Raw genomic sequence first — 57,671 nt, forward strand, 5'->3', positions numbered from 1 at the left:
TGTTCTGTTCAACCGTTTGTTTTGAGAAACGATAAAGCCAGCTCCCAACTGAAAACTGGCTTTATAATTCCACTGTAGATAGCAGTCAGCCCCCATTTGTTGCTATTCCGGTTTGGCTGCGACGGAGTTCTGTTCCGTCAGAATCCCCTGTCAATGCTCCCGGTTTTGGGAGCGTGTTTAAGCAGTTAGCGTGCTTTCGGGCGGGTTTCCGGTACCAGGAACCACAACACGGCCAGGGCAACGACGGCCAGTCCGGCCAGGGTCAGGAAAGCCACATTGTAACTGGTTCGCTGGAGAAGGGCACCCGAGAAAGCGTTGCTGAGTGATGCGCCCAGGCCAACGGCGGTTGCAATGGCTCCCTGTGTGGTGTTGAACAATCCGCTCCCGCTGGTCAGATCGGATACCATCAGGATCGACAAGACACCAAAAATGCCGGCGCTAATCCCATCCAGAATCTGAATGGCTACCAGCAAAACCGGGTCGTCCGTGAGCGTGTAGAGCAGCCCCCGAACGGGCAATACGGCAAAGGCAATCAATAACAACCGCTTACGGCCTTTTGGGGCCAGTCGCCCTGTAAAGTGACTGACGGGAATCATGACCAATTGCGCCACAATGATACAGGCTGACATGTAGGCCGATGACGCTCCGGCACTAATTCCCTGAGCCAGTCGCTGGCCCAGCAGGGGCAGCATGGCGGCATTGGCAAAGTGGAATAAGACACAGGCCAAAGCAAAAAACAGGATCGACCGGTTTTTCATCACGGCACGAATCCCCGTTACGTTGTCTTCCTGTTCCCCCTCTTTTTTGGGTGCGCTTTTGCCGCGGGCCACTTCATGGTCGATATCATCTTCCCGAATGCGCCAGAGGGATACGCTGCTCAGGAGCGACATCAGGGCCAGCAACACAAAAATACCCTCGGTTTTTACGTAATAACCAACGAGACCAGCCAGCACGGCGGCCACGACATTGCCGGCATGGTTGAACGTTTCATTCCGGCCAATTCGATTATCGAGTGCTTTGGGGCCAACCAGGCCGAGCGTGATGGCGGCAACCGCCGGAACAAACCAGGCGGCAGCAAAACCCATGATGATCTGTCCACTCAAGATAATTTCGTAGCGGGGCCACAGAATGGTAAGCAGCGAAGCCGAAGCAATCAGCAGCGAAGCCACAATCGACAACAGACGTTTTCGTCGCGTGCGGTCAACGAGTATGCCGGCTGGTGTTTGGGCCACAACGGTTGCAATGCCCATCAGGGACATGGCAATGCCTATATCCTGAGCGTTCCAATGCCGCGTGGCGAGTAAATAGATGGCCAGGTAGGGACCAAGCCCATCACGCACATCCGCCAGGAAGAAATTGGCCGCATCAAGAGCCCGCAAGCTGGTGCTGGTGGGCTTGCAGGCCGGAATTTCAGGGGTTGTTTTTACCATTTTTTGAAGATAAAAAAGACGGCTATAACCATGAAGGCAAACCCTACGAGGTGATTCCAGGCTAGTTTATCCGTTTTGAAGAAGTAAATCGTGATGAGCGTGAAGACCGTCAGCGAAACTGCTTCCTGAATGGTTTTCAATTCGAATAAGGTGAAGGGCCCCCCGGTTTCGTTGGAGCCAATGCGGTTGGCCGGCACCTGGAATACATATTCAAAAAAAGCCAGCCCCCAACTCAGCATGATGATCCCGAAAAGAGATAGTTTTGCAATGAAGGGATAACTTTTGAGCTGGAGATGACCATACCAGGCCAAGGTCATAAAAATGTTCGATACAATTAGCAGTCCGATGCTATACAATGACTTCATTCGCTTAAAAATGGATGGTGATGGTAGTCTAAACCCATGGGTCCGGCACTTTCAGGGCCGCTTCAAATCTACCTGCGCCAGATGAAGTCTAACTGAAAACAACATTAATAAATCTTAAGCTCGGTTGGCTTTCCGTGTTGGCCCGGAGCGTGCGCCATCAACGATTAGCCACAAAAAATCCCCGTAAACAGTCGTTTACGGGGATTTTCAATTTCAATGTGTCCACGGAGGGATTCGAACCCTCACACCATGACGGCACCACCCCCTCAAGATGGCGTGTCTACCAATTCCACCACATGGACAGGAAAACCGTATTTTTTGTGGATGCAAAAGTAGGCAGTTGCACGCAAAAAACCAAGACGTCCTTACTTATTACTAAAAAATGATGCGACCATCAGTAAGTGCAGCAAGCCCCGTGCCTTTATAATCCAGAACGTATAGTGGGTCGTAGCCGGCGCGTATAAACAATGGCTGGGATCCCTGTTCAGGTCGGTGGTTCCGCCACCGGGCTGGTTCGTTCATCATAGGTTAGCACTGAACCTGGCTCTTCTCCCGATAGAAGAGCCAGTGTTTTTTTGTGGGGGGAAGGGACGATTGACGATTGACCATGGACGATTGACGAAATGGCTTATCGTCTCTCCTTACAATCGTCAATGGTCATGGTCAATGGACAATGGTCAATCGTCAACCGTCCCCCTTCAACAGCACCACCAGTTCATCGATGGCGGCCCGGATGTTGTTGCGGACGTCCAGAATGGACGCTTCCATCATGTAACAGGGCGCGGTAATGATCTTGTTTTCCCGATCGACCGAAATTTCCCGCACGGTTTTCATCTCGGCGTGGTGGCCCAGCGAAGCGATCCCGGCGGCAATTCCGCTGATTTCGTACGGACTTTCTTCCAGATCCGAACCCACCGTGAGCGTGGCCGAAATCCCGCTGCCTTCCAGGGCTTTGGCCAGCGTGGTAGGGCTCATGCAGAGCGCGACAATCGGTTTTTTAAGCGAAACCAGGTCGAGGATGAATTGCCTGACCGGTTCCAGAATCGGCCCCTGCGGACCTTCGAATGCCCATTTGGTGATGTTTTTGGCCGTACCGAAACCGCCCGGCATCACCAGTCCATCCAGTTCATCGGCGGTCAGGGTGGCCAGATTCCGGATGTTGCCCCGTGCAATCCGGGCCGATTCGACCAGTACGTTCCGGGTTTCCGGCATTTCTTCGCCCGTCAGGTGGTTAATCGCGTGGTATTGGTCCACATCCGGGGCGATGCAAACCGGCTCGGCGCCCACTTCTGCCAGGGCCAGCAGGGTCAGGACCGCTTCGTGAATTTCGGTGCCGTCGTAGACGCCGTTTCCGTGTAACAAGACTCCGATTTTCATAATTCAGGGGGTCAATGAGGGGTTTTTTTGGGGAAAATTAAGCCAAAAAGTTGTAACTTCAACGATTCATTTCAACCTTCGCCGGACGAAACGAAATTCGGCCAGTAGTAAACAAAAAGAAAATAACAGAGAGCATATGGCAATGGAATTAGTAGGTAAACTGGTAAAAGTTTTACCTGAACAATCGGGTCAGGGGAAAAACGGAACCTGGACGAAGCAACAATTTGTACTCGAAACCATCGACCAGTTTCCCAAACAAGTCTGCCTGATGGCCTGGGGCGAAAAAGCCGCCGAACTGGCGCAGTATGCGCCGGGCGACACGATGAAATGCGCCATCAGCATCGAATCCCGCGAATACAACGATCGCTGGTATACCGACGTGCGGGCCTGGCGGATCGAGGCCGCCGAAGGCGGTGGAGGAGGATACGAACCGCAATCAGCTCCAGCCGCGGCCCCCCGTCGCTCGGAACCCCGCGCAGCTGCGGCTGACCGCCCGCTGACGACGTTTGAAGAAGAAGACAACGGACTTCCGTTCTAAGGCTACACTGACCACCCGGGTGATTTTTGGTTCTGCCGGAAATCACCCGAATCAGAGTTTGGAAAACAGCTTTTCCATTCCTACGTCGATCTGTTTCTGAAGCTTCTCCGGCTTCTTCGGGATAACCCCTTCCACAATTCCCTGCCAAACCAGCTCATTCCGCTTCGAATCGATCAGGTGTACGTCGATCGTTCCCTGCCGGTATTTGCCCACGGGGACTTCCTGAGCCCGCCAGCTATAGCGACGCTGTCCGATGTAATAGGGCGGATCGGTGCGAAAATTCGTTTCCCGGGTCTGCGTTTTCTCATCGACCGCAATCCCAATGTTCATCATCAGATCCGGGTGCGTGTCCACCCGACGGAGTCCCTTGTCCACCAACTGTTTCTCAATGGCGGTTTTCAACGCATCGACCTGTGACCGGTAAAAACCGCTCTGCGGGATGTCGCCCGTCGATTCGATGTCCGAAAAGGCAAACGTGCTGTAATTGGACAACGCAAAGTTGGGAGCCGGATCGGTTTTAACGACACGAATCGAGCTACAGGCAGCGATGGCAATCAGGATACAAAAAAAGCAGGCCGGTGTAAGGGCTTTCATGGTTGGAGCGTTCATTCAGTTGCTTTTAAAACGAATGGCCGTTGAAAAAGTTGGCAGGAGCGTGAACGGACGGTGGAATGCAATAAAAATCCCGCCCCTGAGAAGGATGCGGGTTCGGGAAGAAAGTGTGTCTTCGCTGTAATTTTGGTGATCCGGCTGGGATTCGAACCCAGGACCCATACATTAAAAGTGTATTGCTCTACCAGCTGAGCTACCAGATCGTTAGCAATTGTCAGTGATCAGACATGAGGAACTCGATGCGACTGAAGAATTAACACTGAAAACTGTAGACTTCTTATTTTTTGGTGATCCGGCTGGGATTCGAACCCAGGACCCATACATTAAAAGTGTATTGCTCTACCAGCTGAGCTACCAGATCGGAAAAGGAGCAGATGAAAAGAAATGATATAAACCGTAACCTTTCTACTTTTACCTTTTGTAATTTTGAGTCGCTTCCCAAAATTGCGATGCAAAAGTACCTTTTCTGACGTGAAAATGCAAGGTCACTCCTTAAAATTGCTCTATTTTTTTTCATTTTTGCTGTTCCTGCGGGTCGGAAATGCGGCCGCAGCATCGACGTCCGTGACCCTCTATCAGGCTGATTCTCTGTTTGCTGCGGGGCTCTACCCGGCTGCCGTAGAAGCCTATGAATTCCACCTTCAAAAAGGCTACAAACCGACCGATCCGATGCTGTTGAAGCTGGCCTACGTGTGGGAAAAGCAGGGTGACGTGGCCAAAATGCTCTATTATCTGCAAGTTTATTTCGACCGCCGACCCGACGAAGCCATCCTGAAAAAAATGCACGAAGTGGCGATTCAGAATAATCTTCGGGGCTATGAAACCGACGACCTGAATTATTTTTACCTGTTCTACAAACAATACGGACTCTACATTACGCTGGGGCTTGTGTTGCTGGGGACCTACGCCTTTGGCATTTTCTGGCTGAAATACCGTAACCACGAACCGGCCCGCCGACGGCATAAACTCATCGTCCTGGCCTACCTCACGGGTTTGCTGCTGCTGGTCAACCTGCCCGAACGCTACCAGTCCGGAATCATCAACCGCGACCGCGTTCTGCTCCGGCGCGACCCCTCTTCGGCGGCTCCGGTGGCTGACGTCATCAACCGGGGCCACAAAGTCAACATCCTCGGCAGCCAGGACGTCTGGCTCCATGTCTTCTGGAACGACGGCCTGTACTACGTCCGTAAGGACAGTGTGTGGTTGATTTAACTTTGAGTTTACGGTTTACGGTTTACGGTTTACAGTTTACGGTATTCGGTTTACGGTGGCTGACGCATGCTCGCTAGCGCTTTGTATAATGCGTCAGCCACCGTAAACCGAATACCGTAAACTGTAAACCGAATACCGTAAACCGAATACCGTAAACTTTAAACGCGTTTCTTCAACGGCGAGTCTTTTTCCTTCGCCAGGGTGTTGTAGACCAGGCGATCCATGAGTCCGGGCATCCATTTGTTGAGGAAAACCGTCAGCTTCCCCTGAGAGGTCAGGATCAGGTCGCGTTTCCGGCGCTTGACGGCCTTTACGATGTGATCGGCACATTCTTCCGCGCTCATCATTTTGCTCTCGTCACGCATCGTTTCTCCCGCCACCTTACCTTCGTTGTTCAGGGAAGAGACGCGGATGTTGGAAGCCGTAAAACCCGGACAGGCCACCAGCACATGAACGCCGGTGTCGAGCAGTTCGGTGCGGAGTGCTTCCAGAAAACCGTTCATGGCAAATTTGGAGGCCGAATAACCGCTGCGCACCGGCAGCCCCCGGTAGCCGGCAATCGATGACATGCCGACGATGGAGCCTTTGGTTTTCAGAATGTGGGGCAGCGCGTAGCGGGTGGCATACACCGTTCCCATGAAATTGATGTCCATCACTTTCCGGATCACGTCCGGGTCCACGTCCTGCAACATCGAGCGCATGCTGATGCCGGCATTGTTGATCAGAATGTCGAGTCGGCCGTAGGTTTGAACGGTCGCATCGATCAACTTCCGGACGTCGGCTTCCTGGCTCACGTCGGCCTGAACGGCCAGCGTATCGATGCCACTCCGGCGCAATTCGTCACGGACGGTTTCGAGCGATTCGGGCGAACGGGCGCAAATGACGATGGAAGCCTGCTCGCGGCCAAACGCAAAAGCGAGTGCTTTGCCGATTCCCGACGAAGCACCCGTAATCAAAACAACTTTATCTTTCATGAAACAGTGGGAATTCCGGATGAGAACCGAAAGGAGGGCGGATAAATAATTATCAGTTTTTGGTAGAAACTTCTCATTTTAATAAGTTATCTAAGTATTGCCCGCCTGAGGTTGCAGAGAATTAGAGCAAAGTTAGTATTATTGCGGAGCAATCTGGACCATTTACTATTTACGATTTATGAAAAGAACATTTGCGTATCTGATGACCGCCTTTGTGGCAGCAGCCCTGACGGTGACATCCTGCTCACCCATTAAAGACGCTCCCGACAAGAATAATACGGTCGAATTTGTAGCCACCCTGAACGGTGCGCAGGAGGTACCCGGCAACGCTTCGGCAGCAACCGGCACAATGACAGGAACTTACAACAAAGCTGCCAAAGAACTAAGCTATACCATCAATTACACGGGCATAACGCCGACGGCCGGCCATATCCACCTGGCACCCGGTGGCCCGGGAACAAATGGTGGCGTCATCATTCCATTTGCCTCCCTGACGAGTCCGATTAGCGGAAAAAGCACGCTGAACCAAGTGCAGGAAAACGCCTTGATGGAGGGTCGGCTGTATGCCAACTTACATACTGCTTTGTTTCCTGCTGGAGAAATTCGCGGAAATATCATGCGGAAAGAATTCTAAAATTGACGTGGTCAATTCACAAAAAAAGCGATCCCGGAAAGGATCGCTTTTTTTGTGTGTTTTAACGAAGAAGCGTCACCGTGCCTTTGTACGACCGGTTGGTGTACTGAATCAGGTAAAAATACTGCCCCGGTGGATAGTCCTCCCCATCCCAGCGGAAGAGCCGGTTGGTGGACGAAAAAACCGCTTTTCCCCACCGATTCACGATGTCGACCCGGCGAAACTGATCGGAGCAATTGTCCAGCGGTAAGTTGGGAACGCTGAACACATCGTTTTTGCCGTCTTCATTGGGCGTAATGACGTTTGTAATGGTGATGTTGTAATCGACCGGAACATCCTTCACCACGAAGGTGACGCGGGTCGTATCGTAGCGGTTCGGGCAACTGCTGTCCTGCGAAATAAAATCGAGTTCAAACGTGGCCTGTTCTTTTCCCTGAAGCACCGAGCAATCGGGTTGCCAGACAAAGGGCGAGGTTAGCGGCCCCGGCCCGGTTTTGTTTTCAAACTGCATACCCATGCTTTTCCAGTCGAAATTTCGACCCACCGCCGTGAGTTTCAGCACGTCTGGGTCGGGGTCTTCGGCAACGGCATCGAAGCGAACCGCAGCCGGAACCGAGTCGCCGTGCGTAATGGTCAGCTCAACCACCGGATCGGTCAGCGTGGTTCGGACCGTGGGCGGTCGACCGGTTGCGGGTGTGGCTTTCAGCCGAACGGTCACCGTGTCGCGTAGATTTCGGTTGCAGCGGGTGTCGGTCACGATGAAATCTACGACATATTCCGTGTTTTTAACCTGATCACACTGCGGATTCCAGTTAAACTGCGAACTTACCGAGCCTTGTCCCGAAACCGCCGAAAAACTCATGCCGACCTGAGAAAGCGTGAACCCGCGTCCGACGGCCGTCAGCGTGATCATATCTTTGTCGGCATCGGTTCCCAACACGTTGAACTGGAGATTTTTTCCCGCCTGTACGGTCGTCTGGTTGCCGGGCAGGGTCGTTTCTGCATCCGGTCGGCGGTTGAGTTCCGGTTCCAGCAGCAGGGTGACGAAAAGCGTGTCTTTCAACCCCTGCGGACAACCTTCGTCGGTCGCCAGCAAAGCCAGTTGCAGCGGTTTTCCATCGGCCAGGCATTTGTCGAAACAGATCCGGGTCCGGACCGAGTCGCCGGAAGTGCGGATGGTCACTTCGTCCGGTGAAAAGGTGATGCCTTGCGCCGGACCGTTCAACACCGACAGCTTGACCTTCTGATTGGCGTCCAGGTCGGTGACATACACATCCACGCAATTCGCATCCTGGGTGCTTAATTTCAAGACTGTTCCTTCTTTGTAAAAAGCCGACTGTCCGGTTTGCCGCATCGCCACAGCGGGCGGGTTATTCTTTTGACAGTCAATGACTTTCAACTGAAAATCCCGACGAACGAGGCCGATGCGCTGGTAAACGCCCGACGCATTTTTTCGGTATTCTTCCACCTGAACGCAAAAAACAAACAAACCCACCTGCCCGGCAGTCACGGTGAGCTGTCCGGTTCGGGCATTGACCCGCAACGGCAGCGGTCCCGGAATGGCCCGGTCCTGGTTGAGTCCGCTGCTCCACCGGACTTCGGGATAGGAAGAACTGGGCAAGGCCACCTGCGGCCGGGGATTGGCCGCCGTGCTGAAACCGTTGTAAGGCGTCACGAGCCGGTAGGCCAGGCTGTCGCCGTCCGCGTCGGTGGCACCAAAATCGAACGCAAACGGCTGGTTGATGCAGATGTAATCGCCCTGAACGGGGCGGAAGGTTGGGGATGAGTTGAAGACGTCCGTGTTGCCGGTACGCTGCGCCGGAAACTCCAGGTAAAACGTGGAACCGGCCTGAGCGGGATTCTGGATGTTGCTGATGGAATTGTTGCGGCAACAGCGTTCCCAGACCATGTAATAGCCGCGCGGATCGTTGAACGCATTGAGATTGAATACCACGTTTCCGCCATATTTCAGCAACCGTGTACGAAGCGACGGCAGGGCGCACTCCGGTTTGGTGTAGTCGACGGGCTGCGAGCCGATTTGTGGCAGTTCGACCGAACCAATAAAGGCATTGTCGCCTTTGCGGTAAATAAAAATGACAACGGTGGGATCTTCGGCTTGCGGATTGCCGTTCAGATCGTCAAAATACAGGTTGAGGTTGATTTGGTGGGTAAACGGGTTTTGATTGGTTAGTCTTTTCAACTCCAGTTCGCCCCCCACGATGTGCGTTGCCAAAGCCGGAAAAATCAGGCCCATCCAGCCCACTACCAACCAACACCACCAGGCTGTAATCCGATAAAACTGTTTCATTCAAATACGGATAGGGTTGTCGAAACCAAAATACGGTGCTTAATTTACAGAATTTATTACAGTTTATTATGTCAGGAAAGACCCAAAAGATGTCGCAACGGTTGCAAGCGATTCGGATTGATGATGTTGCGGCTGAAGGAAAATGTTTGATTCGAACGGATGAGGGAGTCATTTTTGTGGAAGGCCGTTCGGGCGGGCCGGTGGCAGCACCGGGCGACGTGGTCGATATTCGCATTGTCAACCGGAAAAAACAATACCGTGAAGCGGTCGTCGAAAAAATACATTCCTTTGGGCCAAGCCGGGCCGAACCGTTTTGTTCGCATTTTGGCACCTGTGGCGGGTGTAAATGGCAGCACATCCGGTACGACGAACAACTCCGTTTCAAAGGCCAGCAGGTGTTCGATCACCTGACCCGGATCGGGAAGGTGCAACTGCCGCCGGTTCGGCCAACCTTGTCTTCCGTGCAGACCACCTATTACCGCAACAAACTGGAATTTACCTGCGCCGACGGCCGGTGGATCACCGAGGAGGAGATTCGTTCCGGGATGTCGGTGGACAAACGGGCAGTCGGTTTTCACATTCCGAAACGGTTTGATAAAATTCTGCCCATTCAGCATTGTTATTTGCAACCTGATCCGTCAAATGCCATCCGGCTGGCGGTGGGGGCGTATGCGTTCGAGCACGGTTTTACGATGTATAACCTGAACACGCACGTCGGTTTTTTGCGGACGGTGATTATCCGCACCGCTTCGACGGGGCAGGTGATGGTGGTGGTGCAGGTCGCCGAAGACCGGCCGGAGGAGCTGGCCGGACTGATGGACATGCTGAAAACGACCTTTCCGCAGATCGCGTCGCTGAATTACATTCTGAATACCAAACTGAATGATTCGTACCAGGATCAGACCGTGGTTCCGTATTGGGGAAAACCGTATATCGAGGAGCAGATGGAAGATGGCAGCGGCCAACCGTTAACCTTCCGGGTTGGCCCCAAATCCTTTTACCAGACCAATGCGGCTCAGGCTTTCGAACTCTACAAAATCACGCGTGACTGGGCGGGGCTGACGGGTTCCGAGCGCGTGTATGACCTCTACACCGGAACCGGAACCATTGGCCTTTTTGTGGCCCGGAAAGCGAAGCAAGTGATTGGCATTGAATACATTGAAGCGGCTGTTCAGGACGCGCGGGTGAATGCGTCCATCAACGGAATTCACAACGCGGAGTTCCTGGCGGGCGACATGGGGACCTTGTTGACACCGTCTCTTTTCAATAAATACGGCAAACCGGATGTGGTCATCACCGATCCGCCCCGGGCGGGCATGGACGAAGCCGTGACGCGGAATCTGTTGCTGGCCGCTCCCCAACGCATTGTCTACGTGAGTTGCAACACCGCTACCCAGGCCCGCGATCTGGCCATTCTGGACGAATTATACGAAGTGAAAGACGTTCAGCCTGTCGACATGTTCCCGCATACGCATCACGTGGAGAATGTGGTGAAGCTGGAGAAGAGAGAATAAAAAGAATATTAAATGAAAAATGATGAATGTAAAATGTAAAAGTATTTTCCAATCCGGCACTTTTACATTTACATTCATCATTTTTCATTTAATATTCTTTCAAAACGGCGTTTCCTGTTGGTTGGGGTCGATGTGGCCGAAGTTGGTGAAGTTGCCACCCGGCGTGTTCAACGTATTGGCTTTGCTTTTGACAATACCGCCCTGGTTTTCGAAATTCTGCGCGCCGGACGTTTTGGCGTCGAAACCGGCCGACGGGCCACTGAATGGGGGAGGAGTCTGCGGCATGAAGAACGCATCCAGATCGGCAAACTTGGTGTATTTGCCCACAAAGCGCAGTTGAACGGTATCCAGCGAACCCGACCGGTTTTTGGCGATGATGACCTCACCAATCCCGGAGACCGAATTACCGGCTTCATCGGCACTAATGCCGTAGTATTCAGGCCGGTAGAGGAAGATAACCATATCCGCATCTTGCTCAATCGAACCGGATTCCCGAAGGTCGGAGAGTTGCGGTTTTTTGTCGCCACCCCGGGTTTCAACGGCCCGGCTTAACTGCGACAGGGCAATGACCGGAACGTTCAGCTCTTTCGCAAGGTTTTTCATGGCCCGCGAAATCGAGGCAATTTCCTGTTCACGGTTCCCGCCCATTTTGCCCGACGTATCGCCCTGCATCAACTGCAAATAGTCGATCACAACCAGTTGAATATCGTGCTGGGCTTTCAGTCGGCGGCATTTGGCCCGTAATTCCAGAATGGACAGCGCGGGCGTATCGTCGATGAAGATCGGCGCTTCGGTCAGGCGCTGAATTTTATGGTGAAGCTGCGCCCATTCGTGCGGAGCCAGATTTCCTTTCTTGATTTTTTCACTGTCGATTTCCGCTTCCGCCGAAATCAGCCGGTTGACCAACTGCACCGATGACATTTCGAGCGAGAAAATCGCCACTGCCTGCCCAAAATCAACGGCGGCATTGCGAAGTGCGCTAACTACAAATGCAGTTTTACCCATCCCTGGCCTAGCCGCCAGAATGATCAATTCGGACCGCTGCCAGCCGGAGGTCAGCCGGTCGAGGGCACTGAATCCCGACGGAACCCCCGTCAGGCCGTCCTTCATGTTCTTTTTCTGCTCCAGTTCATCCAGCGCCTGCCGCATGATGGTGCTCATGTCGGCGTAGTTCTTGCGGATGTTGGATTCGGAAATCTTGAACATCGACTGCTCGATGCGGTCGAGGAGGTTAAAAACGTCGGTGGTGTCTTCGTAGGCGTCGCGCTGAATCTCGTTGGCAACCGTAATGAGGGCGCGTTTGATGGACGCTTCCGCAATGACGCGGGCGTGATACTCGATGTTGGCAGCCGAGGTAACGCGGGTCGTGAGTTCCGTCACGTACCCACCGCCACCGACCATTTCAATTTCACCGGTTTTGCGCAGTTGCTGCGTCACCGTCAGCATGTCGACCGGTTCGGCGTTTCCGAACAGGGTGACAATGGCGTTATAAATCCGGTTGTTGGCTTCCTTGTAAAAACTTTCCGGCTTCAGAATGTCGATCACGGCCGAAAGGGCATCCTTTTCAATCATCAACGCACCCAGCACCGCTTCTTCCAGATCGATGGCCTGCGGGGGCAATTTGCCCAGTCCCGTTGGCGTCAGCATGTGGTTTACACCGTCGGACTGGCTACGCCGATTGCCCAGGTAAGGGGTCTTCCGAAAGTTAGAATTGGTAGGGCGATCGTTCTCCATTGCTTTGCAAGTATAGCCAATCGGCGGTAGAATGAAAAGCCGGCAGGCCGGGTGTCAATCGGTTGAGGAACGGTTAGCAAGGCACTAAGTTGTTGTCTCTAAAGTACATATTCCCCGGCTGGCGGGGTGAAAAAAATGTGAAAATGTTTTTTGTTTTTAGCTTACGGTTTCATTCGATTTTATAGCCTTGCTGACCCATAGAATTCGGGGTTGACGCTGGAAAAGGCAACTGATTAATCGTGAAGGATTTGCGTAAATTTGGCAGGATTTGGAGATAATAATTGACGGTTTTTGTTGTTTACTACGTATGATCCTCTAAATTTAGAAAGAAAATAAGGATCGGTCACACTGAAAATATGAACGGAGATTTGGTAGAAAAAGTAATCACCCTTGACAATGTATCGCTCATCGACTTTTTGGGAGTTGAAAACAACAACATCAAAGAGGTCGCGGCCGCTTTTCCGATGAGCAAGATTATATCCCGTGGGAACGAAATCCGTATTAAAGGGACGACCCCGGAGATTACCCGTATTACCGACATTCTGGACTCGCTGATCGAGCATTACCAGAAATATGGTAAACTGACCCACGAGAACGTTCGCAGCTTTCTCAAAAACAATGAGCGTGAGCCGGTTGCGCTGCCCCAAACCGACGACAACGTGCTGGTGTACGGCACGAAAGGCGTCATCGTTCGGGCCAAAACCGCCAACCAGCAACGGCTGGTGGACGTGTCCGAAAAATACGATCTGGTCTTCGCCGTAGGCCCGGCCGGAACCGGGAAAACGTATACCGCCGTAGCCATCGCCGTGCGCGCCCTGAAAAACAAGGAAGTACGGAAAATCATCATCACGCGTCCGGCGGTGGAAGCCGGCGAGAATCTGGGCTTTTTGCCCGGCGATCTGAAAGAGAAAATCGATCCGTATCTTCGCCCGATCTACGACGCGCTGGACGATATGATTCCCGCCGAAAAACTGAAACTCTACATCGAAAGCCGTACGATTGAAATTGCTCCGCTGGCGTATATGCGGGGACGAACGCTCAACCACGCGTTCATTTTGCTGGATGAAGCGCAGAACACGACGCCGATGCAGATGAAGATGTTTCTGACGCGGATGGGGCCGGCTTCTAAGGCGATCATCACCGGCGACCGTTCCCAGATCGATTTGCCCAAAAACCAGCGCTCCGGGCTGATTGAAGCCGTTGAACTGCTGAAAGATATCAAAGGAATCGGCTTTGTGGAACTGGATGGCAGCGATGTGGTGCGTCACCGGTTGGTTAAAGAAATTATCACCGCGTATGAACGGGCTGAAAAATAGGCAACTTTTTGCTGCGCTGGGACTCATTCTCAGCATCGGTTTAACGGAGTCACGGGCACAAACGCCCGTGACTCCGCAACGCTGTGGCATCGATCTGCGCGAAGAAACCTTACAACGGCGTGATGCGCAGCGGCTAACCAAACGCCTGAAACTTAACGAAAAGATAGAAGACCTCATTCGGCAGCGAACCGAAGAACCCGGAAAAGCCCGGGTAGGAGAGGTTGTTTACCGGATTCCGGTGGTGGTGCATGTGGTGCATACCAACTCGTCCGGTTTTGTGGGCGGAGCCAACAACTCCAACATTTCCGACGAGCAGATTGCCTCCCAGATCCGGGTGTTGAATGAGGATTACCGCCGGATGGCTGATACCCGGGGCTTTAACACCAACCCGATTGGGGCCGACACCGGCATTGAATTTTTTCTGGCCCGCACCGACCCCGACGGGCTTCAAACCACCGGCATTACCCGGCACTATACCCAAAAAACGAGCTTTAACATCTACGACGGTTCCAGTGGTGACGACGTTCAGTTGTCGCAGATTGCCTATTGGCCCAGCGATAAATACCTGAATATCTGGGTAACGACTCTGCGGAACGATTATCTGGGGTACGCCCAATTTCCGGAAGCGGAAGGCATCGACGGTCTCTCGTCCCTGGAAAATGAATTGACAGACGGCGTCATCATCGATTACCGGTATTTTGGCAGCGACATCGGGGCCGTTACGAGCCCAACCTACCGGTATGGCCGAACCACGACGCACGAAGTGGGTCACTGGCTGGGCCTGATTCATACCTGGGGCGATGCGGTTTGCGGAACGGATTACTGCAACGACACGCCCCCGACCGAAAGTGCCAACCAGACGACGGCCTGCGCCGAGCGGTTTTCTACCTGCAACGGTACCCGAACCCGCAACCAGATCGAAAATTACCTCGATTATACGCCCGATGCCTGCATGAATTTGTTCACGCAGGACCAGCGAAACCGGATGCGGGCGGTGATCGAAGCCAGCCCCCGGCGTCAGCGCGTGGTGCGGTCGGCAGACCCGCTGCCCCAAACCGAATCGCTGACGGTGAATGTGTTTCCGAATCCTGCCCAGAAACTATCGACGCTGGAAGTGCTGTTCACCGGTTTTCAATCCTTTCAGGTCGACATCACCGATTTGTCGGGGCGGATCGTCCGCACCCAGCATTATACCGATTATCCCAGTTCTTCCATCAGCCTGCCATTGGATGCGCTGGCTCGGGGTGTTTATTTTGTAAAAGTATACACCGATAAAGAAACGGCGTCCAAAAGGCTGCTGATTCGTTAACTTACGGTCTACGGTTTTCTGTTTTCGGTTTTCGCCGGGCCGCCGGAGCGGTGCGGTTCCCCGCCCGGACTGACGCGTTCTTACAATATCGAATAATAAATATCGAATAATAAATATCGAATAATAAATATCGAATATTGAATAACGAATATTGAATAACGAAGAGACAAGCGTCAATCCCGACGGGGAACCGCACCGCTCCGGCGGCCCGGCGAAAACTGTAAACGGTATACCGTCAACCGACTAACTTTCCTGCCGTATGATTGAAGTGATTCAGGTTATCCGTTCGGCTGAAATGCAGCAAGTGTTTGCCATTCGAGAGGCTGTGTTCGTTCAGGAACAGCATGTTCGGGCGGAAGATGAGTATGATGAATTTGAAACGAGCAGCCGCCATTTCCTGGCTTTCTGCGACGGAACGCCCTGTGGAGCCGCCCGCTGGCGTACGACGTCTAACGGTGTAAAGCTGGAGCGGTTTGCCGTTTTGGCCCCTTTCCGGGGCAAGGGCGTCGGTCAGGCGCTGGTTCGGACGGTGCTCGACGATGTGCTGAGTCAGCAGCCGGAACCCATTGAGTCGGTTTATCTGAACGCCCAGCTAACGGCCATGCCGCTGTATGCGAAATTTGGGTTTAAAGCCGTCGGCCCGATGTTCGAAGAATGCGGTATTCAGCATTACAAAATGGTGCTGCCCGCTTCATCTTTTCCGGCCTGATGCTGCGCTGGAATGCCTTCCCGTTCGTTCGCTTCGTCGTGGCACTGATGAGCGGAATAACCGCCTGTCTGTTTTTTCCGGACTATTTCCGGCTCGTCGCGGGCTTGTTTCTGCTCGGTTTCCTGAGTTTGGGACTGCTGTTTTTCGTTAGAGAAAAACCCCATGCCGTCCTTAAAGGCATCGCCGGTTGGCTGACCCTGGGTGCCATCGGCTGGCTGGTGACTTCGTTTCATACCCCGCTGAACGACCCTGCGAATCTGGTTCACCTTCGCCAGCCCATTCGGGCGTATGAAGCTGTGGTGGGCTCACAGGCCGAAAACCGTGCCAAAACCTTTCGACTGGAACTTGACGTGCGGAAGGTGTTGACCGGTAGCACCTGGCAACCGGCGAGCGGACGTCTCATCGTCTACATCGATAAAACCGTGGCCCAAAAACCGCGCTACGGCGATGTCTGGCTGGTTCGGGGCGAACCCCGGACGATTGACCCGCCCCTGAATCCCGGCGAATTTAACTACAAACGGCACCTGGCTCACCGGGGGATCTACCACCAGCAGTATTTACGACCGAATGATCGAGTCATTCTGGGCTTTAGTCCTTTAAATCAGTTGACTGCACAAGCATACAAAATAAATACATGGGCCGACAGCGTTTTTACCAGTCATCTCGGGAGCGGGCAGGAATTTGCCATTGTGAAGGCAATGATTTTGGGCGTCCGCGATGGCATCGATCCCGGGTTGCAGCAAGCCTATTCGGCGGCCGGAGCGGTGCATATCCTGTCGGTTTCGGGGCTACACGTGGGGGTACTGTTTGCCGCGGTCAGCTTTGTGCTGGGTTTTGTGAAGCGACGAAAGGGCGGAAAATACGTCTTTGCAGTGATCATGCTGGCATTGCTCTGGTTTTACGCGCTGATGACCGGTTTTTCCGCCCCGGTTTTGCGGTCGGCGTTTATGTTTTCCCTGCTGCTCATCGGCCAGACCCTGGGTCGCGCCAACAACCCCCTGAATACGCTGGCGGCATCGGCTTTCCTGATTTTAGTGCTCGATCCGTACGCGCTGACGACAGCCGGTTTTCAGTTGTCATACCTGGCCGTTGGTGGCCTGACGCTCTGGTACGAAAGTCTGTATCAGGGTCTGACTTTCCGATTCTGGCTGGCCGATAAACTGTGGAAAATAACGGCCATGTCGCTGGTGGCGCAAGTGGTTACTTTTCCGTTGGGCGTGTATTATTTCCACCAGTTTCCCACCTACTTCTGGCTGGCCAATCCGCTGGTGATTCCGGTTTCGTCCGTGGTTCTGATTCTGGCAATGGGATTGCTGGTCGTTGGCTGGATTCCGTATCTGGCTATGCTGGTTGGAAAAGCACTGTTTGCATCGATGTGGCTGCTCAATCAGTGCATCATCAGGACGGAGAAACTGCCACACTCCATCCTGAAACCGCTCATGGCCAGCGGTTTTGAACTAGGGCTGATGTATGCCATCATTCTGTTCGGAGCGGCTTTTCTGTTGTTCCGGGAAAAACGATTCGGCTGGCTGCTGGCCATCAGTGCGGTTTTGCTGACCGGGTCGGTTGGGATGACCACCCTGAATCAAAAAAAACAGCGGTTGCTGCTGGTTCATTTCGTGCCGCACCAGTCGGCGATTAGTTTTGTAGAGGGCAGCAAGGCAGTTTTACTGAGCCGGGATTCGCTGTCGGATCAAAGCCGGGAAGTGACGTTTTACATCCGGAATACCTGGGACAGTCTGGGCGTCGACCGAATCTCGTATTTGCAACCGGGTCAAACGAACCCCGGATTGCCGCTGTTTCAGAACCGGGCCATCACGCTGGTGAACTGGCAGGGAAAAAGTGTGCTGATCATCAACCGGCTGCCTGCCCGGAAAGGGTGGCGATTGCCCGCCGTGGTCGATTATGTTATCATCAGCCGGAACGCGTTGCAATCCTGGAGCCAGCTAAAAGGACGCGTGGCCGCCCGGCATTTGATTTTCGACGATTCGAACAAAACCCCGCTGACGGACCGGTTGCTGGCGGACGCCCGAAAACTCGGCATTCCGTGTCACTCGGTTCGTCAGCAGGGGGCGTATCTGGCGATTTTCTAAGGATTATTTTAAGACTCTCCGAATAAAATACTGGTTGCCCAGCCGAATCGTTACCAGATAAAATCCTTTGGGCAATGATTGCACCTGAAGCGTCTGGCTGTGGCTTTTCCCGGTTTTGTTGCCACTCTGGCTGAGCCATTGTTTTCCGCTCAGATCGGCCACTTCGATGTCGATAATGCCGGTTTCGGTGGTTTCAAATTCAATGGTCAACTGATTGACCACGGGATTCGGGAACACCCGGACTTCGGGAGTTTGATCCCCCAGAATGACGGACAGGATTTTGGAATACGCAATCGTCCCATCCGCATCGACCTGTTTCAGACGGTAATAATAGGTTTCGGACAAGGCACCGAAATCGGTATACCGGTATACTTTCCGGCCATTTTGCGTGCCAAACGGGTCGATGACATCGCCACTGACGGGTGAAAAATCAAGGGCGTTTCCGGATCGTTCAACGACAAAAAACCGGTGATTCAACTCGCTGGTCGTCTGCCATTCCAGCCGAACCCCGGTTTCCAGCGGCTGGGCGCGGAAGTAGGCATACGTGACGGGCATGGCGTTGGCACAACCCGTGCAGTTGGTCGTCACCGTGGCCGAACCCAGGTTGGAGGGCGTAAAGGTGCCGGGGAGACAGACCAGCACATTCGGGGAGGTGGTCAGGGGATTGTTCAGAAAGGTCTGCCCATTCTGGGGTTGAGCAATCGACAGACAACCTTTGGTCGACTGGGCGGTGGTTTGATTGGTACTATTGTTTTGGAAATACTGGGTATGAATTTGACCCATGTTGGCCATACAAATACTGCCGCTGCCGTTGACCCGCGTCAGATTCGCTACATTGACCGTGCCGCCATCGACCACCAGGCTGCTGTTGATGTCCAGTGAGTTCATATTCAACACTCCGCCGTTTTCAACGATCACCCGGACGTTGTTAAAACTGGTATTAGAGGGGTTGGAAAGCGTGCCCTGCACCCGGATATCCCCCGAATTGGAGTTGAGATTGGACAGGCTTCCGGAGTTGTAAATCAAGGTGCCACCGTTCAGGTTGGAATTGGTGAGTGAACCGCCACTCATGCAGACAACGGCCCCGCTGGGAATGGTCAGGTTCGATATGGCAGTGGTAATGCAGTAGGTGCCGCTCGTCAATGTTTGGTTACCGGTGGTTAAAGCCACACAGCCCGAGCAGGAGGGAGCCGGGGGCGCACACTGCGTAAAGCCAAATTTTGGTAAAAATGTAACCACTAAAACGAAAAAGTAAATGATTTTTTTCACGGGAAAGTCTTGATTAATAGATCGATCCCAAAAGTAAATCAGCTTGCATAGACAAGCAAATAATAGTAACTTTTTCTTAAGTAATTCCTGCAAGATGCGCACCGGAGTACAGGCAACTCCGCCCCTCATTGTGCCGTCCAGCCGCCATCGATGGGCAGAGCAGCCCCGGTTAAGGTAGCCGCACTTTCGGATGCCAGAAACAGGCAAAGCGCGGCAATGGCTTCGGCGGGGATGAACTGTTTGAGGGCCTGTTTCGCCAGCAATACCTTTTCGATCACGTCTTTCTCCGAAAGCTGGTGCGTGCGGGCCTGATCGGCAATCTGTTTGTCCACGAGGGCGGTTTTGACGTAGCCGGGGCAGATGGCGTTGGCGGTGATGCCGCAGGGGGCGCCTTCAAGGGCGATGGTTTTGGTGAAGCCAATCAAACCGTGTTTGGCGGCTACGTAGGCGCTTTTGAACTCAGACGCCACCAGACCGTGGGCCGAAGCGATGTTGATGATCCGGCCAAATTGCTGGTTTTTCATAAACGGCCAGACGGCTTTGGTCAGGTGAAAGGCCGAACTCAGGTTAACACCCAGAATGGTATCCCAACGGTCTTCCGGAAATTCCTCGATCGGCGAGACGTACTGAATCCCGGCGTTGTTGACCAGCACGTCGATTCCGCCAAATCTCTCCCCGGCCCGGCTGACCATCGTTCGCAGGGCGGCCGGGTCCAGCATGTTGGCCGGATCAAAAACCACATTGATGCTGAATTCTGCCGCCATCGTTTCGGCCAGTTGGGGGCCGTTGGCTTCCAACCCGTTCAGAATCAGATTGTAGCCCTGCCGGGCAAAGGCCGTGGCAATGGAAAGGCCAATGCCGCTGGTGCTTCCGGTAATCAGAACGGTTCTTTTTTGCATCATTTCAGGATGAATTAGCACCCAAAGCTACAACAGGGCGGGAATAGTTTGTCCACCGAAAGGCGGTTTTCCGGGTCGAATGTGTGCTTCGACCCGGAAAACCGCTTATTTTTGCGAATCCGTTTGTTTTTTAATTCATCACCAACCCGATGTAGTATGGCCTCCTTCGATATTGTCAGTAAAGTTGATTTGCAAACGTTAGACAATGCTATTAATGTGGCAATCAAAGAGATCGCGAACCGGTATGACTTGCGGAATAGCAAAACCAGCGTTGAACTCAACAAAAAAGACCTGACGGTGAAGATCGATACCGACAATGACATGAGTCTGAAGTCGGTGGAGGATATTCTGCTGACCCGCGTGATCAAACAGGGTGTCGATGGGCGGAGTCTGGACTTTACTGCCGAGCCCCACCAGTCGGGAAACCGCCTGCGGCACGAGCTCAAAGTCCGGCAGGGGCTCGACAAAGACCAGCAACGAAAAATCCTGAAACTGATTAAGGAAAGCTTTCCGAAACTAACCGCGCAGGCTATGGATGATCAGGTGCGGGTGACGAGCAAAAAAATCGACGATCTGCAGGCCGTCATCGGCATGTTGCGCCGGGCAGAACTGGAAATATCTTTGCAATTTGTGAACATGAAAAGCTAAACTTTTTTGCTGCACACTGCGTTCGTCAGGTATGGAAAAACTGGAAAAAATCCGTAAAGCCTATACCGACTATGTGCTTGAAAACGGAACCCCACCACCGAGTGTTTTTCAATTTGCGAAGAAGCTGAAAATTTCGGAAGCGGACTTCTATCAGGAGTACACCTCTTTTGAATCCATTGAAGCGGATGTCTGGCTGGCCTTTTTCAAACAGGCCCAGCAAACCGTCGAAGCCGATCCGATTTACCAGACGTATTCGGTCCGCGAAAAGCTCCTCGCGTTCTATTATACCTGGGTGGAGGTGTTGAAAGCCCAGCGCAGTTTTGTGGTGTTTAGCTACAACCAACTACGCCCGTCTACCACCAATCTGTCGCCCATGGCGAAAGCCCGGATGGGAAAACCGTCGGCCCGGGTTCTCCAACTCTTCAAGGAAGCCTTCTACGATTACGTTCGGGATTTACTGGCCGAAGGGCGCGAAAGCAAGGAGGTCGAACCCCGGCCGTTCCTGTCCGACCGCTACGCCGATGGGTTGTGGACCCAAACCCTGTTCATCCTGCATTTCTGGGTCAACGACGTCAGCAAGAATTTTGAAAAAACCGATACCGCCATCGAAAAATCGGTCAACACCGCCTTCGATCTGATCGGTCGCTCCCCGCTGGACTCGTTGTTCGACCTGGCGAAGTTCATCTATCAAAATAAATGATGAAAACGCAAAACCATATCCCCACCACCAAAGTTGCCCGGGCCAGCCAGTTTGTGAAAGCGGGTGTGAAAGTTGGCGGGAATTATTTGAAGCATTACGGGAAAAAGTTGCTCGACCCCAGCCTGACGAAAGAGGAATTGCATCAGGACAATGCGACGGATATTTACAACGCCCTGAGCGAACTGAAAGGCAGCGCACTGAAAATGGCGCAGATGCTGAGCATGGACCGGAATATTCTGCCACGGGCGTATGTCGATCAGTTTGCCATGTCGCAGTATTCGGCACCGCCTTTGTCGGGACCGCTGGTGGTCAAAATGTTCCGAACCTATTTTGGCAAATCGCCCCAGCAGATTTACGACCGGTTCGAGATGGAAGCGGTCAATGCGGCATCCATTGGTCAGGTGCATCTGGCCTGGAAAGACGGCAAGAAACTGGCGGTGAAGGTGCAGTATCCGGGTGTAGCCGACAGCGTCAGTTCTGATTTGCGGATTGCCAAACCGCTGGCGATCCGGCTGCTGAACCTGAATGAAAAGGACATCAACCGATACATGGGCGAGGTCGAATCCAAGCTTTTGGAAGAAACCGACTACGAACTCGAACTGAAACGCTCGATGTACATTTCGGAGCAGTGTGCGTCGATTCCAAACCTGATTTTCCCAAAATATTACCCCGATCTGTCGAGCAAGCGCATTCTGACGATGGACTGGCTGGACGGTTTTCACATGAAGGATTTTCTGAAAACGAATCCATCACAGGAAATCCGCGATCGCATTGGGCAGGCGTTGTGGGATTTTTACAACTTCCAGATTCACGACCTCAAACAGGTACACGCTGATCCGCACCCCGGTAACTTCCTGATGCGGGCCGACGGCACGATGGGCGTCATCGACTTCGGCTGTGTGAAAGTGATCTCGGACTTCTTTTACGACAATTATTTCCGGCTGATTAACTTCGACATGCTTGACGACGAGGCCGCCACCCTGGAAACCTTCCGCAACCTGGAGTTCATCGTTCCGGAAGATTCGCCGAAAGAACAGGTCTTTTTTGTCGATCTGTTCAAGAAAATGATCGTTTTACTCGGAAAGCCGTTTGAGAAACAGACCTTCGATTTTGGGGATAATTCCTATTTCGACACCGTGTATGCGTTTGCCGAAGAACTGGCCCAGGTGGAAGAACTGAAAAACTCGAAAGTGGCCCGTGGCTCGCAACACGGTTTATATATCAACCGGACGTATTTTGGCCTCTATTCGATGCTCAACGAGTTGAAAGCCAAGGTAATTACCCATAAGCCGGATTGGCTGGTTTCCAAAAAACTGCGACTGGAAATGGAAAACGCGGCTTGACAAGCGGGTAAATAGTCTTAAGTTTAGGGTTGAAACCATTGGCAATGGTCAATTGACCATCGTCGATTGACCGTTGACCATAACCTGAGATTGATGAGCAAGCCGCGATTTGACGATATTTTCATGGAACTGGCCGTCAATCTTTCGAAGCGGTCGCACTGCATCAAGGCGCAGGTGGGCGCGGTGTTGACGAAAGAAACCCGGATTATTTCCATTGGTTACAACGGGCCACCGTCGGGAACACACAACTGTGACGAAGAATTTCCGGAAGTCGGTTGTCCGCGCGACTCCAAAGGGAGTTGCTCACTGGCGCTTCACGCCGAGCAAAATGCGATTCTGTATGCCGCCAAAAACGGCGCGGTGATCGAAGGCGCGACCATCTACGTTACGCTGTCGCCCTGCATCGCCTGTGCGCGGATTATCTTCAGTATGAAAATTGCCAAGGTGGTTTTTCTGCATTCCTACGCGCAGTACAAAGGTATCCCGACGGACGAGGGTGTCGAGTTTTTGCGTAAATTCGGGGTAGAAACCGTCCAATACCAGCCCACGGCGGGGTTTGAAACTGTGATTGCGCAGGGCGACCCGCATCTGTAGGCGGTCTGATCGATGAATATATTAGCACATGCGTACCTTTCCGGCGATGACGAGGGGCTGTTGATCGGCAATTTTATCGCGGATTTCATCAAAGGAAATCCCGCCCATCCCCGGCATGGGTTATCGACGGCGGTGCAGCGCGGCATCTGGCTCCACCGCCAGATCGATCAGTTTACGGATCAGCATCCGTTGGTGGAGGAAATGCGGATTCTGGTTCGGCCCCGCTGTCATAAATACGCCGGAGCAGCCATCGATGTATTTCTGGATCATTTTCTGGCGGTACACTTTACGGAAATTTCCGGACGGTCGTTGACGGAATTTGTCCCGGCCTTCTACCAGTTTCTGAAAAACCACCGGACTCAACTGCCCGATGCCGCCTGGCGCATGGCCGGGTACATGATGCAACACGACTGGCTGACGAATTACCAGTTTCTGGAAGGCATCGACCGCAGCCTGAAAGGAATGTCCCGGCGCACGGCGTTCCCGTCGAATCTGGATACCGCCATTGAAGATTTGAATGATAATTACGCTAGTTTTGAGGAGTATTTCCACCGGTTTTTTCCAGAATTACAGCAGCATGTGCGTGATTTTCAGGCGATGAACCCGCCGGTTGTGTGATCGTTTCTTTTCTCGATTTGTTACGTATATAGTGTACCGTTATGACCCCGGCTATTGACCAGATTCTGAAAGACGTTCGGAAGAAGAACTTTGCTCCCCTGTATTTGCTGCACGGCGACGAAACGTATTTCGTGGATCTGATTGCGGATGAAATCGAAAAAGTGGCGGTTCCTGAACACGAAAAGGGCTTTAATCAATTTACGGTTTTTGGCAAGGACACCCAGGTGGGGGCGGTGATCAACATGGCCCGGCGGTATCCGTTCATGGCCGACCGTCAGTTGGTGCTGGTGAAGGAAGCCCAGCAGATGGGCGGTTTGAATGAGAAAGCGAGTCAGTCTTTACTGGAAGACTACGCCAAATCACCGCTGGCTACCACGATTCTGGTGTTGTGCCATACCGGCCCCTACGACGAACGCAAGGCCCTCGCCAAAGCCATCGGCCAGAAAGGCGTGTTGCTCAACTCCAAAAAACTATACGATAACAAAGTGCCGGACTGGATTGGGGACTATTGCCGCCAGCAGAACATAAAAATCAGTCTGAAAGCCATCCAGATGCTATTCGACTACATCGGCAACGACCTGAAACGACTGGCCAGTGAGATCGACAAAATCATGATCAACCTGAAAGTTGGCGAGGAAATCAGCGCCGACACCGTGGAGCGGCTCGTCGGCATCAGCAAGGAATACAATGTGTTTGAACTGCAAAAAGCCCTCACGCTGCGGGATGTGCTGAAAGCCAACCGGATTGCCGATTATTTCGGCCGGAATCCAAAAGACAATCCGTTGCCGCCGATGCTGATCATTCTGTACCAGTTTTTTACAAAAGTGCTGATGGTACAGGCCTCCCGCGACCAATCCGAAAAAACCTTATCGGCTTTGCTGGGTGTTCACACCTTTTTTGTGAAGGATTACCTGCAAACCGCCCGCGCCTACCCGCTGTGGAAAGTGGCCGGAATCATTCATTCCATCCGGCAGGCCGATGCGTTGTCGAAAGGCATCGACGCACCGTCGCTAAATGAAGGCGCTATTTTGAAGCAACTGGTATACGAGATTCTGCACTGACCTTTTGCTCCAGTAGCGGTTTTGCCCCCAACCCCCTGAAGGCCGGGCGGCCGGTGCCGGGCTTCTAGATCCGGTTTTTTTAAGCCCGGCACCGGCCGCCCGGCCTTCAGGGGGTTGGGGGCAAAACCGCTGACAGGGTTAACGCAAAAAACCGCCTGAAGGGGCGGTTTTGCATTTCGTAGCGGGGACGAGAGTTGAACTCGTGACCTCAGGGTTATGAATCCTGTGCTCTAACCAACTGAGCTACCCCGCCAGATTTTTCGTGCCACAAAAGTAAGAAAAAAAACATCTACTCCAACAAACCTTTTTAAGTCTCGTATTAAAATTCTGCTAACTTTGCCACATTACCTATTAAAAATCACTGATATGGAAAACTATAAATTTATTGCGGAATACGAGCTGCGGGCATCTCCGAAGGTCCTTTTTCCCTATATCAGCACGGCTTCGGGCCTCTCTCAGTGGTTTGCATCGAAAGTGAACGTCCGGCCGGATCATCAGTTTGATTTTTACTGGGACAACGAGAGTCACCCCGCCAAACAGGTTTCCATGCGTCAGAATAAAAGCGTTCGGTTTGAGTTTTTGAATGGCAACGACACCCCAACCGGCGAACATACCTATATCGACTTCCGGGTGGATGTCAGCGAACTGACCCAGTCGACGTTTTTACGCATCACCGACTACTCTTCCAATACCGACCCCGACGAACTTAAATCGCTCTGGAACAGTTTAATCGATAAGTTAAAAGAAATCGTGGGAAGTTGATTGCCAATGAAAAAAATTGACAAGCTCATACTGAAGTCATTTTGGGGGCCGTTCGTATTGACGCTTTGTGTAGTCGTGTTTATCTTTCTGATGCGTCTGATGATGTTTTACATCGACCAGTTTGTATCGAAAGACGTTGAATTACAGGTTTTTGCCAAAATCCTCTTCTATTTCAGCCTCATCACCATTCCCATTGCCCTGCCGCTGGCGGTGCTGCTTTCGTCGCTGATGACGTACGGGAACCTCGGTGAATTCTTTGAACTAACGGCCTTGAAAAGCGCCGGAATTTCCCTGACCCGGGCCATGCGCCCGCTGCTGATCGTTGCCACCGGCATTGCTATTTTCTCCTTCTGGTTCAACAACAAAGTCGCGCCCTGGGCGAACCTCAAAGGCTACAGTTTGTTGTGGGACATCAAATCGTCGAAGGCCACGCTGAGCATCAAGGAAGGGATTTTTTACAACGATTTGCCCGGTTACAGCATCAAAGCCGATAAGAAGGACGGCGAAACCCTGCGCGGCATGGTGATTTACAAACACCAGGAAAACGGCATGGAAACCGGAAACCGCGAAATTATTCTGGCCGATTCGGGGCGCATGTTCACCACCCCCGACAAGCAATACCTGATTTTTGAGCTGTACAACGGCAACGATTACACCGAATACACCGATAACACCAGCAGCGTGTCCTACGCCAGCAACGGTTCGCCCAATCAACTGGCCAAGTTTCTGCGGAACGGTTTTCAGCATTATAAGCTGCGAATCAGCCTGGATTCCTATGGGTTGAAACGGACCGACGAGCAGCAGTTCGAATACCACGAGTACATGAAAAACCTGACGGAGCTGGCCACGCTGACCGATTCGCTGAAGAAGGAACTGAAAGCCAGCCTGGCCGGAACGGCGACCACCTCCCGGCAATACTACAGTTACCAGTTCAAGCAGCCGCAGCCCGTGATTGTTACCAACCCAAACACGCCGGTGCCGCCCGTTGTGAAGGCCGGCAAATGGATCGATTCACTGCTGGCGCGGCCGGTGGAGGCCCGAATTCAGGGTGAAACCAACGAAATGGCCCTGTCGCAGGCCCGCAACATGCTTTCCTATGCCGAATCGAACCAGACCTACCTGAAAGAGAAAGGCAAAACCGTCAACCGGTATGAGCTGGAGAGCCACCACAAGTTTACCCAGGCCATTTCGTGTTTCATCATGTTTTTGATCGGGGCACCGCTGGGGGCGATTATCAAAAAAGGCGGTTTTGGTATTCCGGTGCTGGTGTCGATTATTTTCTTCATTCTGCTGTACGTGCTGACCCTGACGGGCGATAAATACGCCAAAGACGGGTTGATTTGGGTGCCGGCCGGGGCCTGGATGGCGAATGCGATTTTGCTGCCGGTCGGGCTTTACCTCATGAAACAGGCCCGAAATGATTCCCGGCTGTTTGACAAGGATGTCTACGTCATCGCCTTTGAGCGGCTGAAAAAGCGGTATAGCCACTGGCGCACGAGCCGCCGGGAAACCCGGGTGGCCTGAAATATTCTGCACCGGTTTTTCAGCAGATAAGAAATAAAATCGTACTTTTGCGTTTCATTCATTTTTTCATTACTATTAGCTATCTGACGATGTATTTAAATACCGAGAAAAAGCAAGAAATCTTTGCTGCTCAGGGGTTCAACAGAACTGCGGAAGACTCTGGGTCGGCTGAATCTCAGATTGCACTGTTCACATTCCGGATTAACCACCTGACAGAGCATCTGAAAAAGCACAAACACGATTATGGCACCCGGCTTGGCCTGCTGAAACTGGTAGGAAAGCGCCGTCGGTTGCTGGATTATCTGATTAAAAAAGATATTAGTCGGTACCGGGCCATCATTGTCGAATTAGGTCTCCGGAAGTAATTCCTACTTTGCATCAGGGAACCCGTCAAACCGGTTCCCTGATTTTATGTTTTACGTTTCGTATTTACGCTGTTTTTTAGATTTTTTCACGTTCGGATGGTCCGACGAAGCGGTCTGCGAGTAAGTTTAGTATAGTTGCGGTCTTTCAGTAGAAACAATCGGTTTATAAAGCGGCAGTCGTGTATTATTCTCTAAAGTATGTCACAAATCATCACGCAATCCATTAACCTTCCAGACGGACGTACCATCACCATCGAAACGGGCAAACTCGCCCGTCAGGCGGATGGTGCCGTAGTCGTTCGGTTGGGCGATACCATGTTGCTGGCAACAGTGGTCTCGAATAAAGAAGGAAAAGAAGGCGCAGATTTTCTGCCCCTTTCCGTCGATTATCAGGAAAAATTCGCGGCTTCCGGTCGCATTCCGGGGAGCTTTCAACGCCGGGAAGGCCGGTTGGGCGATCACGAAGTATTGATCAGCCGCCTGGTCGACCGCGCCCTGCGCCCCATTTTCCCCGAAGATTATCATGCCGACACACAGGTCATGATCACGCTGATCTCGGCGGATGCTGAAGTATTGCCCGATGCCCTGGCGGCCCTGGCTGCATCGTCAGCCCTGGCGGTTTCGGACATTCCGTTCAACGGACCGATTTCCGAAGTGCGGGTTGCCAAAATCGACGGTGCGTATCAAATTAACCCCAAAACCTCCGATCTGGAACGGGCAACACTCGACCTGATCGTGGCCGCAACGGCGAAAGACGTTTGTATGGTCGAAGGCCAGATGAACGAGTGTTCGGAAGAGGAAGTGGTCGAGGCCATCAAAGCCGCTCACGAAGTCATCAAATTGCAGTGTGCCGCTCAGAAAGAACTGGAAGCCGCCGTTGGCAAACAGGAGAAGCGGCTCTACAGCCACGAAACGCACGACGAAGAACTCCGTCAGTTGGTACACCAGCAGTGTTACGACAAAGTCTACGCCGTGGCCCTGCAGGCAAACAAAAATAAGAAAGTTCGGAGCGAATCGTTCAAAGCGGTTTTCGACGAATTCAAAAATATCCTTTTCCCGGACGGCGACGTCGATGGCTTTAAACTGTCACTGGCGAAAACCTACTTCCACGATGTCCAGTGGGAAGCCTCCCGCCGGTTGGTGCTCGACGAGCGCTATCGTCTGGACGGTCGGAAACTGGACGAAATCCGGCAGATCACGACCGAAGTCGATTACCTGCCTTCGGCCCACGGCTCGGCGGTGTTCACCCGCGGTGAAACCCAGTCGCTGACCACGGTGACGCTCGGTACGAAAATGGACGAGCAGATCGTCGATCAGGCCATGCTGCAAGGCTACTCCAAATTCCTGCTGCACTACAACTTCCCGGGCTTTTCGACGGGTGAAGTGAAACCGAACCGGGGTGCCGGTCGCCGGGAAATTGGTCACGGAAACCTGGCGCACCGCGCGTTGAAGAAAGTATTGCCTCCCGAAGCCGACAATCCGTATACGATCCGGATCGTTTCCGACATTCTGGAATCGAATGGTTCGTCATCGATGGCCACGGTTTGTGCCGGAACGCTGGCGCTGATGGATGCCGGGGTGAAAATCAAAGCACCGGTGGCCGGAATTGCGATGGGATTGATCACGGACAATGCCGGTAAATACGCCGTTCTGTCCGACATCCTGGGTGACGAAGACCACCTGGGTGATATGGACTTTAAGGTAACGGGTACCGAAGCCGGTATTACGGCCTGCCAGATGGACATTAAAGTCGACGGTTTGTCGTATGAAGTACTGACGGAGGCTCTGCATCAGGCCAAAGCCGGTCGTCTGCACATTCTGGGCGAAATGAACAAGTCGTTGACGGCTCCGCGTCCGGAACTGAAACCCCACGCTCCCCGCGCAATTACCATCAAGATCGACCGTGAGTTTATCGGCGCCGTAATCGGGCCAGGTGGTAAAGTGGTACAGGAAATCCAGAAAGAATCCGGTACGACGATTGTTATCGAAGAAAAAGACAATGCCGGTTATGTCAACATCTTCTCGACCAACCAGGTCGGCATGGACAAAGCGGTTTCCCGGATTCGGGGCATCGTCACCGTTCCGGAAGTGGGTGAGATTTATGATGGAAAAGTAAAAACCATCATGCCGTTCGGCGCGTTCGTCGAGTTCCTGCCGGGCAAAGATGGATTATTGCACATTTCCGAGATCAAGTGGGATCGTCTGGAAACCATGGACGGCGTCCTCGAAGTGGGTGAAGAGGTCCGGGTGAAGTTGATTGAAGTCGACAAAAAAACCGGGAAATACCGTCTGTCGCGTAAAATACTACTGCCCAGGCCTGCGAACAAAAATCCAGCCTGATTTGTTACATTTTAGTGTACAGAATCAGTTTATGATTTCGTTACCAATTGGACTTGGGTAGGCGTTTCGCCGATGAAGTAGTATTAAAACCGGACTGCCGGAAGGCAGTATTCCGTACATGAGACAGCTAAAGATTTCAAAACAGATTACCAACCGCGAGAGCCAATCGCTTGATAAGTATTTGCAGGAGATTGGTAAAGTGGATCTATTAACGCCCGACGAAGAGGTTCAGTTGGCCCAGAAAATCCGCGAAGGCGACCAGTTGTCGCTGGAACGGCTGACCAAAGCCAACCTCCGGTTCGTTGTATCCGTAGCAAAACAGTATCAAAACCAGGGTTTGTCATTGGGTGACCTGATCAACGAGGGAAACCTCGGTCTGATCAAAGCCGCCCAGCGTTTTGACGAAACCCGGGGGTTCAAATTTATCTCGTACGCCGTTTGGTGGATTCGCCAGTCGATTCTGCAGGCACTGGCCGAACAGTCGCGGATTGTTCGTCTGCCGCTGAACCGGGTGGGTTCCCTGAACAAGATTTCCAAGACGTTCTCTGACCTGGAGCAGAAATTCGAACGCGAACCGTCACCGGAAGAACTGGCCGCCGTGCTGGAGATTTCGGCGGCCGAAGTGGTCGATACGCTGAAAATTTCGGGTCGGCACGTTTCCATGGATGCGCCGTTTGTGCAGGGCGAAGAAAACAGTTTGCTCGACGTTCTCGAAAATGATGGCGAAGACAAACCGGATTCAGGCCTGATCAACGACTCCTTGCGGAAAGAAGTGCAACGGGCGCTGTCGACGCTGACCCAACGGGAAGCCGATGTCATCACGCTCTACTTCGGTCTGAATGGCGAACACGCCATGACGCTCGAAGAAATCGGGGAGAAATTTAACCTGACCCGGGAGCGCGTTCGGCAAATCAAGGAAAAAGCCATCCGCCGTCTGCGGCATACGTCCCGTTCCAAAGCGTTGAAAACGTATTTAGGGTAGACGAATTGTAAGAATACGCCGAGATCGTAAAGAAAAGCCGGGAATGCAGAGATACTTTGCGGACTCGGCTTTTTTTGTGATCGCATTGTACCAACCCCCCGCTTGTTGTGGCTATTCATCAGCACGTACTGAATCTCGTTGAATTGTGTGTCCGCAAGGGCATCAGGCAGGCCGTCATTTCGCCCGGTTCCCGCAGCGCACCCATCACCCTGGCGCTGGCGCGTCATCCGGAAATGACGACCCGCGCCGTGGCCGACGAACGATCTGCCGGTTTTATCGCCCTGGGCATGGCGCAGCAACTTCGTCAGCCGGTGATTCTGGTCTGTACATCCGGCAGTGCGGTCTATAACCTGGCACCCGCCGTGGCCGAAGCCTACTTTCAGGAAATTCCGCTGTTGATCCTGACCGCCGACCGACCCAAAGAATGGACGCACCAGCAGGACGGGCAAACGATTTACCAGACCGACATTTTTGGTAAACATGTCAAACAATCGTTTGAACTGCCCGCCGACTTTGTCCACCCCAATGCCCGCTGGTTCGCCGAACGGGTGACAAACGAAGCCGTCGACCTGGCGCGGGCAGAACCGTGTGGTCCGGTACACATCAACCTGCCGTTGCGCGAACCATTGTATCCGGTTGGTGACGAAACGTTTCAGTACCCAGCCGTTCGGGTGATTGAACAGGTGACAGCGGCTTCGGCTTTGTCGTCGGAAACCTGGCACCGGTTGCAGGAGGAGTGGGAAACCGCCGAACGGAAGCTGATTGCCATTGGTCAGGGTCCGCACAACCCGGCGCTGTTGGCGATTCTGAAAAAAATCAGTGAAGAATGGCGGATTCCGGTAGTGGGCGATGTGATTTCGAATCTGCCACGGAACGGGGAGTTCATTACGCAGCAGGATATTTTTTTGAGTTCTGCCAATGAAGCATTGAAAAAAGACCTCGTGCCGGATTTGCTCATCACCTGCGGACAGTCGTTCATTTCAAAACAGCTTAAAGTATTCCTGCGGAATCACCAGCCCGAGGCACACTGGCAGATTCAGGCGCACCACCGCCTGGCCGATCCGTTTCAGTCCCTGACGCGCCTGATCCCGTATGAACCGACGGCTTTTTTTGAAAAACTGTTTTCGGATATTGACTACCAGCGGTTTGTGAGCAATGACGAGGCCGATTCCGACGACAATTTTCAGGAACAGTGGCAAACCCTGGATCGCAAATCGACGCGCCTGCTGAGTCAATTTCTGAACGACGACACGGTTTTTCACGAATGGGCGGTTATTCAGCGGATTCTGGATGCGTTGCCGGTGGATAGTCAGCTTCACGTGGCCAACAGCATGCCGGTGCGCTACGTCAATTTCTGTGGACTGCCTGAAAATCAGCGAATTGGCGTATTTTCCAACCGCGGAACAAGTGGCATCGACGGATGTTTGAGTACGGCGGTGGGCGCGGCTTTGACGACGGATCAACCCGTAACGGCCCTGATTGGCGATGTTGCCTTTTTCTATGATCGGAATGGCCTGTGGAACAACCTGATTCCGGCCAATTTGCGCGTCATTGTGCTCAACAACCACGGGGGTAACATTTTCCGCATCATCGACGGGCCGTCCAAACAGCCGGAACTCAATGCCTATTTTGAAACGAGCCAACCACTCTCGGCCGAAAATACGGCAAAAGACGCCGGTCTGTCGTATGCGAAAGTATCTTCGTATGGTGATTTAAAAACCGCCCTGGCGGATTTTTTTGTAAAGGCTGATCGGGGTAAATTGCTGGAAATTGAAACGGACCGGTATGTCAACGCTGAACAATTTCAAAGGTATAAGCAACTCATTCAGGAAACATTCAAAGCGGTTTAATAAATACAGCCCCCGGTTTCAACCGGGGGTTTGCAAAGAGAATCTGGAATTTTTTTAACCGTTTTAACGGTTTTGGCGATCTAAAACCGTTAAAACGGTTTCCTAAATCTATATTCCGATTTTCTCCAAACCCACGGTTGGAAACCGTGGGCTGTTAAAAATGGTTAGAATCTCCGTTTTCAGGTTCGAAATGAACTACCGGCAAAACCGGGCGTTTTGCTCTTTCGCCAGTTCGTCGCCCGCAGTGCCGCCCGTTTTCCAGGTTTGACACGCCTTTGCCACATCGCCCGCTTGCTGATAAGCCTGACCCAGATAAGCATACACATTTTCGACCGAAGCATCGAGCCGCTCGGCTTCTTTCAGTGCCGCGATGGCCGGAGTGGGTTGATTTTTTGCCAGGTAATACAGACCCAGATTCCGGTGCGCCCAGCCGTTCTGGTCATCCAGTTTAATGGATTGCTGGATGAGTTTCAGGGCATCGTCCGGGCGGTTGGTTTGGAGCAGCAGATAGCCTTTGTTGTTGAGGTAATACGGCTGGGTGGGTTGCAGTGCTAACGCCTTGTCAGTCAGTTGTAACGCTTCGACATATTTCTTTTCCCGGCTTAAAATCTGCCCCAGGTTATTAAACGCAAAATGTTGTTTTGGATCGAGCTGGGTTGCCTGCTGGAAGTCGGTTTTGGCCAAATCGAATTGTTTCTGGTTGAAGTACAACACGCCCCGGTTGGTCAGGGCTTCGGCGTTTTTGGGGTCCAGCGCGAGGGCTTTTTCGTAGGCAGCCTGTGCCGCTGAAAGGCGGTTTTGCTTGACCTGCAGATTGCCCAGCCGTACATAATAATAGGTCGAATCCCGATAAACCGGCAGAATTTTGGTCAAATCGTCGCTACTTCCTTGGAGATCGTTCAGATCCGACCGAACTTCGGCGCGGTTGAAGTAGGCCTGCCAGAATTCGGCGTCTTTGTCAACCGCCCGGTCGTAGTCGGCCAGAGCCGCCTGGAGATCGCCGAGCCGGTACTGCGCCAATCCGCGATTGAGGTAGGCATCAGCAAAATCAGGATTTTTTTCAATCGCTTCGTTGTAAAACCGGATCGCCTGCCGGTATTCGCCGGTTTTGAACGAAACGTTTCCCCGTTGAAAAAAAAGCGCCGATTCGTCTTTGTCCGAGTTCGAACAGGCGAATAAGAATGAACAATGAATAATGAATAACGAATATTGAATAACGAATGTTGAATAACGAAAGGGTGTATGGGAGGGGATGGAAGCCATGATTTGGTAATTTGGCATTGAATAAGTAACCTAACACTGTTAAATGGTAACAAAATGCGGTATATCAAAGAAATTTCGCATCCGGCCTTCCGGATTGGTCTCTACTTCTGGAACAACAAATACCTGATCAAGATCGAAGCCGGTTTGTATGAACAGACCTACAAGATCAGCGAAATGGAGGTCAGTTCCGATGAAGAAGTGATTCAGTTACTGGACGAACCGTTCATGCAACGGGTGAACGAGCGGTTTGGTCAGATGCACGAAGATTTTATGGATACAATCGAACGGCACGAATACTAGACTAAATGCTCGTTACCGAAAGCCATTTTTTGTACAATGCCCGCTGCCCGTCCGTCGGATTCGCAACCGGCTCGATCCGAAAAGCGGCCAGCGGATTTCCCGTCAGTTTGGCGGATACGGTTTTTAGTTCACCACCCCGATTCACCAGCACCTGAATGGTTTGGTCGGGATGATAGGTGTCCAGTATTTTTTCCAGATCGTTGTTGACCCGTCGGTTGTCGATCGACAGAATTTCGTCATTAACATTCAACCCACTGATCCAGGCGGGTGAATCGCGACGAACGGCGGAAACCGTCAGTTTGCCATCGGCATATTTCGTCATCGCACCCAGGTAGGCGTCCTGTTTGCTGGCGCTGGCGTCCACCAGGTTCAGCCCCACCGGATTCAGAAACGCATTGTAATCGATTTTTTCGGTTCCGAACACGTATTTCTGAAAGAAATCTTCCATTTTGCGGCCCGCAACCTGTTCGACGGCCTGCTGAAATTCGGCATCCGTAAACCCGCGTTTCAGCTTTTTGTAATAAGTCGAATATAACAGGCGCATCACATCGTCGAGGTTTTTCTGGCCATTGGTGTTCGATACGATCGCCAGGTTCAGCAAACTGCCGAGTACACTGCCTTTGCTGTAGTACGAAATGGTGCTGTTCATCGAATTTTCATTGGGCCGATACAGCTTGATCCAGGCATCGAGACTGGCTTCGGTCACCGATTGCACCTCGTTTCCGGGTAAATTCTCGATGCCGGAGATTTCACTGCCCACGGAACGCAGGTAGGCTTCCGACGTCAGAAAACCGCTCCGTTTCAGAATCATGGACTGGTAAAACGTCGTGATGCCCTCCGAAACCCACAGCAGATGGGTGTAATTTTCATTTTCGTAATCGAACGGGCCGAGGGCCTTGGGGCGAATGCGCTTGACGTTCCAGAGGTGAAAGTATTCGTGGGCAACCAGACTCAACAGATTCTGGTAAAGCTGACCGTTCAAAAACGCGTTGCGGGTAATTTGCAGGGTCGTGGAGTTGGCATGTTCCAAACCGCCCCCGCCGGTGGGCGTCTGGTGGATGATAAAGGTGTAGTCCTTGCAGGGATGTTCGCCAATGACCTTGAAGGCTTCTTCACAAACCCGTTTCATATCGTCGGCCAGCCGGGTTTCGTCATACAGTTTCTCGCCGTATACCGCCACCGTGTGGGGAACACCGGCTGCCGTGAACGAAAACGTATGCTGGTTTCCGATTTCAATGGGGCTGTCGACCAGCACATCATAATCGGCGGCTTCGTAGGTGTTGGGTTGTCCGGTGACGCTGGCCAGACCGGTGTTGATTTTTTTCCAGTCATGGTATGGCTGAATCCGGAGCCGGTGGGGCTGGTTTCGCAGGTGATCGATGTAGAGGAAGATGCTCGCACCATTCAGATACCCGTGGGATGCGTCAATAAAACTGGTCCGTACGCTAAGTTCGTAGGCGTAGACTTTGTAGCGAATCGTAAGCGGGCTGGCCGTGGAATAGATGCGCCAGGTATTTTTCCGGATTTTCTCGGAGCGCACCGGTTTGTCACCCACCGAGGCCCGAAACCCTTCCACATTTTTGGCATACTCCCGAATCAGGTAAGAACCGGGTGTCCAAACCGGCATTTTTACGTCGATGTAGTCCTTAGAACCCGTTTTGGATTCAGTTGAAGCTCCGCTTACCTGCATTTCCACTTCAAAATAATGGGTTTGCGGTTCGGGCATCGACAGGGTATAGGTAATCGCGGGAAGCGTTGCGAGCGGGGGTATGGAAGGAACTTCCGGTGCCGGAAAAGCCGCGTGGACGAAAGCCGGCAGGCAGAGTAAAAAGAAAAGCCAATGATTTTTTTTCATACGGAAATGCGTGTACTTTCGTTTTCAGATGGTAGAAACCCGTTCTTACGACTGACAAAAGTAATAACGTAACTACGATAAATAAAATCTGTTTAACCCCAACGTATGCGTCCGACCCCGTTTGGAAAGGCATTCCACTTATCGGTTTTATTGACCTGCTCGGTGCTGGCGATTCCGGCAACCGCCCAACGAACCCTCAGTTACACCGAACCCGACGTCCTGTTCAGGAACGGGCTGGAGTGGTTTGAAAAAAATAATTACGCGGCTGCGCGCCAGGAATTTCAGCAATACCTGGATCGCAAAAAGCCCATTACCAACATCAGTGACCAGAATGCGGTTTCGGCGGAATACTACATTGCGCTGACGGGCCTGTATCTCGACATTCCGGAAGCGGAAGTTCAGGTGGACCGGTTTGTGAAAACCCACCGCGAACATCCGAAAGCCGGGCTTTTGTACGGCGATCTGGGAAAATATTATTTCGACAAAGGCGACTACGACCGGGCAATCACGTTTCTGGAAAAAGCCATCAAGCAAAGCCAGAATGCAAACGGACAGGCCGAAAGCAAGTATCTGCTGGCGATGGCCTATTATTCGAAGCAGGATTTGCGGGCGGCATTGCCCTTGCTGAACCAGATCAAACAGGACCCCGGTCTGGCACAGGCAGCGTCGGCCTCGTATTACGCCGGTGTCATCAATTTCCGGCAAGGCAACTATACCGCGGCCATTGCCGATTTCAAGCGGATTGAACAGAATCCAACCTATCAAAACGAAATTCCGAACTGGATTGTGCAGTCAATGTACAAAGCCGGTCGGTATGATGATTTGCTGGCGTATGCCCAGCCGTTGCTGCAACGGAACCGGGGCAACGCGGCTCAACTGGCCGAGGTGGCGCTGTTCACGGCTGAAGTCCTGTACAAAAAAGGCGATTTTGCCAAAGCCATTCCGTATTATAAGCAATACAGCAACATCAAGGGCCGCAGCGTTCCCCCGGCAGTTCAGTTCCGGTATGGCGACGCGTTGTTCAAAACCGGTGATTACACCGGGGCCATTGCGGCTTTGAAAAATGTATCGGCGGGAAAAGATACGATTGCCCAGTATTCGGCCTACCGATTGGGGATCAGTTACCTGCAAACCGCCAATCCGAGTTTTGCCCTGAACGCCTTCGATCAGTCGGCCCGGCTGAATTTCAACAAACCCATTCAGGAGGAATCGGCCTTTAATCACGCCAAACTCCAGCTTGATCTGAACAATGGGGGCGATGCTGTAAAAGAATTTACGGATTTTCTGAAACGGTATCCCGACAGCAAGTTTGAAAACGAATCGAACGAACTGCTTAGCGAAGCGTATTTCTCTTCCAATAACAATGCGGCTGCCATTTCGTACATCGAAGGCCTGAAAAGGCGGACTCCACGGATCAACGCGTCGTACCAACGCATCACCTATAACCAGGCGGTGACGGATTTCAACGCGGAACGCTACGACCAGGCGATTGCCAATTTTGATAAATCCCTGAAATACCCCGTCGATTCGGATCTGCGGAATAACGCCCTGTTCTGGAAAGCGGAAACCTTCTCGGCTTTGCGCAAATACGATGAGGCTATTCCGCTGTACCAGCAGGCCATGCGTTCCGGGAATGTTTCGGGTGATTTGCAGGGCAAGAGTTTGTACGCCCTCGGTTACGCATCCTACAATAAAAAGAACTATCCGCAGGCCATTACCTATTTTCGGGATTTCATTACCAAATCCGGGAGTTCCGACAAACAGGCGCTGGAAGATGCGACGGTTCGGGTGGCCGACAGCTATTTTGCGACCAAGAACTATAACGAAGCGATGCGGTTTTACGACAATGCCATCGCGCAGGGTCGCATTGACCGGGATTATGCCACCTTCCAGAAGGGTCTGATTCTGGCATTCATGGAACGGGATGTGGAAGCCAAAGCGCAGTTTGAAAAAGTACTGACTCAATTCCCCAATTCGCGGTATGCGGATGATGCCTTGTTTCAAATGGCAAACGTGGACTTTGAGAAAGGCGCTTACCAGCAGTCCATCCGCGGATTCAGCCGGTTGATCAATGACAAACCGAAAAGCTACCTGATTCCGGCGGCCCTCCTGAAGCGGGCTACCGCCAATACGAACCTCCAGGTTTACGAACCGGCGATTCAGGATTACAAACGAATTCTGGATCAGTTTGGCGGAAGTCCGTCGGCACCGGGTGCATTGCTCGGTTTGCAGAACGCCCTGAGTGATGCCGGTCGGGCGGATGAATTCAGCAGCACCCTGTCCAGTTACAAGAAAAGTAATCCCGGCAGTACGGATGTACAAAAGGTTGAGTATGAAAATGCTAAGAGCCTATATTTCAATGAGAAATACCCGCAGGCGGTAACGACTTTACTCGGTTTTATCGACGACAATCCGGGAAGCCCGCTGGTGTATGAAGCCCGGTATTACCTGGCGGATTCGTATTTCCGGTCGGGCGATTTGCCAAATGCGCTGCGGTATTATTACCTGGTCATCAGCGATAACAAATCGGATTTTGTGACCCGCGCGGCTGCCCGTGCCGCTGATGTCGAACGTCAGCAGAAGAATTACCCGCGCGCCATTCGGAACTACCGCACGGTGTTGGCGCAGTCGAAAAGCAAGAACGAACAGTCGCAGGCGGTTTTGGGCCTGATGGATACCTATTACGCAACGGGCAATTACGACTCGACGCTGGTTTCGGCCCGCGAAGTGTTGTCGATGGGGAATGTGGTGCCGGGGGCGCAAAACCGGGCGCAGTTAATGCTTGGGAAAGTGGCCTATGCCAAAGGGGATTTCAGACAGGCGACCACCGAGTTTGATAAAACCATTGCCCTGGCCAAAGACGAGCAGGGAGCCGAAGCCAATTACTGGATCGCCGATATTCTGTACCGGACCAAAAAGCACAAGGAATCCATCGACGCCTTGTTGCGGTTCAACTCCGATTTTGCGCAGTATGACTACTGGAAGGGCAAAGGTTTCATTCTGGTTGCCGACAACAACGTGGCGCAAAACGAGATTGCCCAGGCCAAAGCCGTGCTGAACTCCATTATTGAAAATGCTGAAAATCAGGAAATTGTTGCGGAGGCCAAGCAAAAACTAGCCGCCATCGACAGCAAAAACTGATCGGTATTTGAAACCGGACCGGCTTTATTCATTCAACTAACAGACATCCGAATCACAGCGATTCAAACAGCATACCTGCATGTTCTTACCAAAATCATCCATCGACCATCTTAGATTGCTTTTGATCGTTACGGGCAGTTTGCTGCTCACTTCGGTCGATGCATTGGCGCAACAGACCCCGCGCCCCACCACGCCACCCGCCCGGGAAGGCGAGGTGGATGATCAGGAGATTACCATTGAGAAAAACCGCAAGATTGAAATGCCGGCCGCCAACCGCCTTTTCAATAAAATACCGTCCATTAAACCGTCTACCGAGCAGCGTAAACTCACCTACGAATTCAACGACCGGTCGCTGTCGGTGGGCGACCCGAAACTCTCGCCCTCGGCCTTGCCCATTCCGGCGGCCCAATCCGAGCAGCAGGAACTCTTCAACAATTACGTGAAACTGGGCGCGGGAAACTACAGCTCGTTCTACGGTGAAGCGTTCGGCAGCGGTCAGGTGATGGAAAACATCGCCGTCGATGGTTCGTTCAAGCATTTATCGTCGGGCATGGGGCCGGTGGATGGCAAAAACTCGGCTACCTCGGAAAACCGCCTGAAGCTGAACGGAAACTACCAGACGGATGCCTTCAAAATTTCGGCCAACCTGGGCTATGACCGGGAAGCGTTTTATTTCTACGGGTATCGTCGCCCGCAGGAAATCGACCGGCAAACCATTCGGCAGAAATTGACCACAACGCAGTTCCGGATTGGCATCGAAAACGTTGACCCGGATCGGAACATCGACTACTCGCTGAAAACCGGGATCGTAAACCTGGCCGATAATTATGAAGCGACCGAGCTCGACTGGGGAACCAACCTGAAAGGATCGGTGGGGATCTCGGATCAGTTCGTAGCCCTCTTTGCCGCCGATGCCTACGTCACCCAACGGAGCGACGGGCCGGTCGATAACCGGAATTTGTTCCGGGTGAAGCCCACCTTCAAATATTCTAATTCGTTGTTGACGGTTACGTTCGGGGTTAACGCTGTTAACGAATCGGATAAACGCCAGAGTATCAATCGGACGCGGGCATTTCCGGTTTTAGATCTCGATGTGGTTCCGGCTGGGAATATTCACTTTTTTGCGGGCGTCGACGGCGACATCAACCGGAATACGTTACGGACTTTTCTGGGCGAAAACCGCTGGCTGGCTCCGCAGACGGTGCTGGCAAACACCGAGAAAACCTGGGATCTGTACGGTGGAAGCAAGGGCGAACTGGGAAGCGGTATTTCCTACGAAGGAAAAGTATCGTATGCCCGCTACAGGAACTTCTACGGTTTCAACAACACCTGGCCCGACACTTCGCAGTTCTTTGTGGTCTATGACGGCGACCGGTCCCATGTCCTGACGGTTTCAGGTCAGGTGGGGTATACCTACAAGGAAATATTCCGGTCGACGCTGCGGGCCGACTTCTATGACTACAGCCTGAGCCGGATGGAAGCGGCCTGGCACCGGCCAACGATTTCGGGTTCGTGGTCGAATTCATTTATCGTGAATAAAAAATTATTTATCACGGCCGACTTGTACCATTATCAGGGGATGAAGGGCAAAAATTTCGTTACCAATCAGATTGTTACCCTTAAACCAATCTGGGATTTGAACCTGAAAATTGACTATTTCCTGGGAAAACAGGTTTCAGCGTTTGTTTCGTTAAATAACATTATAGGTTCTAATTATCAGCGGTATTTGTATTATCCGCAACAAGGCCTTAACTTTCTCGGAGGATTGTCGTATAGCTTCTGACACCGCCTTAACCGAAAAGCGTATGGTTCCTGTATCGGAGTATCTCAAAAAACTGTTGTTTCAGTATGATTGCCTCGTTGTTCCCGAACTGGGCGGTTTTATTCTGCACTATATTCCGGCCACGTTTGTGGAAAACACCGGAACGTATCTGCCTCCCCGGAAGAAAATCGCGTTCAACGAAGCTTTAAAGCTGGACGATGGCCTGCTGATCAACTACATGATGCTTCACGAGGGATCAACCCGCGATGAGGTGTTTCAGGCGATCCGGCAGTTTGTCGACGAACTGAAGCAGGAAGTGCGTCAGGAACGCATTTTTACGATAGAAGGGTTGGGGTTGTTCTCGGAAAACGAGGAGGGTAAGCTGCAGTTCGATCCCGAAATTCGTCATAATTTTCAAGGCGAATCCTACGGTTTTCAGCCCATTGCGGCCCGTATGGTGACGGCCGTCGAGGAAGAAGAAAAACCGCTTGCGCTGTCTACATTTGTACCGGAAGCTCCGGTTTTGGTAGAAGCGGAAGAAGTTCAGGCTGAAAGCAAAGAGCTGGAAATGCCCGTAGCGAGAAGTCGCCGGCAATACCTGGCCTGGGCTGCAGCGGTTTTGCTGATCTGCTCGCTCGGTATCGTGACCGTGAAAAAAACACCCTCGCAGGTGCTGAGTAGCCTAAATCCTTTCGAATTGTTTGTGAGTGATGAGGATGACGCTCCGGTAACGGTTGCGGAAACCCCAGCGGCACCGACTGAAACGGAAAAAGCCGGGCCCGTTGTTATCCCGGTTTCGAGTCCGGTAGCGGTTCCGGTGGTTGAACCGGTGAAGCCCGCCGTGGTGGCCGAAACGATTGCGCCCGCGGTGCTGGAGCCAAAGAAAACCGAAACCTATTACCTGGCCATCGCGGGGAGTTTTGCCAGCGTTCAGAATGCGAAACGGCTGATGCGACGGTTGCGTCGGGAGGGTTTTGAAACGGCGTATATTTTGCCGCATTCGAAAAAGAAAGAACTGATCAAAGTAGCGGCCATCGGGTCGAATGATAAAACCGAGGTGCTGGCTTCGCTCGACAAAGTGAGCCGCTTGTCCGGCGCGAGTGCCTGGGTTTGCAAAATTGAGTGAATTGAACCATTAGGACTTTGGCTTTTGCCCCTAAATCCCTTAGAGGGGACTTGGACACGGGTTACTCCGGATGCGCAAAGTCCCCTCTAGGGGATTTAGGGGTAAAAAGCAAGTGTATCAGAATTATACCTTATAAACTAGATAAACCAGCAAAAAGGCAGCCATCGGCTGCCTTTTTGCTTCCGGTGAACCCAACAATTCACGAAATCGTTTTAATTTTGCCGGTGTTGAACAATAGAGTCCACCGGTAGTTCCGTTAATTGGCTAAACACCTGCATCCATGAGTCGCGTCGTACTGGAAAATGAGAATGAATACCGGGTAACGGCTTTGGCCGGATCGTTCGCCGTTTGTGCCCTGTTGTTTTTCCTGCTGCTCTACATCAGGCTGTGGCAGTCGGTTCCGGATCCTCCGCCGATCGAATATGTGGAGGTGAACTTCGGTACTGATCTGGTGGGTAGTGGCAACATTCAGACGTATAACAAAGCCAGCGATTCCAAAAATACGGAAGATGTTAAGAAGGAGGAGGACAAGCCGAATCCGAAAGTGACAACCACCTCGCGGGTGGAGAAAACACCGGTTTCGCCCGTTCCTAAAATTGTAGACGCCAAACCGAGCAAAGTCGTTACGGAAAAACCGGATATCGCCAGCAAGATTGAAAGCCCGGTGACGGTTCCTGAAAAGGCCGAACCCAAAAAAGTGGAAGCCACTACGCCCAAACCGACGCCCGCACCGCCCAAGGCCGAACCGGTTGCCGAGCCGAAAAAGGTGGATGCCAATGCGCTGTATAAAAAAGGCTCATCCGGCGGTTCGAATGGAACGGTGGGAAAAGCATCCGGAACCGGAGGGAACAACAACGGAGATGATGCCTCGGGTGTGGGGGATAAAGGCAATCCGGATGGGAATATCAACGCCAAGCAGTTTTACGGCACACCGGGTGGAACCGGGTCCGGTGTTTCGTTGAACATTGCCGGCTGGCGTTTGGCTACCAACCGCATTGCTCAGGATAACTCCGGAGAAAGCGGAAAAATTGTCTTTGAAATCAAGGTGGATGACAAGGGTGATGTTACTTTTGTGCGGGTTAAGGAAACCCGGGTCAGTCCAACCGTAACGGAGTTTTACAAACAACAGGTGTACAAATTGCAACTTGTGCAGAAAGCGTCGGCCGCTCCGCCGATCTCTACGGGTACTTACACCATCAACATCCGCTCAAACTAGTACCGAATGACGTATTCGGAAGCAATTGATTATTTGTATGCGCAGTTGCCGGTTTTTCACCGGATCGGAGCGAAGGCCCTCAAACCGGGTCTGGATAACATTCTCAAACTCTGCGAGTACCTGGGAAATCCCCAGGAAAAATTCAGAACCATTCACGTTGGCGGCACGAACGGCAAAGGCAGCTCGTCGCATTTGCTGGCCGCTGTGCTGCAATCGGCGGGCTACAAAACCGGTTTATATACCTCTCCCCATCTCAAATCCTTTACCGAACGCATCCGCATCGATGGATTTCCCATGCCGGATGCGGAGATCGCGGATTTTGTGAAAACCCACAAGGCGTTTATCGAGGATTTAAAGCCTTCTTTCTTTGAAGTAACCGTTGGTATGGCTTTCGACTACTTCGCGCGTCAGAACGTCGATTTGGCCGTAATTGAGGTAGGGTTGGGGGGACGCCTGGATTCTACCAACATCATTACCCCGCTGGTGTCGCTCATTACCAACATTGGTTGGGATCACAGCGATATTCTGGGGGATAGTCTTCAGAAGATTGCCTCCGAAAAATCCGGGATCATCAAGCCGGGTGTTCCGGTGGTCATCAGCGAGCGGGATCCCGAAACCCAGGCGGTTTTTGAGGATCGGGCCAGAGCCTGTCAAAGTCCCATCGTATTTGCTTCGGATGTGTATGCCGTAACCGATTTTGGGGCTCATGAAAACGGACGTCTATTGTCGGTAACGGATCAGAAAGGGTTTATCGCCGGAATGACGGTTGGTTTACTGGGGACATACCAACTGAAAAATACCGCTGGTGTCCTGGCGACCCTTGACGTATTGAAAAATGAGTTCGATTTTTCTCAATCGGCGGTTCAGAATGGTTTTGCCAAAGTCATTGAGCTGACCGGTTTGAAAGGACGCTGGCAGGTGTTACAGCAAAATCCCACCGTGATCTGTGATACGGCCCATAATGAACCCGGTATCCTGAGTGTGCTGGAGTCGCTGGAAACGGTTTCGTATCAGCAATTGCATCTGGTGGTTGGTTTTGTGAAAGACAAGGATCTGTCGAAAGTGATTCGTTTGTTTCCGAAAGGAGCGAGGTATTACTTTTGTCAGCCCCACATTCCCCGGGCGCTGGATACGGAGTTGCTGGCGGAAGCGTTTCGTGCGGAGGGATTTGGGGGTGAGGTGTTCCCGGATGTGAATCAGGCGCTGGAAGCCGCTAAAAACCGTGCCAACCCGGCGGATTGTATCCTGGTGACCGGAAGCACGTACGTTGTTGCAGAATTAAACCAATTGGAAGCGTGAGTAGAAAGAAGCTTTCCCGTTTTGAACACAATCGCGTCAGTGAGAATGTTCTGGAGCCGGGAAAAGAGTTATTTGACACCATCAAGGGGCATTGGCGTGAGCGGTATTTTCGGAATGCCAATCCGATCGTGATTGAAATCGGCTGTGGGAGAGGAGAATACACGATTGGCCTGGCCCGGCATTATCCGCACCTGAATTTTATCGGTATCGACCGGAAGGGCGACCGGATCGCGCAGGGGAGTCTGGTCGCGCTGGAAACCGGATTGACCAACGTCGCTTTTTTGCGGACGGATATTTACCGGATTCAGGACTTTTTCGGAAAAGATGAGGTGAACGAAATCTGGATTACTTTTCCGGATCCGCAGCCGAGGGTGAGTCAATTGAAAAACCGCTCGACGGACGCGCGTTTTTTGAAGCTATATCGCGAGATTCTGATCGATGGTGGTTTGCTTCATTTGAAAACCGATCACGATGACTTTTTCGATTTCAGCATCGATAGCCTGAGTCAGAACGGTTTCGATGATCTCGTCTCGACCCGCGATCTGTATGCCTCCGAAATGAACAACCTGCACCTCGGCATCAAGACGAAATACGAAGAGATTTTTACCCGAAAGGGGTTTTCGATAAAATACTTAAAATGCAAAAAGGCGGGCTATTAACCCGCCTTTTGGGTGCCAAATCCTTTTATATTACAATTTAGCAATCAGGTCGGTAACTCGGCTTGAGTAGCCAAATTCATTGTCGTACCAGCCGACGATTTTCACCAGCGTTCCGTTGGCGGAAGTCAGTTTCGAATCGAAGATACACGAGCTTGGGTTTCCAACGATATCGGTTGAAACGATTTCATCTTCGCAATATTCCAGAATTCCTTTCAGCGGACCTTCAGCCGCGGCTTTCATGGCTGCGTTGATTTCTTCTTTCGTGGCTTCGCGTTTCAAAATGGCGGTCAGATCCGTTACTGAACCGTCGGGGATGGGTACCCGGAGTGCATAGCCATCGAGTTTTCCTTTTAATTGCGGCAACACCAGACCAACGGCTTTGGCAGCACCCGTCGAGGTCGGAACGATCGACAAAGCGGCCGCCCGGGCCCGGCGCAGGTCGGAGTGGGGAGCATCCTGAAGATTCTGATCGGCGGTATAGGCGTGAATGGTTGTCATATAGCCTTTTTCAATGCCAAAAACGTCGTCCAGAACCTTGGCCATGGGAGCCAGGCAGTTCGTCGTACAGGAGGCATTGGAAAGGATCGTTTCAGTTCCTGTCAGGGTATCTTCGTTCACACCCAGAACAACCGTTGGAATATTTCCTTTGGCAGGAGCGGAGATCACCACTTTTTTAGCACCGGCAGTCAAATGTTGACCGGCACCGGCTTCATCGACAAAACGACCGGTTGATTCCAGAACTACATCAACACCGAGTGTCCCCCAGGGCAGTGCTTTGGGATCACGTTCGGCATACGCGTGAATTTTTACGCCATTGATGGTCAGGCTCTCGCTATCGGAGGTAACAGTGCCTTGAAATTTACCATGAATGGAATCGTATTTTAGTAAATGTGCCAGGGTTGCATTATCAGTCAAGTCATTGATCGCAACAATTTCAACATTTTCTTTTTCGAGGAGTCTTCTAAAAGACAGGCGGCCGATGCGGCCGAACCCATTGATGGCGACTTTGATTTTGCCCATTGTGTGTTTTAATTAGTTAACAAGAACGGGTACAAAGATAGTATTACAAATTGAAACGTAAAGGTAAGTTTGAAAGGGAAAGTCATAAAATCACTTGAGGACCGGCATGTCTGATGGAGGTAAAATGAATTGTTTAGTAAAATAAAAAACCATATATTTTAGTATTATACGCATTAGGAGCTAATATTAATGACACATATTGACATTATATTTAGTAAAATGCTAACGATTTATTGGCAATTTACTAATTTTAATAGTATATCTTACTTGTTTTTACTAATGTATTACCGTTCAATATTGCCCTTCTTATCCATTCGATGCTGTTATAGCAATCTTCATTTACCTGCCAAAATGAACTCTGAATATTCGGATAAAATAATTCATTACCTGCTTAAAAATGGTTATTTTTATAGTCTGCTTCTATCAAACTATCATTCATTCTAAGGTTTAAAATAGGAGCGAGCCCATTCTCTTTATTCGAATTTAGCATACTTGACTACCCTAAAAAACGATACGTCTCAGAATGCTGACCGCCCTAATATCGCGGACTTATACACCAGCCTGCCTATCTTTAGACCGATCGATTGCGGTTTATTAAAACCACACAGCTTGCATTGGACAAACGCAATCCGGAAAATAACATCGGCTGAACCCGGCGTGATCAAGCCGTCAATCAATCAAATCATTCGCCCTGGCCTGCATACCGTTCAGGTAATCTCAACCTGTATCAGTAAACATTATGTACGGTTAGGCCAATTCTTCACCAGCGTACTTCAGAACCACTATGGTTTAAAGTCGATTCATAATGGCCTTTTTATCATCCTTTCAAAGAACCGGCAATACTCTTTTTCTACAGTGTATTTGTATAATATAATTGTATTATATTTATTTGGTAACATACAGATTCAGCCTGACACTCACTCAAAGATTGTCACTCTCGGTACCTGTTTATTGCCGGTAACAAACGCGATCCCTATCGGTCATTATCTCACAATACTGCATATATAAAATAGTAAAAAACCGATGAGAATGATTTTAGATGTCATCGTTTAAGTATGATCAAAATCAAGCAGTTATAATAACCAAAGTGAATAATCCCTATAAACAAATTTTTGAATTATGGAGTACACAAAAGTAATTGAAGATTGCTGGTCCGACCGTTCTTTACTGACCGATTCAGTAACCCTGGAAACCATCAGAAACGTGATTGCCGAACTGGACGGTGGTCGTCTGCGCGTGGCCGAACCGGGTGGTGAAGGAGGGAAGTGGATCGTGAACGAATGGGTCAAAAAAGCGATCTTACTGTATTTTGTTTCCCAGACGATGAAGACTGAGGAAGTCGGCATTTTTGAATTTCACGACAAAATTCCGCTGAAGACCGACTACAAAAGTCGCGGTGTCCGGGTCGTTCCACCAGCCGTTGCCCGCTATGGTTCCTACATTGCACCAGGAGCGATTCTAATGCCGTCTTATGTAAATGTCGGTGCTTACGTCGATGAGCGAACCATGGTCGATACGTGGGCTACGGTGGGCAGTTGTGCACAGATCGGAAAGGACGTTCACCTCAGTGGGGGAGTAGGCATCGGCGGGGTGCTGGAACCACCCCAGGCGTCGCCCGTTATTGTGGAAGACGGCGCCTTCATCGGCTCCCGCTGCATCGTCGTGGAAGGCGCACACATTGGCAAAAGAGCCGTCCTGGGGGCCGGTGTCACCATCACCGGCAGTTCCAAAATTATCGACGTCACCGGTTCAACACCGGTCGAACACCGGGGCTATGTCCCCGACAATTCCGTCGTCATCCCGGGTACTATTGCTAAAGAATTTGCAGCCGGTGTCTACCAGGTTCCCTGCGCGCTGATCATCGGTCTGCGCAAGGAATCGACGGATTTGAAAACGTCGCTTAACGACGCGCTGCGCACAAACAATGTAACGGTTTAAACCGTGATACATCTGTAAACGAGCAGTCTCCTTCTATCTAAATTCACAAAAGCCAATTTTACATCAGTAACGTTGGCTTTTTCTATTTGTAAACTATTAACATTTGTACTATTTACATTATTAACAAATATTGATTTACATTTGTGTTGCTATGCGTTGTAAACTGATTACTTTTGTAAAAAACATACCGCCATGAATGTAAATGACAAAATTAAACAGGTACTGAAGGACAAGAACTTAACCCCTTCTTATTTCGCTGATGAAATCGGGGTTCAACGGTCGAGCATCTCTCACATCCTCTCGGGACGCAACCGCCCCAGCTTCGACATCATCCAGAAGATCATTCGCCGGTTTCCCGAGCTAGGTTACGATTGGATACTGGAAGAAGATCAACCCTTAACAAATGTAAATCCTCGTCCGGTCGCCATGCCAGCCATTTCGCGCAAGCCCAGCCCGCAACCCGAAATTGTAGACGAAAAACCGCCTTATACTGCCCCGCCACAATCGTCTGTAGCGAAAAATAAAGAAGAAAAAACCATAGAGCGAATTCTGATTTTCTACACCGACGGCACCTTCCGGGAGTACGCGCCGTCATAAATAATTGGAGAATCCTCCACAACCTGCTACCTTTGTCGCATTAGGTGCCGCCTGCCGATTTTGGGCAGGGTTGGCTTAATAGGGAAGTCGGTGCAAAACCGATGCTGTCCCCGCAACTGTAAACCCGTACGAACTGATTTCCTCTTCTTGCCACTGTCCGCTTTCGTTCGGATGGGAAGGCCGAAATCAGTGGGTGAGCCAGGAGACCTGCCTAAAACAACGATGCTCAGTTTCTTTCGGGTGAAAAGGAAACCGGGTTTTACGGCTCCCAATCCTTTTTACGAGGGAATTGACGGCCACTTTTTTACTTAATTCAGCTATGATGCGGTATAGAGACGGGATTATCCTGTCCTTACTGGTGGGTTCGTTTTCGGTTGTGAACGGCCAAACCAACGGTACTGACCAAACGTTACCCGCCGTAACGATTCGTGGAACCACGCCCGAGCGGTTTTCGGCCGGGCAAAAAACCCAGCGGATCGACTCCGTGACGCTCGAACAGTTCCGTTTTCAAACGCTGACGGACCTCCTGACCTATACGACCCCCATTGCGTTTAAGGTATACGGTGCGGGCCAGTTATCGACCGCTTCGTTCCGCGGTACCTCGGCCAATCACACCGCCGTGCTCTGGAACGGAATCAACATTAACCAGCCAACGCTTGGGCTTAGCGACTTCTCAACGCTGCCCGTCACCGGTTTCGATCAGCTTGCGGTTCAGTATGGCTCCTCCGCCAGTTGCGTGGGTTCGGATGCCGTGGGGGGCAGTATTCTGCTCATGAACAATCCGAAGTGGCAGCAACCCGGTTTTCAGGCTTCCGTCGGGCAGCAGCTCGGAAGTTTCCGGAATTACGGAACCCAGCTTGGAATCCGGTTTGTGAGTACCGCCGGAAAGCGCTGGCAGATCGCCGGGAAATCGTTCTTCTACACCACCAACGCCAACAATGATTTCCCATATCGCGAACGGGGAAATTACTTCGTCGAACATTCGATCACCAAACAGAAGGGCTTCATTCAGGATTTGTATTTCCGAAACCAGAAAAACCAGCAGCTTTCGGTGAACCTCTGGTTAACGGATAACGACTTGACCGTTACGCCCTACGATACTACCGTTCGGGAACGAACCCGCTCACAGTCGTACCGGTTTTTAACCACCTACGAAACGAACAAACTCACGCTGAGACTGGGCTGGATTCGCGATATTATCGATTACGCACGTGGAAAATTCAATAATCCCAGTCATTCCGAAACCGATCGACTAATCAGTCGAATTGAGAAGGAGTTGACGCATTCCTATAAATCAGCCGAAGTTTCGCTGCGGTTGGGGGGCGAGTGGTCGCATTACCGTACGCAGGTCGACGGCTACGGTGATCAACCGATTCAGGAAGACCGGGCCGATCTGTATGCGCTGCTCCGGATGCAATGGTCCCGGTGGCTGGTTTCGGCCAATATCCGGCAGGCTTTCGTCACCCGGTTTGATCCGCCGATAACGCCTTCGCTGGGTGTAGAGTATTCTTTGGTAAAAACAGGGAAAGCAATGCTAACGGCCAAAGCATCCGCCGGTCGCAGCTACCGGGTTCCCACGCTGAACGAACGGTATTGGAAAGTATTGGGCAATCCGGACATTCGCCCCGAAAACGGGTTTAATCTGGAAGCGGGTTTGGCCAGCCGCTGGATTCCCACCGAACACCTGACCCTTACTACCGAAGCCACAGCATTCCGAAACCGCATCGACGACTGGTCGTACTGGAATCCGGAGTCCGGCTACCGGGTCGAAAATCTGCAACTCGTCGTGGCCCGTGGCCTGGAGTGGAACAGTTCGGCAACATATTCCGGCGCAAACTGGCAATCGGGCCTGACCTTGGCGTATGCCCTGACGCGGTCGAGCCAGGAGCGGGTCTACAACGTCTATGCGCAGGACATCATCGGCAAACAACTGGTGTATGTTCCCAAACACAGCGGCCGGTTTTCGGTCTTCGTGGCAAAAGGTAAAAACCGCCTGACCATCCAGAACCAGGTAAATTCCCGTCAGTACATCACTTTCGACAACATTCAGTTTCTACGCGGCTATGTGCTGACGAACGTGTTGCTCGAAACCCAGATCAAGCTCGGCCCCGTTGCAACCCGGATTCAGGGACAGATCAACAATGTGTTCGATACCGTCTACCTCAACGTCAAACGCAACGCCATGCCGGGCCGCAACTTTACCCTTCAATTAATCTGTAATCTGAATACTCCAAAACAATGAGAAAAGTAACTACCGCACCGTCGGTCCGCTTGACACTGGCACTTGGTCTGCTGGTTGCCCTGAACTGGTCCTGTAACAACGACAACGACGATCCGCAAGCCCTGCCGTATGGTTCGGGGGTGCTGGTTGTCAACCAGGGAAATTTCACCGACAACAACGGGACCATCTCGTATTTTCCGCCGACGGGCTCCACGGCTTCCTACGATATTTTCAATCAGGTCAACCAGCGTTCCCTGACCGGGAGTGTCCAGGCCTACGAAGAAGCCGATGGAAAAGGATTGATTCTGGTCGATAACACCACGGCAGGGCAGGACAAAGTCGAAATCGTGGATGCCAATACCTTCAAGTCACTGGCGACACTAAAAACCCCGGAAATTGAAAACCCCCGCTCGGCGGTTCGGGTAAGTGCCAACAAAGTATACGTGAGTTGCTGGGATGTTTCCGGTGATTTTTCAAACGGCACGTTTTATAAAGATCCGGGTTACATTGCCGTTGTGGATTTAACGACCAATTCCGTAACCAAAAAAATACCGGCGGTGAAAGGAGTGGAGACCCTTCTGCTGGTGGGTAGCGAGGTGTTTGCCGGTTCGACCGGTGGTTCGACAAAACTTACAGTGATCGACATCACCACCGATCAGCTTAAAACCGGTATCGAAATCGGCGCGAATCCCAATCCGGTGGCCGTCGACGGCAACGGCAAACTCTGGGTCTACAGTGGCGGTGAAATGATTCGGATTAACCCGCAAAGCAAGTCGATTGAAAACCGCCTGAAAATTGGAACCGACAAAACCCGGTCGCTGTCAAAATTCCGCTTGAGTTCCGACAAACAATACTTTTACTTTGTGAGCAGTTACTACGGCGATGCGTCCGAAAACTACAAGGAAAAAGGCGAGACCTATCGTTTTTCGGTCAATGACACCAGCGTTCCGGCGACCACACCCTTTATCAAGCGGTTGTTCAGCGGCCTGGCTGTCGAACCGCAATCCGGCATCATTTACGGCGGTTATACGCCATCTTACAAACAGGCCGGTTACGTCTTCCGCTACCAGGCCAGCGGAACCCTGATTGATTCCGTCAAAGCGGAGATTGCGCCATCCGGTTTTTATTTTAAATAGACAAGAGAGGTGAGACAAGAGAATAAAGACTTTTTTAGTTTAAGTAAGTAGAACCGTTCTTTACTCTCTTGTCTTTCTTCTTTACTCTCCAAAAAATGAAAAAAGCAGTCATTAGCTGGAGCGGGGGCAAGGATTCGGCCCTCGCTCTCTTTTTTTGCCAGCAAGCCGGACACTATGATGTGGTTGGCTTGCTCACGAATGTCAATGAACAATTCGGACGGGTCAGCATGCACGGCGTCCGCACCGAACTGATCGAAGCACAGGCGCAGACTCTTGAGCTGCCTTTGCATACGGTTCAATTTCCCGGCGACGTCTCGATGGAATGCTACAACACACTGGTTAAACAGAAACTGACAGAGTTGAAAAAACAGGGCGTTACCCATGTGATTTACGGCGATATTTTTTTGGAAGACCTGCGACAGTACCGGGAACAACAACTGAGCGAGGTGGATTTGCAGGGTGTGTTTCCGTTGTGGAATCAGAACACGACGGTGTTGCTGGCGAAATTTGTCCAGGCTGGTTTCAAAGCTGTGCTGGTTTGTGTCAACGAAAATCAATTGCCGGCAAGCTGGGCCGGTCGCGAACTGAACGCTACGGTTTTAAACGATCTGCCACCAGTGGTCGATCCATGCGGAGAAAACGGCGAGTACCATACCTTTGTCTACGACGGACCGATTTTTAAATCACCCATACCATTCAAAAAAGGTGAGATAGTCCGGCGCTCGTATGTCGCTTCAGCGGAACCCGATCAGTGGGACACCCAATTCATCTTTCAGGACATTCTCCCTGATACCCTCTGATTTTCTCTGATAAACCCTGATTAAAAATTGTTATTACACAGAGTTTATCAGAGAAAATCAGAGATTTTGTTCCACGTGAATCCATAAATCATTGATCTATACGACCTTCTATAACCCATTATATACCAGACCCTTACAAACTCCTTTACAAGCAGAATTTACTGCAAAATAGTTGTTGTATAATTTATATTATGTTAACTAGAATTCCCAATTATCTAGGTATCCTGTTTCACCTCCTCCATTTTTTGCTTTCCCTCATCCGGTGATTGCTTCAACCGCTTCTCAAGATGCATGTACCAAAACGCCAATGTACTGTTGAGTAAAATACCGATGGCTACGGATGTCAGCCGACCGCGTAAACTTGCCGTCATAATCGCCATAAAAGCCAGCCAACCCCAAACACCAATCATAGCCACGGTGATGAGTAACCTTGTAATCTTTACCATACTACCTCATTAAAAAGCTCCGACCTCGCTTTCACAAGATCGGAGCTTTTTATGGAATAAAAAAAGGCAGCCGTTGCGAGCTGCCTTTTTTGTTATTTGCTTTCGACGCAGGGAATTTTCTTCTCTTCAAACTGCTTCAGAATATTCTGCAGGTTTGTCAGGTTGTCGTTCAAATCCTGGTCGGTATCTTTCACCGATTTCGCTTTTTCGAAATACGGCAGTGCCTGTTTGAATTTCCCGCAAACCTGGCCTTCGATTTCCTTGCCCTTGGTCTGGTAGTCTTTCATGTCCATCATCTCCAGTTGCTTCCGGATCTGAACGGCTTCGTTAAAGTAAGCAGCCCCCAGGTTGAAGTTGGCATCGAAGTTATTCGGATCAGCCGCCAACGCTTTGGTGTAATACTCTTTGGAAGCGACCCGGCTTTCATCAACCTGCTTGGTCAATTCCGCAATTTTCTGCTCCTGGTTGCCTGCCGCTGCGCTGGCCTGAGCCTGCTCTGCTACTTCTTTTTCCAGACCGGTGATTTTCGTTTTTGAATCCGCAATCATCTGGTTCACCCGTGCAATCTGGTTTTTCACATCGGCGTTCTTCGGCTCTTTCTTGGCCCGAGCCGTCAAGCGCGTCAGCTCATTCTGCGATTCTTTCAAAACCACTTTTTCTTCGCTCAACTGCTTGGTCGCGTTCGGTCCTTTCTTGGCACTGCCCGTCAGCTTCGACAATTCATCCGAACCTTTGCTGTATTTATCGCCATACAGGCTGGCCAGCGTCAAGAGATGGTTTACGTTGTTGGGGTCTTTTGCAAGCTGTCCTTTCAGTTCCGTAATCGCATCATCCATTTTACCCGACGTGACCAGGATGCTGGTTTTCTGGGTAGCGAGGTCTTTGCTGTTCGGCAGCGTGGCAATTCCCTTGTCAATCGTAGCCAGCGCTTTTTCGATTTCCTTGTCCTGGTAATACAGACTCACCAGCGTGGTGTAAACCGATTGATCTTTTCCACCATTCTCGATATACCGCTCAAAATGTGCTTTGGCATCACTCGGTTTTTCGGTGTTCTGGGTAAAGATACCCGCATACAAAGCCGCCGTGGTATCTTTCGGATTGATCTCCCCTGCTCTGGACATCAGCGCAGCCGCGTCTTTGAAGTTCTTCGCCTGGTACTTGTAGATACCGGAGTTCATAAACGCCTGAAACAAGGTCTGCCCTTTCATGGCTTCCTCTGCTTCTTTAGCCATTTTACCCGGACCGCCGGTTTTTTTATCCTTATCCAGTTCGACTACTTTCTTATAAGCATCGTAGGCAACGGTTGCCGCATTCGAGTCCAGTTTGATAGCCTGCGTAGCAATGTTCTCGTACGTCTTAGCGCGATCCAGCCACGTTTTGGGCTTGACAGAGGCCTTCTCATCCGTGATTGCCTTGTCGCTTTTTTCTTTCTCACTCTGGAAAGCTTTTTCGGTTAGAGCATCGAGCCCTTGAGCATACGATGCTCCTACTGATAAAAATCCCGCCAGTAGGAAGAACGAGAATCGTTTCATATGACTAAATTTTGTGGTTGAACGTTGTTTTTGATTTAATTTTGGAAAGTACAGAATAATTTATGGGAATATCAAGCCATTTGATCAGTCGAAGCTTCCTCCGGACCATCCACCGGTGCTTCCGGTACAACAGCATTCCCTTCAATTTCAACATCTTCCTCCCGGGCAATCCGCGTCACCGACGAAATTTCGTCGCCGTCGCGCAGGTTGATCAACCGCACCCCCTGGGTGTTCCGTCCAATCACCCGCACCTCATCGACGTGCATCCGGATGGCCGTTCCCGACTTCGTAATGATCATCATATCATCCGAATCGGTTACTTCCAGAATGCCCACCAGATGGCCGACTTTATCCGTAACCTTCAACGTACCAACGCCTTTGGCTCCCCGGTTTGTCACCCGGTATTCATCGATCGGTGACCGCTTGCCAAATCCTTTTTCCGAAACCACCAGCAGTTGAGCATCGTCGCGACCGATGCAAACCATACCAACGGCTTTCACGCCCGGCTCCAGATCGATGCCGCGAACCCCGGCGGCCGTACGGCCCATCGGACGAACCCGGCTTTCGTTGAACCGAACCGCTTTGCCCAGGCTCGACGAAATGACAATATCGTTCTGTCCATTGGTCATACAGACATTCAGCAGACGGTCTCCCTCCTCTTCATTGATCGTGATGGCAATGATCCCGTTCTGGCGCGGACGCGAGTAGGCTTCCAGCAGGGTTTTCTTGATCGTGCCCTGCTCCGTACACATCACCAGGTAATTGTTGTTGATGTAATCGGTGTTTTTCAAATCCTTCACATTGATCACCGCCCGCACCTGGTCGTCGGATTCAATGTTGATGAAGTTGGCCAGCGGCCGGCCTTTCGAATCCCGCGCGCCTTCCGGCAGTTCATACACCGGCAACCAGTACAACCGTCCTTTCTGCGTAAAAATCAGCAGGGTATTGTGCATCGTCGCCATGAACAGATGCTCCGTGAAGTCGTCTTCCTTGGTTTTGGCCGCACGCGACCCAACTCCTCCCCGGCTCTGGGTCCGGTATTCGGTCAACGGCGTCCGTTTGATATAGCCTTCGTGCGAAATCGTAATCAGCATTTCATCGTCGGCGATCAGCGACAGATCGCTGATGTTGCCGTCGCCCAGAATACTGATTTCAGTCCGGCGGGCATCGCCGTAACGGGCTTTGAGTTCGAGCAGTTCGTCGCGGATGATTTGCAGTTTCCGTTCTTCGCTCGCCAGAATGCTCCGCAAATCGGCAATCAGCCGGGCCAGTTCTTCATATTCCGCCACAATCTTGTCGCGTTCGAGTCCGGTCAGGCGTTGGAGACGGAGTTCCAGAATCGCCTTGGCCTGAATTTCCGACAACTTAAACCGGTCGATCAAGCCGTTTTTGGCCACCTCGGGATCCCGCGAACTCCGGATGATTTCGATGACCGCATCCAGGTTGTCCAGTGCGATCAGCAAGCCTTCCAAAATATGCGCCCGCTTTTCCGCTTCCCGCAGTTCATACAGCGTCCGGCGCGTGATCACCTCCTGGCGGTGCTCCACGTAATACCGGATCATGTCTTTCAGATTCAGCAAAGCCGGGCGGCCTTTCACCAGCGCGACGTTGTTGATGTTGAAAGCCGACTGCAACTGGGTATGCTTATAGAGGTTGTTGAGAACAACGTTCGGAACCGCATCCCGCTTCAGGTCATACACCACGCGCAATCCGTCGCGGTCCGACTCATCCCGGAAGGCCGAAATCCCTTCAATTTTTTTATCATTGATCAGCTCCGCCGTCTTTTCCAGCATCATGGCTTTGTTGACCATGTAGGGAACGTCGGAAACGATGATCTGGGTTTTGCCCTTGTTTTCTTCAATGGTGGCATGAGCCCGCAGCACGACCCGCCCCTGTCCGGTCCGGAACGCATTCCGTACCCCTTCGATACCGTAGATCGTAGCCCCCGTCGGAAAATCCGGCGCGGTGATGTGTTCCATCAACTCGTCGATGGTAATCTCGTGGTTGTCGATGTAGGCCACAATTCCATTTACCACTTCCGTCAGGTTGTGGGGAGCCATGTTGGTGGCCATCCCGACGGCAATACCCGACGAACCGTTCAGCAACAGGTTCGGCAGTTTGGCCGGCATCACGGTCGGCTCTTCCAGCGAGTCATCGAAGTTCGACTGAAAGTCGACGGTTTCCTTATATATATCGGTGAGCAATTCCTCGGCAATCCGCTTCAGCCGCGCTTCGGTATACCGCATGGCGGCCGGAAAGTCACCGTCGATGGAACCAAAG

48 protein-coding genes, 4 tRNA genes and 1 riboswitch (2 of these 53 only partly in view) are annotated in these 57,671 nt (G+C 51.7%); of the genes, 33 read left to right on the forward strand and 19 right to left on the reverse strand.

Annotation, left to right across the window (positions count from 1 at the left end):
* A protein-coding gene (locus ACO064_RS30335; protein WP_421830914.1) for a HAMP domain-containing sensor histidine kinase crosses the window boundary here: on the forward strand, positions 1 to 35 show its 3' portion. Its footprint begins 1,297 nt before the window's first position; only the last 35 of its 1,332 coding nucleotides appear in the window; its start codon lies off the left edge, out of view; it ends in the stop codon at positions 33 to 35.
* A gap of 150 nt (positions 36 to 185) precedes the next feature.
* On the opposite strand, the gene ACO064_RS30340 is transcribed toward ACO064_RS30335, so the two are convergent.
* From ACO064_RS30340 to elbB, 4 genes are all read right to left on the reverse strand, one after another.
* Positions 186 to 1,430: an MFS transporter gene (locus ACO064_RS30340; RefSeq protein ID WP_421830915.1), complete on the reverse strand. Its 1,245-nt coding sequence runs from the start codon at positions 1,428 to 1,430 to the stop codon at positions 186 to 188.
* Complete coding sequence (locus ACO064_RS30345; protein WP_421830916.1) at positions 1,424 to 1,795, reverse strand: DMT family protein; 372 nt, start codon at positions 1,793 to 1,795, stop codon at positions 1,424 to 1,426. The genes ACO064_RS30340 and ACO064_RS30345 overlap by 7 nt, the downstream gene beginning before the upstream one ends.
* Positions 1,796 to 2,014: 219 nt before the next feature.
* Positions 2,015 to 2,097 (reverse strand) — tRNA-Leu (locus tag ACO064_RS30350).
* A 382-nt stretch (positions 2,098 to 2,479) separates the two neighbouring features.
* Entirely contained in the window at positions 2,480 to 3,172 is a 693-nt protein-coding gene (gene elbB / locus ACO064_RS30355; RefSeq protein WP_421830917.1) for an isoprenoid biosynthesis glyoxalase ElbB, read from the reverse strand.
* A gap of 142 nt (positions 3,173 to 3,314) precedes the next feature.
* Between elbB and ACO064_RS30360 the strand changes: the two genes are divergently transcribed.
* Positions 3,315 to 3,710, forward strand: a complete 396-nt coding sequence (locus ACO064_RS30360; protein WP_421830918.1) for a DUF3127 domain-containing protein — start codon at positions 3,315 to 3,317, stop codon at positions 3,708 to 3,710.
* A 51-nt stretch (positions 3,711 to 3,761) separates the two neighbouring features.
* Here the strand turns inward: ACO064_RS30360 and ACO064_RS30365 are convergent, their stop codons facing one another.
* The 3 genes from ACO064_RS30365 to ACO064_RS30375 form a co-directional block, all read right to left on the reverse strand.
* A complete protein-coding gene (locus ACO064_RS30365; protein WP_421830919.1) occupies positions 3,762 to 4,304 on the reverse strand; it encodes a DUF4136 domain-containing protein in 543 nt (180 codons plus the stop codon).
* A gap of 145 nt (positions 4,305 to 4,449) precedes the next feature.
* A tRNA-Lys gene (locus ACO064_RS30370) sits at positions 4,450 to 4,525 on the reverse strand.
* 82 nt (positions 4,526 to 4,607) lie between these two features.
* Positions 4,608 to 4,683: transfer RNA gene (locus ACO064_RS30375), tRNA-Lys, on the reverse strand.
* A gap of 137 nt (positions 4,684 to 4,820) precedes the next feature.
* Here ACO064_RS30375 and ACO064_RS30380 point away from each other — a divergent pair.
* Complete coding sequence (locus ACO064_RS30380) at positions 4,821 to 5,534, forward strand: SH3 domain-containing protein (RefSeq protein WP_421830920.1); 714 nt, start codon at positions 4,821 to 4,823, stop codon at positions 5,532 to 5,534.
* A 158-nt stretch (positions 5,535 to 5,692) separates the two neighbouring features.
* Here ACO064_RS30380 and ACO064_RS30385 read toward each other — a convergent pair whose 3' ends face one another.
* Complete coding sequence (locus ACO064_RS30385) at positions 5,693 to 6,508, reverse strand: SDR family oxidoreductase (protein WP_421830921.1); 816 nt, start codon at positions 6,506 to 6,508, stop codon at positions 5,693 to 5,695.
* Positions 6,509 to 6,686: 178 nt separating this feature from the next.
* On the opposite strand from ACO064_RS30385, the gene ACO064_RS30390 reads away from it, so the two are divergent.
* Complete coding sequence (locus tag ACO064_RS30390) at positions 6,687 to 7,142, forward strand: CHRD domain-containing protein (protein WP_421830922.1); 456 nt, start codon at positions 6,687 to 6,689, stop codon at positions 7,140 to 7,142.
* Between the two features lie 61 nt (positions 7,143 to 7,203).
* On the opposite strand, the gene ACO064_RS30395 is transcribed toward ACO064_RS30390, so the two are convergent.
* Positions 7,204 to 9,450, reverse strand: a complete 2,247-nt coding sequence (locus tag ACO064_RS30395; RefSeq protein ID WP_421830923.1) for a gliding motility-associated C-terminal domain-containing protein — start codon at positions 9,448 to 9,450, stop codon at positions 7,204 to 7,206.
* A gap of 89 nt (positions 9,451 to 9,539) precedes the next feature.
* Here ACO064_RS30395 and rlmD point away from each other — a divergent pair, with 89 nt between their 5' ends.
* On the forward strand, positions 9,540 to 10,964 hold the full coding sequence (gene rlmD / locus ACO064_RS30400; RefSeq protein ID WP_421830924.1) for a 23S rRNA (uracil(1939)-C(5))-methyltransferase RlmD: 1,425 nt from the start codon (positions 9,540 to 9,542) through the stop codon (positions 10,962 to 10,964).
* 99 nt (positions 10,965 to 11,063) lie between these two features.
* Here the strand turns inward: rlmD and dnaB are convergent, their stop codons facing one another.
* Positions 11,064 to 12,698, reverse strand: coding sequence for a replicative DNA helicase (gene dnaB, locus ACO064_RS30405; RefSeq protein ID WP_421830925.1), 1,635 nt, complete (start codon positions 12,696 to 12,698; stop codon positions 11,064 to 11,066).
* A 368-nt stretch (positions 12,699 to 13,066) separates the two neighbouring features.
* Here dnaB and ACO064_RS30410 point away from each other — a divergent pair, with 368 nt between their 5' ends.
* From ACO064_RS30410 to ACO064_RS30425, 4 genes are all read left to right on the forward strand, one after another.
* Positions 13,067 to 14,014 (forward strand): PhoH family protein, encoded by a 948-nt coding sequence (locus ACO064_RS30410; protein WP_421831084.1) that lies wholly within the window; start codon positions 13,067 to 13,069, stop codon positions 14,012 to 14,014.
* A complete protein-coding gene (locus tag ACO064_RS30415) occupies positions 13,995 to 15,323 on the forward strand; it encodes a M43 family zinc metalloprotease (RefSeq protein ID WP_421830926.1) in 1,329 nt (442 codons plus the stop codon). Before ACO064_RS30410 ends, ACO064_RS30415 begins: the two co-directional genes overlap by 20 nt.
* A gap of 259 nt (positions 15,324 to 15,582) precedes the next feature.
* Positions 15,583 to 16,032: a GNAT family N-acetyltransferase gene (locus tag ACO064_RS30420; RefSeq protein ID WP_421830927.1), complete on the forward strand. Its 450-nt coding sequence runs from the start codon at positions 15,583 to 15,585 to the stop codon at positions 16,030 to 16,032.
* Positions 15,978 to 18,125 (forward strand): ComEC/Rec2 family competence protein, encoded by a 2,148-nt coding sequence (locus ACO064_RS30425; protein WP_421830928.1) that lies wholly within the window; start codon positions 15,978 to 15,980, stop codon positions 18,123 to 18,125. Before ACO064_RS30420 ends, ACO064_RS30425 begins: the two co-directional genes overlap by 55 nt.
* A gap of 3 nt (positions 18,126 to 18,128) precedes the next feature.
* Here the strand turns inward: ACO064_RS30425 and ACO064_RS30430 are convergent, their stop codons facing one another.
* Complete coding sequence (locus ACO064_RS30430) at positions 18,129 to 19,394, reverse strand: T9SS type A sorting domain-containing protein (RefSeq protein WP_421830929.1); 1,266 nt, start codon at positions 19,392 to 19,394, stop codon at positions 18,129 to 18,131.
* 125 nt (positions 19,395 to 19,519) lie between these two features.
* Positions 19,520 to 20,296 (reverse strand): 3-hydroxybutyrate dehydrogenase, encoded by a 777-nt coding sequence (locus tag ACO064_RS30435; RefSeq protein ID WP_421830930.1) that lies wholly within the window; start codon positions 20,294 to 20,296, stop codon positions 19,520 to 19,522.
* 153 nt (positions 20,297 to 20,449) lie between these two features.
* On the opposite strand from ACO064_RS30435, the gene ACO064_RS30440 reads away from it, so the two are divergent.
* The 6 genes from ACO064_RS30440 to holA all read left to right on the forward strand — a co-directional run bounded on the left by ACO064_RS30440 (position 20,450) and on the right by holA (position 25,257).
* Positions 20,450 to 20,941, forward strand: a complete 492-nt coding sequence (locus ACO064_RS30440; RefSeq protein WP_114406595.1) for a YajQ family cyclic di-GMP-binding protein — start codon at positions 20,450 to 20,452, stop codon at positions 20,939 to 20,941.
* 31 nt (positions 20,942 to 20,972) lie between these two features.
* Positions 20,973 to 21,641 carry a TetR family transcriptional regulator C-terminal domain-containing protein gene (locus ACO064_RS30445; RefSeq protein ID WP_421830931.1) on the forward strand — a complete coding sequence of 223 codons (669 nt, stop codon included), beginning with the start codon at positions 20,973 to 20,975 and terminating at the stop codon, positions 21,639 to 21,641.
* Positions 21,641 to 22,984, forward strand: coding sequence for an ABC1 kinase family protein (locus ACO064_RS30450; protein WP_421831085.1), 1,344 nt, complete (start codon positions 21,641 to 21,643; stop codon positions 22,982 to 22,984). The genes ACO064_RS30445 and ACO064_RS30450 overlap by 1 nt, the downstream gene beginning before the upstream one ends.
* Positions 22,985 to 23,077: 93 nt before the next feature.
* The gene (locus ACO064_RS30455) at positions 23,078 to 23,578 is read left to right on the forward strand and encodes a deoxycytidylate deaminase (protein WP_421830932.1); all 501 of its coding nucleotides are present in this window, start codon (positions 23,078 to 23,080) and stop codon (positions 23,576 to 23,578) included.
* A gap of 12 nt (positions 23,579 to 23,590) precedes the next feature.
* A complete protein-coding gene (locus ACO064_RS30460; RefSeq protein WP_421830933.1) occupies positions 23,591 to 24,196 on the forward strand; it encodes an ACP phosphodiesterase in 606 nt (201 codons plus the stop codon).
* A gap of 41 nt (positions 24,197 to 24,237) precedes the next feature.
* Positions 24,238 to 25,257: a DNA polymerase III subunit delta gene (gene holA / locus ACO064_RS30465; protein ID WP_421830934.1), complete on the forward strand. Its 1,020-nt coding sequence runs from the start codon at positions 24,238 to 24,240 to the stop codon at positions 25,255 to 25,257.
* 179 nt (positions 25,258 to 25,436) lie between these two features.
* Here holA and ACO064_RS30470 read toward each other — a convergent pair.
* Positions 25,437 to 25,510, reverse strand: a tRNA-Met gene (locus ACO064_RS30470).
* Positions 25,511 to 25,623: 113 nt separating this feature from the next.
* Here ACO064_RS30470 and ACO064_RS30475 point away from each other — a divergent pair.
* From ACO064_RS30475 to menD, 6 genes are all read left to right on the forward strand, one after another.
* Entirely contained in the window at positions 25,624 to 26,019 is a 396-nt protein-coding gene (locus tag ACO064_RS30475) for an START-like domain-containing protein (protein WP_114406601.1), read from the forward strand.
* A gap of 6 nt (positions 26,020 to 26,025) precedes the next feature.
* Positions 26,026 to 27,543, forward strand: coding sequence for an LptF/LptG family permease (locus ACO064_RS30480; protein ID WP_421830935.1), 1,518 nt, complete (start codon positions 26,026 to 26,028; stop codon positions 27,541 to 27,543).
* Between the two features lie 89 nt (positions 27,544 to 27,632).
* A complete protein-coding gene (gene rpsO / locus ACO064_RS30485; RefSeq protein ID WP_114406728.1) occupies positions 27,633 to 27,908 on the forward strand; it encodes a 30S ribosomal protein S15 in 276 nt (91 codons plus the stop codon).
* A gap of 198 nt (positions 27,909 to 28,106) precedes the next feature.
* A complete protein-coding gene (gene pnp, locus ACO064_RS30490) occupies positions 28,107 to 30,248 on the forward strand; it encodes a polyribonucleotide nucleotidyltransferase (protein WP_421830936.1) in 2,142 nt (713 codons plus the stop codon).
* 118 nt (positions 30,249 to 30,366) lie between these two features.
* On the forward strand, positions 30,367 to 31,230 hold the full coding sequence (locus ACO064_RS30495; protein ID WP_038118528.1) for a sigma-70 family RNA polymerase sigma factor: 864 nt from the start codon (positions 30,367 to 30,369) through the stop codon (positions 31,228 to 31,230).
* Between the two features lie 107 nt (positions 31,231 to 31,337).
* Positions 31,338 to 33,080 (forward strand): 2-succinyl-5-enolpyruvyl-6-hydroxy-3-cyclohexene-1-carboxylic-acid synthase, encoded by a 1,743-nt coding sequence (menD, locus tag ACO064_RS30500; protein WP_421830937.1) that lies wholly within the window; start codon positions 31,338 to 31,340, stop codon positions 33,078 to 33,080.
* Between the two features lie 195 nt (positions 33,081 to 33,275).
* Here menD and ACO064_RS30505 read toward each other — a convergent pair whose 3' ends face one another.
* Positions 33,276 to 34,343, reverse strand: coding sequence for a tetratricopeptide repeat protein (locus ACO064_RS30505; RefSeq protein ID WP_421830938.1), 1,068 nt, complete (start codon positions 34,341 to 34,343; stop codon positions 33,276 to 33,278).
* 54 nt (positions 34,344 to 34,397) lie between these two features.
* On the opposite strand from ACO064_RS30505, the gene ACO064_RS30510 reads away from it, so the two are divergent.
* A complete protein-coding gene (locus ACO064_RS30510) occupies positions 34,398 to 34,643 on the forward strand; it encodes a hypothetical protein (protein WP_421830939.1) in 246 nt (81 codons plus the stop codon).
* Between the two features lies 1 nt (position 34,644).
* On the opposite strand, the gene ACO064_RS30515 is transcribed toward ACO064_RS30510, so the two are convergent.
* On the reverse strand, positions 34,645 to 36,498 hold the full coding sequence (locus ACO064_RS30515; protein ID WP_421830940.1) for a M61 family metallopeptidase: 1,854 nt from the start codon (positions 36,496 to 36,498) through the stop codon (positions 34,645 to 34,647).
* Between the two features lie 105 nt (positions 36,499 to 36,603).
* Here ACO064_RS30515 and ACO064_RS30520 point away from each other — a divergent pair, with 105 nt between their 5' ends.
* The 6 genes from ACO064_RS30520 to trmB all read left to right on the forward strand — a co-directional run bounded on the left by ACO064_RS30520 (position 36,604) and on the right by trmB (position 45,701).
* Positions 36,604 to 39,639: a tetratricopeptide repeat protein gene (locus tag ACO064_RS30520; RefSeq protein WP_421830941.1), complete on the forward strand. Its 3,036-nt coding sequence runs from the start codon at positions 36,604 to 36,606 to the stop codon at positions 39,637 to 39,639.
* Between the two features lie 79 nt (positions 39,640 to 39,718).
* Positions 39,719 to 41,422: a TonB-dependent receptor gene (locus ACO064_RS30525; protein WP_421830942.1), complete on the forward strand. Its 1,704-nt coding sequence runs from the start codon at positions 39,719 to 39,721 to the stop codon at positions 41,420 to 41,422.
* A gap of 22 nt (positions 41,423 to 41,444) precedes the next feature.
* Positions 41,445 to 42,527 carry an SPOR domain-containing protein gene (locus ACO064_RS30530; protein WP_421830943.1) on the forward strand — a complete coding sequence of 361 codons (1,083 nt, stop codon included), beginning with the start codon at positions 41,445 to 41,447 and terminating at the stop codon, positions 42,525 to 42,527.
* 280 nt (positions 42,528 to 42,807) lie between these two features.
* Positions 42,808 to 43,743, forward strand: coding sequence for a hypothetical protein (locus ACO064_RS30535; protein ID WP_421830944.1), 936 nt, complete (start codon positions 42,808 to 42,810; stop codon positions 43,741 to 43,743).
* A 6-nt stretch (positions 43,744 to 43,749) separates the two neighbouring features.
* Positions 43,750 to 45,042 (forward strand): bifunctional folylpolyglutamate synthase/dihydrofolate synthase, encoded by a 1,293-nt coding sequence (locus ACO064_RS30540; RefSeq protein ID WP_421830945.1) that lies wholly within the window; start codon positions 43,750 to 43,752, stop codon positions 45,040 to 45,042.
* Positions 45,039 to 45,701 (forward strand): tRNA (guanosine(46)-N7)-methyltransferase TrmB, encoded by a 663-nt coding sequence (trmB, locus tag ACO064_RS30545; RefSeq protein ID WP_421830946.1) that lies wholly within the window; start codon positions 45,039 to 45,041, stop codon positions 45,699 to 45,701. The genes ACO064_RS30540 and trmB overlap by 4 nt, the downstream gene beginning before the upstream one ends.
* A 30-nt stretch (positions 45,702 to 45,731) precedes the next feature.
* Here the strand turns inward: trmB and gap are convergent, their stop codons facing one another.
* On the reverse strand, positions 45,732 to 46,721 hold the full coding sequence (gap, locus tag ACO064_RS30550) for a type I glyceraldehyde-3-phosphate dehydrogenase (RefSeq protein WP_421830947.1): 990 nt from the start codon (positions 46,719 to 46,721) through the stop codon (positions 45,732 to 45,734).
* A gap of 1,119 nt (positions 46,722 to 47,840) precedes the next feature.
* Between gap and ACO064_RS30555 the strand changes: the two genes are divergently transcribed.
* From ACO064_RS30555 to ACO064_RS30575, 5 genes are all read left to right on the forward strand, one after another.
* Positions 47,841 to 48,659 (forward strand): 2,3,4,5-tetrahydropyridine-2,6-dicarboxylate N-succinyltransferase, encoded by an 819-nt coding sequence (locus ACO064_RS30555; protein ID WP_421830948.1) that lies wholly within the window; start codon positions 47,841 to 47,843, stop codon positions 48,657 to 48,659.
* Positions 48,660 to 48,851: 192 nt separating this feature from the next.
* Positions 48,852 to 49,256: a helix-turn-helix transcriptional regulator gene (locus tag ACO064_RS30560; RefSeq protein WP_421830949.1), complete on the forward strand. Its 405-nt coding sequence runs from the start codon at positions 48,852 to 48,854 to the stop codon at positions 49,254 to 49,256.
* A 25-nt stretch (positions 49,257 to 49,281) separates the two neighbouring features.
* Positions 49,282 to 49,485: riboswitch (cobalamin riboswitch) on the forward strand.
* A 90-nt stretch (positions 49,486 to 49,575) separates the two neighbouring features.
* Complete coding sequence (locus ACO064_RS30565; RefSeq protein WP_421830950.1) at positions 49,576 to 51,498, forward strand: TonB-dependent receptor plug domain-containing protein; 1,923 nt, start codon at positions 49,576 to 49,578, stop codon at positions 51,496 to 51,498.
* Positions 51,495 to 52,613: a YncE family protein gene (locus tag ACO064_RS30570; RefSeq protein WP_421830951.1), complete on the forward strand. Its 1,119-nt coding sequence runs from the start codon at positions 51,495 to 51,497 to the stop codon at positions 52,611 to 52,613. Before ACO064_RS30565 ends, ACO064_RS30570 begins: the two co-directional genes overlap by 4 nt.
* 95 nt (positions 52,614 to 52,708) lie before the next feature.
* A complete protein-coding gene (locus tag ACO064_RS30575; protein WP_421830952.1) occupies positions 52,709 to 53,413 on the forward strand; it encodes an ATP-binding protein in 705 nt (234 codons plus the stop codon).
* Between the two features lie 215 nt (positions 53,414 to 53,628).
* Here the strand turns inward: ACO064_RS30575 and ACO064_RS30580 are convergent, their stop codons facing one another.
* The 3 genes from ACO064_RS30580 to gyrA form a co-directional block, all read right to left on the reverse strand.
* The gene (locus ACO064_RS30580) at positions 53,629 to 53,859 is read right to left on the reverse strand and encodes a hypothetical protein (protein WP_421830953.1); all 231 of its coding nucleotides are present in this window, start codon (positions 53,857 to 53,859) and stop codon (positions 53,629 to 53,631) included.
* A 92-nt stretch (positions 53,860 to 53,951) separates the two neighbouring features.
* Positions 53,952 to 55,391, reverse strand: coding sequence for a tetratricopeptide repeat protein (locus ACO064_RS30585; RefSeq protein WP_421830954.1), 1,440 nt, complete (start codon positions 55,389 to 55,391; stop codon positions 53,952 to 53,954).
* Between the two features lie 71 nt (positions 55,392 to 55,462).
* A protein-coding gene (gene gyrA / locus ACO064_RS30590) for a DNA gyrase subunit A (protein ID WP_421830955.1) crosses the window boundary here: on the reverse strand, positions 55,463 to 57,671 show its 3' portion. The gene runs 341 nt beyond the window's last position; only the last 2,209 of its 2,550 coding nucleotides appear in the window; its start codon lies beyond the right edge, outside the window; its stop codon occupies positions 55,463 to 55,465.

The sequence above is a fragment of the Larkinella sp. genome (assembly GCF_965227735.1).
GTDB lineage: Bacteria > Bacteroidota > Bacteroidia > Cytophagales > Spirosomataceae > Larkinella.

Excerpts from the sequence above, each read along its gene's own strand:
- ACO064_RS30580 (WP_421830953.1), bottom strand. The coding sequence starts at position 53,859 with ATGGTAAAGATTACAAGGTTACTCATCACCGTGGCTATGATTGGTGTT.
- ACO064_RS30540 (WP_421830945.1), top strand. The coding sequence starts at position 43,750 with ATGACGTATTCGGAAGCAATTGATTATTTGTATGCGCAGTTGCCGGTT.
- ACO064_RS30560 (WP_421830949.1), top strand. The coding sequence starts at position 48,852 with ATGAATGTAAATGACAAAATTAAACAGGTACTGAAGGACAAGAACTTA.
- ACO064_RS30495 (WP_038118528.1), top strand. The coding sequence starts at position 30,367 with ATGAGACAGCTAAAGATTTCAAAACAGATTACCAACCGCGAGAGCCAA.
- ACO064_RS30445 (WP_421830931.1), top strand. The coding sequence starts at position 20,973 with ATGGAAAAACTGGAAAAAATCCGTAAAGCCTATACCGACTATGTGCTT.
- ACO064_RS30385 (WP_421830921.1), bottom strand. The coding sequence starts at position 6,508 with ATGAAAGATAAAGTTGTTTTGATTACGGGTGCTTCGTCGGGAATCGGC.
- ACO064_RS30450 (WP_421831085.1), top strand. The coding sequence starts at position 21,641 with ATGAAAACGCAAAACCATATCCCCACCACCAAAGTTGCCCGGGCCAGC.
- rpsO (WP_114406728.1), top strand. The coding sequence starts at position 27,633 with ATGTATTTAAATACCGAGAAAAAGCAAGAAATCTTTGCTGCTCAGGGG.
- ACO064_RS30365 (WP_421830919.1), bottom strand. The coding sequence starts at position 4,304 with ATGAAAGCCCTTACACCGGCCTGCTTTTTTTGTATCCTGATTGCCATC.
- ACO064_RS30435 (WP_421830930.1), bottom strand. The coding sequence starts at position 20,296 with ATGATGCAAAAAAGAACCGTTCTGATTACCGGAAGCACCAGCGGCATT.
- rlmD (WP_421830924.1), top strand. The coding sequence starts at position 9,540 with ATGTCGCAACGGTTGCAAGCGATTCGGATTGATGATGTTGCGGCTGAA.
- ACO064_RS30425 (WP_421830928.1), top strand. The coding sequence starts at position 15,978 with ATGCGGTATTCAGCATTACAAAATGGTGCTGCCCGCTTCATCTTTTCC.
- ACO064_RS30570 (WP_421830951.1), top strand. The coding sequence starts at position 51,495 with ATGAGAAAAGTAACTACCGCACCGTCGGTCCGCTTGACACTGGCACTT.
- ACO064_RS30440 (WP_114406595.1), top strand. The coding sequence starts at position 20,450 with ATGGCCTCCTTCGATATTGTCAGTAAAGTTGATTTGCAAACGTTAGAC.
- ACO064_RS30390 (WP_421830922.1), top strand. The coding sequence starts at position 6,687 with ATGAAAAGAACATTTGCGTATCTGATGACCGCCTTTGTGGCAGCAGCC.
- elbB (WP_421830917.1), bottom strand. The coding sequence starts at position 3,172 with ATGAAAATCGGAGTCTTGTTACACGGAAACGGCGTCTACGACGGCACC.
- holA (WP_421830934.1), top strand. The coding sequence starts at position 24,238 with ATGACCCCGGCTATTGACCAGATTCTGAAAGACGTTCGGAAGAAGAAC.
- ACO064_RS30515 (WP_421830940.1), bottom strand. The coding sequence starts at position 36,498 with ATGAAAAAAAATCATTGGCTTTTCTTTTTACTCTGCCTGCCGGCTTTC.
- ACO064_RS30505 (WP_421830938.1), bottom strand. The coding sequence starts at position 34,343 with ATGGCTTCCATCCCCTCCCATACACCCTTTCGTTATTCAACATTCGTT.
- ACO064_RS30475 (WP_114406601.1), top strand. The coding sequence starts at position 25,624 with ATGGAAAACTATAAATTTATTGCGGAATACGAGCTGCGGGCATCTCCG.
- pnp (WP_421830936.1), top strand. The coding sequence starts at position 28,107 with ATGTCACAAATCATCACGCAATCCATTAACCTTCCAGACGGACGTACC.
- gap (WP_421830947.1), bottom strand. The coding sequence starts at position 46,721 with ATGGGCAAAATCAAAGTCGCCATCAATGGGTTCGGCCGCATCGGCCGC.
- ACO064_RS30525 (WP_421830942.1), top strand. The coding sequence starts at position 39,719 with ATGTTCTTACCAAAATCATCCATCGACCATCTTAGATTGCTTTTGATC.
- ACO064_RS30340 (WP_421830915.1), bottom strand. The coding sequence starts at position 1,430 with ATGGTAAAAACAACCCCTGAAATTCCGGCCTGCAAGCCCACCAGCACC.
- ACO064_RS30345 (WP_421830916.1), bottom strand. The coding sequence starts at position 1,795 with ATGAAGTCATTGTATAGCATCGGACTGCTAATTGTATCGAACATTTTT.
- ACO064_RS30455 (WP_421830932.1), top strand. The coding sequence starts at position 23,078 with ATGAGCAAGCCGCGATTTGACGATATTTTCATGGAACTGGCCGTCAAT.
- ACO064_RS30530 (WP_421830943.1), top strand. The coding sequence starts at position 41,445 with ATGGTTCCTGTATCGGAGTATCTCAAAAAACTGTTGTTTCAGTATGAT.
- ACO064_RS30480 (WP_421830935.1), top strand. The coding sequence starts at position 26,026 with ATGAAAAAAATTGACAAGCTCATACTGAAGTCATTTTGGGGGCCGTTC.
- ACO064_RS30415 (WP_421830926.1), top strand. The coding sequence starts at position 13,995 with ATGAACGGGCTGAAAAATAGGCAACTTTTTGCTGCGCTGGGACTCATT.
- ACO064_RS30535 (WP_421830944.1), top strand. The coding sequence starts at position 42,808 with ATGAGTCGCGTCGTACTGGAAAATGAGAATGAATACCGGGTAACGGCT.
- ACO064_RS30510 (WP_421830939.1), top strand. The coding sequence starts at position 34,398 with ATGCGGTATATCAAAGAAATTTCGCATCCGGCCTTCCGGATTGGTCTC.
- ACO064_RS30395 (WP_421830923.1), bottom strand. The coding sequence starts at position 9,450 with ATGAAACAGTTTTATCGGATTACAGCCTGGTGGTGTTGGTTGGTAGTG.
- ACO064_RS30575 (WP_421830952.1), top strand. The coding sequence starts at position 52,709 with ATGAAAAAAGCAGTCATTAGCTGGAGCGGGGGCAAGGATTCGGCCCTC.
- ACO064_RS30520 (WP_421830941.1), top strand. The coding sequence starts at position 36,604 with ATGCGTCCGACCCCGTTTGGAAAGGCATTCCACTTATCGGTTTTATTG.
- ACO064_RS30420 (WP_421830927.1), top strand. The coding sequence starts at position 15,583 with ATGATTGAAGTGATTCAGGTTATCCGTTCGGCTGAAATGCAGCAAGTG.
- ACO064_RS30585 (WP_421830954.1), bottom strand. The coding sequence starts at position 55,391 with ATGAAACGATTCTCGTTCTTCCTACTGGCGGGATTTTTATCAGTAGGA.
- ACO064_RS30460 (WP_421830933.1), top strand. The coding sequence starts at position 23,591 with ATGAATATATTAGCACATGCGTACCTTTCCGGCGATGACGAGGGGCTG.
- ACO064_RS30555 (WP_421830948.1), top strand. The coding sequence starts at position 47,841 with ATGGAGTACACAAAAGTAATTGAAGATTGCTGGTCCGACCGTTCTTTA.
- dnaB (WP_421830925.1), bottom strand. The coding sequence starts at position 12,698 with ATGGAGAACGATCGCCCTACCAATTCTAACTTTCGGAAGACCCCTTAC.
- ACO064_RS30360 (WP_421830918.1), top strand. The coding sequence starts at position 3,315 with ATGGAATTAGTAGGTAAACTGGTAAAAGTTTTACCTGAACAATCGGGT.
- ACO064_RS30565 (WP_421830950.1), top strand. The coding sequence starts at position 49,576 with ATGATGCGGTATAGAGACGGGATTATCCTGTCCTTACTGGTGGGTTCG.